The following is a 57,671-nucleotide window of genomic DNA, read 5'->3' on the forward strand; positions in this document are numbered from 1 at the left end:
CTCGGGAGAAATTCCGTGAAACGGGATACATTTAATTAAAAAAATAAATAAACTTCTAATTTTGTTTAACGTGTAAAATAGATTTACATTCATACTATATATATAATATGCGCGATGATTTCGAAAGAAAAAGAATATTTTGAGATAATAAATAAGATTTACCTAAAAGTAATTGAAGAAGAGAATTTAGGTGAAACGGCTAACTATATACCAGAATTATCTAAAATAGATGGCGAGAAATTTGGAGTTTCTTTATTGTTTACGGATCAACTTCAATTTGGATTTGGTGATTGTGAAGAAAAATTCTCGATTCAAAGTATTTCAAAAGTGTTGCTTTTGGCTTTAGTTTATAGAGAAATTGGCGAGAAAATTTGGGAAAGAGTTGATGTAGAACCTTCGGGAACGCCTTTTAACTCATTGTTGCAATTAGAAACTGACAAAGGAATTCCTAGAAATCCATTTATTAATTCAGGTGCTTTAGTAGTTTGCGACATCTTAATTGATATTTGTGATGATCCGAAAGCATATTTTTTGGATTTTATTAAAAAGGTTTCTGGTAATTATTCTATTCAATATTCTGATAAAATTGCAAAAAGTGAATTTTCTACCGCTTATCGCAATGCAGCTTTGACAAATTTTATCAAATCCTTGGGCAACATTCATAATTCTCCTGATGAAGTTCTGGATTTGTATGTTTATATCTGTTCGATTGAAATGTCGTGTATGGAATTGAGTAAAACTTTCTCTTTTTTAGCAAATAAAGGAAAAAACTTGTTTGATGATTATCAAGTTTTGAACATTAGTCAAACAAAACGAATCAACGCTATTATGCAAACTTGCGGTTTCTATGATGAATCTGGCGAATTTGCTTTTCGAGTTGGATTACCAGGAAAAAGTGGTGTTGGCGGAGGAATTGTTGCAATTATGCCTAAATATTACATTGTTTCAGTTTGGAGTCCTAAACTAAACTTAAAAGGAAACTCTTATCGAGGAATGAAATTTCTGGAAGAATTTACAACCGCAACAGAGGATTCTATTTTTTAGAATTAATAATCTCCATCACTTTATTCACCGTTTCTTCCAAATTCATGTCCGAATTATCAACTTCGATTGCGTCATCAGCTTTACGAAGTGGAGAATATGCGCGATGAGAATCGATATAATCTCTTTCGTTCACATTTTTCAACACTTCATCCAAAGGAATATTTTTCCCTTGTTGTTGATATTCTAAAAAGCGACGTTGTGCACGAACTTCCGGTGAAGCTGTGACAAAAATTTTGATATCTGCATTAGGAAAAACAGTTGTCCCAATATCTCGACCGTCCATCACAATACCTCCTTTTTCTCCCATTTGCTGCTGAAGCGCTACACAATAATCGCGAACAGCAGGAATTTCAGAAATTGGACTAACCATTTTAGAAACTTCCATCGTACGAATATCTGCTTCCACATTTTCTCCATTCAAAAAGGTAAGATTCTTTTGAGTCGTAAGATCTTGTTGAAATTCTATCTTGATATCAGATAAATTGGTTATTAATGCTTGCTCATCAATTTTATTATCGACAATATACTGATGTTGAAACGCATACAAAGTCACAGCGCGATACATTGCACCACTATCAATATGTGTATAACCAAGATTTTTTGCAATAATTTTTGACATCGAACTTTTTCCTGTAGAAGAATATCCGTCGATTGCAATAATTAAATTTTCTTTCATCTATATAGAATTGAAGACAAAGATAAGATTTTATAGTTGTTTGAAAAGTTTTTATAACCAAGGATTACTTCTCCAATAATCTCGACCTTGAATAATTCGGTCTAAATTGAGAATCAAACCAAAGTGATTAGAACCTCCAGATTTGTGGTAATTCGCATGACTAAACTCAAATCGGAACGCATTTATACGGATTCCAAAACCATACGTTAAACCAGATAAAGAGCGAATTCCTTCGGCTGCTAATTCATTTCCACGTTTGAAATTATAACCTAAACGCATATTAAAATCTGATTCTGGAAATAATTCTGCTCCAACCGAAAGGTGATCAATCATTTTTCTTCCAGCAGAAACTTCTTGTCCGTTTTTATTATAAGGTTGGGAAATATCAAACTTCTGTAAATCGTGCAAAGAAAACGTAAATTCTAACGGAACATGTTCTAATCGATGAGAAATTCCCAAATTAACTTGCGTTGGCATGTCTTCTTTTTTGCCATTATACGTTTGAATTTGTTGACCGATATTGCGCACAACCAACGAAACATTGATATTTTTATCGAAATCGTGGTACGAAAGACCTATATCTCCAGCAATTGCCGAGGATTTATATGATTCTATTGTAGAATTAATGTATTTTAAATTTGCTCCTACTGTCCAATAATCGCCCAAAACACGTGCATAACCAACTGTAATTGCGGCATCATTTGCTTTGAAATTCCCTGTCACATTTCCATTTTCGTCAGTTCCAATTAATTTTCCGTAATCAACATATTGACCATGAACAGAAACAAAATTTTCTTGATCGATTTCATAAACCGTCGAAAATGTTCCGAAATCTACATCCGCAATATAATTGACGTAATTGATTCCAAATTGACCATGCATTTCTCGGTTCATCAAGGCCGGATTCCATAAAGCAGAATTGGGGTCAGCATCCCAAGAAGTTGCTGCATTTCCTCCCAAAGCCGCTTGACGTGGAGAAGTTGTAATGTTCAAAAACTCGTAAACACGCGTTCCATCTTGCGCAAAAATCGAAGTCGATAGCGCGATAAACAATAATGTACTTAGCTTTTTAAACATTTAGCAAAAATAAAGATTTTGTAGAATAACGAAAACAGAATGATTTTGGTATATGCAAAACAAAATTTTAGGCTTTCTGAAAAAAAGCTTAACTTCAATTTACCTAAAAAACACTTTATGGAATTTTTAATTGCCATTATTATATTCGTATTGATTGTTATTTTGTTTAATAAAGTTTCGAAACTAAAAAAACAAATTGATTATCAAGAAACTAAGCTAAAGCATTTGCAAGAGCAATTGGGTGCAAAAGAAATTAAAACTGAATCAAAACCAATTATTGAGCAACCTAAAATAGTTGAAGAGAAAAAAATTGAACCTCAACCAGAAGTTGTTTCCTATCATAAAATCGAAACGCCAAAACGTATTTTTGACGAAATTCCACCAAGACAAACAACTGAAAGCAGTTTTGATAAAAATCTCAACAATGCAATTGCATTTATCAAAGACAATTTCTTGACGATTTTCGGAATTGTAACCTTAGTTCTGGGAATTGCTTATTTCGTAAAATATGCAATTGATCAAAATTGGATCAACGAAACTTTCCGAGTAATGATTGGAATTGGAGTTGGTTTAGGAATTATTGGAATTGCTCATTTTATTCGGAAAAATTTTGAAATCTTTTCTTCCATCTTAATCGGTGGCGGATTAACCGTTTTATATTTCACCTTAACCATCGCCTTCCGAGAATATCATTTACTTTCTCAGAATACCACTTTTGGATTATTAACAATTGTAACGATTTTCTCTATCGTGATGGCAATGTTATATAATCGACAAGTTTTAGCCATTTTTTCGATTATTGGTGGTTTTACCGCTCCATTGATGATTAGTACAGGCGAAAGCAATTTTGTATTTCTGTTTGGTTATTTAACGATTCTAAACTTGAGTATGCTGTACATGGCTTGGCGAAAAGATTGGCAAGTTATTTCGTTTATCGCATTTGGCTTTACCTTTATATATAGTATCGCTTGGATCGACAATTCTAAAACCTCAACGCAATATCTTTTCTTTGGCTTGCTTTACGTTATTTTCACTATTACAAGTTTAATTAACTACATCAAAAAAGGAGAATTTTCGGTTTGGAATTGCCTTTTACTAATTTTCAATACCATTTTATCAACCATCTTAATTTCTTCGGTTTATTATTTTATTGTTGGAAATAACAATGGTTTAATAGCATTCTTATTTGGATTAGCAAACGCTTTCGGTGCATTTTACATCTACAAAACATCTAAAAATAATTTATTACAAAATACCTTAATCGGTTTGAGCATTACGCTTATCACAACTGCAATTGCATTACAATTTAAAGCAAATGTCGTTTCGATTTGTTTCGCGATTGAATCAACCTTGTTACTATTTCTTTGGAAAAAAAGTAAAGAAAACATTTTCAAAGTCTTTTTCATTGCCATGTTTCCTTTTTTATTGATTGCTTTATGCGTCAATTGGTTTGATTATATCGATACTGAAAAACATTTAGCCGTAATTTTCAATCACGTTTTCATCACAAGTTTTATTGCGTTGATTTGTTCTATTGCGAATATATATTTGATGAAAGATTTCGAAACCGAAGAACAATTTTTAGGTTTTAAGCTCAATCATTCCAAATTTATTTTCATCTCAACATCTCTTTTATTGATGTACACAGGAATTTTGTTCGAATTAATTTACCAAATCGAACCTTATTTCAACTTTATGATGATTGTAAGTTATGTATTGATTTATACATTATTCTTTATTGCTTTTGTTTTAGCGCTGCGCGAAAAACTAAACTTAGGAAATGCTTTGCAACTTATTTTACAAATTTCTGCAGCTTTCTGCATTCTATTTTTACCAATGTTTGCCGAAATTCCGTTGTTACCAAGCAAAACAAATTACAACATCGGTAGTTATTTTCTTTATTTGAGTTATCTCATTCCGACCGCTTACATTATTTATTTAGTTGTAAAAAGTAGCGATTTCCAAAGCTCCAAAGCAAAACAAATCATCAGCATGTTTGTCTTGGTTTATGTGATTAGTTTCGAGAAATACAATGGTTTTATGTTAATAACACTCGACGAAAGTTCATCTAATTTTTCGCATCAAGCCGATATTTTCCGAATGATATTATTGCCAATTATTTGGGCAGTTTTAGGATTTGTATTGATTTATTTCGGATTAAGAAAACAACTGAAAGGTTTTCCTATTGTTGGAATTATATTATTTGGATTGATTATTCTAAAATTATATTTCGTTGATGTTTGGGAAATGNNGCAATATTTTCAGAATAATATCTTTTATTGTTTTAGGAATTTTAATCTTATTAACTTCTTTTATGTATCAAAAACTAAAAAATTTGATGGTTAATTTGATGGAAAAACCGAGCGAAAACAAAGAAGCTGAACAATAATGTTCAGCTTCTTTGTTAATTATTTCTTTTCAATGCTTCAGCAATTACACGCATATCATCCGAAGAAGGTGACTCGAAAATCTCTAAATGAAAATATGGAACAACCGCAATAATATGATCGAAAATATCAGCCATAATCACTTCATATTCGTTCCAAACTGTTGTATTCGTAAACATAAATAGTTCAATTGGTAAACCGTGTTCGGTTGGTTGAAGTTGTCGAACCTCGAACATCAAATCTGTTCTAATTTTTGGACTATTATAGGTATATGTCTTGATATATTGTCGAAAAAGACCAATATTCGTCATTCGTCTTCCATTCGCCAAAATCGTTGGATCAACTTTATTCGATACATTATATTGATTGATTTCATTCGTTCTATCTACAATAAAATCATGTAACATTCGGATTTTTTTCAATTCTTCAATTTCATCTTCTGTCAAAAATCGAATCGAATTCATTTTAATATTTATTGAACGTTTAATGCGTCTTCCACCTGCATTTTGCATACCGCGATAATTACGAAACGAATCTGAAACTAAGGCATACGTCGGAATTGTTGTAATTGTTTTATCAAAATTCTGAACTTTTACCGTTCCTAAATTAATTTCGGTAACTGTTCCATCTGCGCCATATTTCGTCATCTCAATCCAATCACCCACGCGCACCATATCATTCATCGAAACCTGAATACTTGCCACAAAACCTAATATCGAATCTTTAAAAACCAACATCAAAACCGCCGAAGCCGCTCCCAAAGAAACCAAAAATGTAATAGGCGATTTCCCTGTCGCAATCGAAAAAATTAGGATTCCGCAAACAAAGAAAACTAAAATATTCATCACTTGCAGATAACTATCAATTGGTTTATCCGAAAAAGATTTATTACCTCGAAGAAAATCCCTGAACGATTTAAAAATTGCATTAAACAACAACCCAACAGCAATTACCAATGCAACATCTGTAATTTGCATCGCAATTTTGATCCAATTCGGAAATCCTTTGAAGATAAGCGGAATCGCTTCTTTGGCGACAATTACAGGAACAATATGTGTTGCAAATTGCAAAACTCTATTCTTGATCAATAAATCATCAATCTTGGTTTTACTTTTTGCAATAAAGTTGGTTAAAACGAGTAATAACACTTTTCGTAATAAAAAATCGATCGCATATAATATAATAACTAACAAAATTGACAGAACAATTGTTGTCATTATTGTAGTAGAATAACTCGATAATCCCAATTTGGCAATCATTTCGAGCATTGAGCGATACACATCGCTTTGAATATTTTCGTCTAAAAGTTCCATTTCAATAAAAACTNNAAACTAATGCAACAAAAATAAGTTTATCCTTTTCATAATTTACAACAACTGATAAATTACATTGAAATTTGTTGGTTTCTTAATTTATCTTGGTTCAAAACAATGAAAAGATTACATTTGTTAGATTAATCTAACTTATTTATTAAAATTAATGTTTTCAAACCCGTTGATATTTGCTTTTAGTTTAACCTTTCTTGCCGGAATTAGTACTGGAATTGGAAGTCTTTTATGTTTATTGTACAAAAAATTCAATCCAAAATTCTTAGGCGTAATGTTAGGAATTTCTGCTGGCGTAATGCTTTATGTCTCTTTTGTAGAAATTTTGACCAAAGCAAAATTATCTTTATCAACAGTTTTTGGAGAAAAATTAGGTTACACATATTCTTTATTGGGATTTTTTGCTGGAATTTTAATCATTATTTTGATCGATAAACTATTACCTCATCATCATTGCGAAGAAAATAAAACAGAAACAAACGATCAGAAATTATTACGTTTGGGATTATTTTCAGCTTTAGCTTTATCAATTCATAATTTTCCTGAAGGATTAGCAACTTTTTTGTCCGCTTTAGAAAATCCAACTTACGGAATTTCTATTGCATCAGCTATTGCTATTCATAATATTCCAGAAGGAATTGCCGTTGCTATTCCAATCTATTACGCTACAAAGAATAGAAAAAAAGCATTTCTATACTCTTTTTTATCAGGATTAACAGAACCTATTGGCGCATTAATTGGCTATTTTGTATTGTTACAATTTTTTGATGAATCAATTTTCGGAGCAATCTTCGCGAGTGTCGCAGGTATGATGGTTTATATTTCGATTAATGAATTAATTCCGACCGCTAATGAATACGCTGGAAAAAAATTATCAACTTACGGAATTGTAATCGGAATGTTTGTAATGGCGGTTAGTCTTGTACTTTTTATGTAAAAACAAAAAAACTTCCCAATGAGAGAAGTTTTTGTATGAATTAATATTTAAAATTTTAAGTTGTCTGAGGTAATTCTCTCGTTAGCCAACCACTTCTTCCTGCTGTTACAATAGCATAAGGCGTAATCCAAAAAAGCGTGAACATATAGAAAATACTGTAAACGTATGCTAATAAAGCTTCGTTAAAATTATATTTTTTCGCATAAAAAATCATCTGAATACTTGAAAAAACTAAAACACCAGACAATGTACTTGTGATGAATAAAATTGGATGTGTTGCAACAAAAAAGATTAAAATTAAAAATAATGGAATTGCCATGATTAATTTTATCCATTGCATCATCAGAATTATACGAGTTCCTGCTGTAGAACCTTCTCTAAAGTTGGTGAAAGCAAATTTTGTCATCATAATATTCTCACGAACATTACTTCTCTCCCAACGAATAAACATTTTGTATAAATTCTTATAACGCTCTGGAGTATTGGTATAAACCATTGCATTTTTCTGAAAATAGACATGTTTACCTTGCTTCAAAATCATATTTGTCAAAGCTCTATCCTCACCGATTGTACTTGGTTGCCCTAAAAAAGATTGATTTATCCATTCTTCCAAACAATTATGTACAACATCTTTTCTGTAAGCCGCTAACGCTCCAGGTGTACAAAACACAGAACCTAACGCACTTTGAGCAGATCGAACAAACTCAAAACTGAATGTAAAACTAACACTCAACATTTTTGGAATCAAACCTTTTTCTTTATTCAATACACGAACATTACCAGCGACAGCACCACAATTTTCGTTCACTACAAAAGGACTTACCAAGTTTCTAAGCGTAGATTCATCAACAATAGAATCACTATCAACCGTCACAAAAACATCACCTTTTCCAATTTTGAAACCTTTATATAATGCATGACGTTTTCCCATATTTTTTAGCTGTTGAAAAAGTGTAACGCGATCGCCTAAAACTTTCTTCGCTTCAAGAAGCCATTTCCATGTATCATCTTTACTCCCATCATCAACGGCTAAAATCTCTAATTTTTCGGGTGGATAATTACTATCAGCCAAACTCAACAAAGTATCATATACTAATTTTCCTTCATTATATGCCGGAACAATAATGGTACAAGTTGGTAAATCTGCATCAGCAACATTTTTGACCGGTTTATATTTTATGAATAAATAGCCTAAATAAAAAAGAAAGGAAGTTTTAACAATAAGAAGTGCCAATCCAAGGCTATAAATAATAACACCCCACCAGGTAGATAATTTTGTGCTGTGCCATTGTAGAAATTCATTTTGGTAAATAAACAAAAAAAGAATAGAAGTTAGCATAATCACAAAAGTTGTAGCAATAACTAGATAATCTTTCTTTGTAAGGCAGTTTTTAGAAATTCTCTCTATGAATTTATTTCGTAAAGACTTTTTTTCTTGTTCATCCGATCGAATAACCTTTAACACTGTCTTATGCTCCGTGGTGGATAACAAAGTCGTGTTTGCCAGATTGTTTTTTGAATCTATAGTAGTCATCTGAGTAATTTTAAAGTTTTAATTAAAAACTGAGTAAAATGACAACTACTATGCCACCTAACGTTAATATAAAACTCAAGAAGTTAAATCTTTATTAAAAATTAAATACTTATAAACGACTGATTCTTAATAAAATTTCAATATGTATTCTAATTAAAAATTAGACGTATAGTATGTTACATTTTAATCTGATTTCTTAATAAAAACAAAAAAACTTCCCGAAAAGAGAAGTAATTTTGAGAAATGATATAAATTAACACATGAGGATTTTGTTACTGCAAATGTATGCAGCAAATAAAACTCAAAGCTTAACAGAATATCAATAGATTGTTAAGCGAAGATTAAATAGAAAGATTATGAAAAATATAGTTTTACTTTTTTGCTTTACTATAATTTATAGTTGTTCGTCGTCTTCAGATTTTCACAACATAAATGATCTTATTGAAGATGGAAAGTATTGTGCAAATATCAAGGTTAAAACGAATAAGTCAACAAAGACATATCAATTAACCATAACAACGAAGAATAATTATTTGCATAAAATTGATTGGTCAAATGGTGGATGGCTGGATAATACACATTACAAACTTCCTGAGTTTTATGAAAACGAAGCTACTTTTTAACAAAATTAATCAACTCAATTTTAATTAAATTATGGAATTTCCAATAAAAATACAGACATCAAACAGCGAACAATTCGCCCGTACTAATGCCGTAAATATGGCATTCCGATTTGGTGTAAATACAAATAAGCCCCTTTCTGTTTCCGAAGTTGTAGGACAAAACGGAAACCCCGATTTTAATTCTAAAGCCTATTACGGAACTCCTATAAGAGATAATATATTATTAAAATGCACCGAAACGCAAAAAGATAAATCTAATAAAACAATCGAGTTTGAACTAAAGGACTGTATTTTGACAGTAAACCGCCCTAAAGTAATTGTAACAACCCCTATTACTGGAATGGACGGCACAGTAAAAGAAATGGTTTCACACGATGATTTTCAAATTACTTTAGATGTTGGTTTAGATAATTATTTAGGGAATGAAGATAATGAGAGTAGATTTGTTTACCCTAAAGATAAAGTAGAAAAATTTATAGAACTTTTAGAAATGAAAGAATCTATAAATATAGCGTCTGACTTTTTGCAAATGTTTAAAATTAGTTCAGTTGTTGTAAAAGAATACAGACGATAAAGAAAAGTTTATAGTACCTATTGAGTTTGATAGCTATTCCGATTTAAGTTGGACAATTAAAAACATTACAAATGTTTGTATGAATTACCTTTATGCAAAAGAGGAAAATATGTTATTAACAGATGATTTATTCGATGTTATTAAATTACTGGAAATCCAAAGACAATTAATACCAGTTGCAGAAATGGAACTATTAGACAAATTGCGAGAAAAAATATAATTTCAAAAACAAACCTCATCTTTCAAATCGAAATGATGAGGTTTATTTTAGTTTTTAATCTTTTATCGAAATATCATTGCCGTATTTTTCAACTACTTTATTAACTGAATCTTCATTAAGGTTTCCGTTTTCGTCAACAATATTGTTTATATAAAATATTTTAACTAAATCTTTTCTTGATTCCCTACTTTCAATTGTTTTATCAAATCCTAAAAATTTAACCTTATCATAGGTATACCTCGTGTCTCTTGGGACTTTATAAACAGTAATAAAAATAATTTCCTCATTATTCAAATTTTTTATTGAACAAGTATCACTAAACGCACCGCAATTCTCGAATTTCAAATATTCTTTATCATTAACATAGGCTATATCTTTTTTAATTTTTACATTTTGTCCATATGAGTTTATAGAAATGATTAAGAAAAAAAAGATTGTTTTAATTAAATTATTATTCATATTAAAAGTTTTATTATTAACTCAAGTTTTATTAAAATATTATTTAAATAAATTTATTTATCAAAAATAATAAAATTTAAAATTGTTTGATGTTTAAACCTTTTTTTAAAAAACGGTTTAAAATATGAGTTTTGAAACTATTGATATTCATTTTTTCGAACGAATTAGGGATTATGCTTTTGAAATAAAGAAAAGTCTAAACAATACTTTCAGTAAACATATTGATATTTTCAAAACCTTTATGCGTTGGGCAGAAGAAAGAGATTATCATAAAAATACCTCTTTCAAAAAGTTCAAAACAACAGAAAATGAAATCGAGGTAATTTATCTAACGAAAGACGAACTATTTCATTTATTAAATTTCGAATTTGAAAAAACAAAGCATTCTCATGTAAGAGATGTTTATTGTTTTTCTTGCTTCACAGGTTTGAGATTCTCTGATGCTTATAATTTAAATAGGGCTAACATTCTTGAAGACCATATTAAATTGAACATTCAAAAAACAAAAACAATCGATCACATTGTTCCATTGAATCAATTTGCAAAACAAATTTTAGAGCGATACGAAAACACCATTTATTACCCGTTACCTGTAATATCATCTCAAAAATTCAATGAATACATTAAGGAAGCTTGTGAAATTGCACAAATTAACACACCTGTTTCTATTACAAGATATTCTGGTCAAAAAAGGATTGATGATATTGTCCCAAAACATAAATTAATCACAAGTCATACTGCACGAAAAACCTTTGTTACCAATTCTGTAATTATGGGAATGAACATTTCTGTATTGAAAAAAATAACAGGACATAAAAAAGAAGAAAGCTTTAGAAAATATGTAAATATTTCTGAGGAATTAAAGAAAAACGAAATGGAGAACACTTGGGATAAAATAAAATAATTATGGCTACATTTTACTACAAACTAATCACAAACTCCCTTTTCTGCAATAAGAAAAGATTAATCATTGCATATATTTTATTTTTCATAGCATTCTTGATTTTGCTATTTATTGGCGGAAAAGAGATAGAGAACAAAATTGTTTTACTAATTTTTATGTCCACTTGCATATTTGGGGCTTATAAAACATATAAAATAAATGATTTTAATTATTTGACTTACAATTTAGATTCAAAATCATATGATTACTATTCGTTGGAGAAGAATAAAATCTGTTATCACGAAACGTTTAACAAACTAATATCAGACAAAATCAATAGCAATGAATTAGAAATCGAATCAAATAAAAAAATTGATAACTTTCTATTGAGCTTCAATAATGAATTCATTTCAAAATTAAAAGAGAACATTACTTTTGAAAGGTTTAATGATTATTTTATTAACTCGAAAGGGAACAGAACTACAGGACAATTATTCTATACAATATATAGAAGTAGTTTAATTAAAATCGTAAAAGATTTCCTTATCAACACTAATAAACTTGAAGATGTTTCAAATGAAACTATATCAAGATTCATTCACGAACTTACAAACCTAGAGAACTTAAATTTTGATTCAGATAAAGGCTTACATTATGACGATAAATTTGTTATTAATTTTTTAGAAGATATTAAAAAACAAGAGTCAATAAATGAAATAGAACATCAAAAATCAATATTAAAGGAGATAAAACAAATTGAATTAAAACGTATTTCAAAAACTCAGTTTTATGAGATTTTAGAAAATATCTCTATTAAAGTTTTAAACGTTAAATTAACTAATGATAACAAAGAAGAACTTAAGTCATTTGTAGGAAATTTATTTACAACAAATATTGAATGTGATTTTAGTTATAATTCAAATATTACTAAATTAAATTTTATTAATTCCGAAAACTCAAAGCTTTTCATTATGTCTATGAGATACTTACAAGACAAAACAATGATTAATTTATTTAATATTGATTTGATAAGGACTCTAGATTTAATTATAAAAAATGATTCAATAGTCACTGATTCTAACAAAAGAATAAGTACTATAAAATCAATCACTTACCAAAAACTCACACCAAAACTAACTAAAAACGTTGATAACATCTTAACGAAATTCAAAAAACAAACACACGTAAATAACTAAACAACAATTCTTTATATTTACGAAATTAATTAGTAAAAACGTGAACAACAATTAGTTTTAAGTTTGACATATCGAAATCAAAGTATAATTTAAATACGATTAAATATGTCAAACTTATTGTACACACATTCAAAGAAAGATTTAGAAGCTATTGTAGAAATAGTTATTGAACGATTAAGAAAAATAGATATTTCTGAAACCACAAAGGACATTCCAGATGATGACAGACTTACTCAAAAAGAAGCTGCAAGACTACTTAATATTAGTGTTGTTACGCTTATTGATTGGAAAAAGAAAGGACTTGTTCCGTTTTATCAAGTTCAACGATCAATTTTTTACAGCAAAAAAGAATTAATTGAAATTGCTCAGAAGAATAGAAATCTATTTAATAAAAAATGAAACTCAAATGCTTTGAAATAAAAAAGAGTTTAATCCCACATTAAACTCTCATTTATACAAATAACCTACGTTATGTTTTGCTATAATCCTATGGCAAAAATAAGACATAACATTTAATCAAACAATTTATTATGAACTTAGATTCTGCCGAATTTATTCGAGTGGGCACGTCATATTTTGCTATAATTGAACGTCCTACAATCTCAAAAGACACTGAGAAAATCATGATTTCTTGGAACAAAGAAACCATTGTAAATGATCTTGGTAAAGATTATATATCCACGATCAAAAAGTATTACGGATTTTGCTGTATTCCTCAACACATCAATTATGAGCGTGAAATTGGAGATTTCTATAATATTTACCATCCTTTAGATTATGATATCGAAATTGAATCAGAAATCGATTTACAAGAATTACAATCAAAGATTCCTTATACTTTTCAATATATCAAACATATATTCGGAGAGCAATATTTATTAGGTTTAGACTATCTGAAAATCTTACTAGAGAATCCAACACAAATTCTTCCTGTTCTTGTATTAGTTTCCTCAGAGCGTGAGACAGGAAAAAGTACATTTCTGAAATGGCTTCGAAAAATTTTCTCTTTCAATGCCACTTTTATTAATGCAGATTCGTTTATAAACAACTTCAATTCGGATTTAAATGGTAAACTTTTAGTTTTGGTTGATGAAATTATTACAGATAATCAACAAGTAACAGAACGTATTAAATTCCTTAGTACAGCAGATCGAAACAAGATTGAAAGCAAAGGAAAAGATAAAGAAGAAGTCGAATCATTCTACAAATTTGTAATGACTTCCAACTTTGAAAAGAACTTTATCAAAATCGATAAGAAAGAAACTCGATTTTGGGTTCGAAAAATCCCTTCAATTATTAAAAATCCTGAGTTTGATAAACATTTATACAAGGAAATTCCTTTCTTTTTAAACTATTTGATTCGAATTTCATATTCAACTCCGAAACAAACTCGTATGTGGTTTACTCCAGAGCAAATTCGTACAAAAGCATTGGCAAGATTAATGGATTTTGAAAATGAAGAAGCTAAAAGTAAAGTATATGATGTTTTATATGAAATTCAAGAAAACTTCAATACAGATGAAATATTAATTGCTCCTATGGATTTTCAGTCAATTTCAAAAAAGATCCATGGACGAAATGCAATAGCTCCAAAAGAAGCTCGAAACATTCTAAAAGGTTTTGGTTTAACTCCTACCGATAATACATATAAATATGAAGGATTTGAACTTTTACCACATGGTGAATTCGTAAAAATTGACCGATTAGGAAGATACTATAAAATTATTTTCAGCGAAATACGTCATTTTTTTGATGAGAGTGATGAGAGTCTTATAATTAATTAAATATCAATAAAATACTCTCATCAAACTTCTCATCAACCCGTCATCAAATTTTAGTTTGATGAGAGGTTTTTTTAAACGATGACAAAATTTGATGAATGATGACAAGTTGATGACAACATAAGTAATTGTATATCTTATAAATAAATTATATTCTCATCAAATATCAAAAATTTTGTAAAATCTTAACTGCACAGGAAATGAATTGTAAAACTATAAATGAAAAAATAAGAATGATTGATTATTTAGCTCAAAAAGACATTTATCCAATAAGTAGTAAACAGAATATTTTTTGGTTTTTAAGTCCATTCAGAAATGAAAAAACAGCTTCATTTAAAGTTGATAATTCAACTAATCGTTTTTATGATTTTGGAGAAGGTTCTGGAGGAACTTTAATTGATTTAATTTCCAAACTTGAAAAACTTTCTATTAAAGAAATCATTCAAAAATTCAACGATAATTCTTTTTCTTTTCAAAAGCAAAATGATTTTCAATTTGAAAAAGATCAAACAAAAAATGAATATGAAATTTTAGAATTGAAAGAAATTTCATCGTTTCCTTTGATTCAGTATTTGGAAGAAAGAAAATTGCCTTTGGAAATTGTAAAACGATATTGTAAAGAAATTCATTACAAATTAAAAGATAAAAAATATTACGCAATAGCCTTTCCAAATAATCAAAATGGATTCGAAATTCGAAACAAATATGTAAAAATGTGTTTGGTTAAAAAAGATATTTCTTTGATTAAAAATAATCAAAATCAACTTAAAATTTTTGAAAGTTGGAGCGATTTTATCAGTTATCTTTTTTTATTTCCAGAGCAAATAAATTCTGATTTTCTAATTCTAAATTCTATCGCTTTACTTCGAAAGAATATAGAATTGATAAATAAATATGAAACTATTCAGACTTATTTAGATCATGATAACGCGGGAAAATCTGCAACAAAATTTTTAGAAACGGAATTAAAAAATAAAGTAAAAGATGATTCAAATTTCTATAAAACCTATAAAGATTTGAATGAATTCATTATAAAATCGTATTGAAAGAAGTTTATTAATAATTGCTTATGAATATAAGCAAGAGGGTACTGCGACAAATCGCAATACTTATATAAACTCCTGTAATATAGCATTTTAAAAATGAATTATTTCTTACGGAATGGATAATAAATTATTTAAAACAATAATAATCAACATATTATAATTAATTATAATGGATAACTACTAATTACTTTTATGGATAATAGTTATCAAAATTTACATACTTAACCTTTTTATATAAAGACTTTAGAAATGGATAATAAGAAAAATGCTCCAAAATCGTATAAGAATCTTAAAATTTCAGAAAATGTAAAAGTTCTTTTAGAAAGAACAAAAAGAAGATTTAATACAAATACTTATGATGAGTTAATTGTATCAATGTGTGAGTTTTTTAAACAAAACAACATAACTCCTTCAACAAAAATTGAAAAAAATTTGAATGATAATATTATTAAATTAACTTCAAAATTTGAAGCAAGAGATAAATCTTTAAGAAGTTTTATAGGACGAATAGAAAGTGAATTCTTAAAAAAAATGAATTTAAATCTTCATAAATTATTGCTCTTACATGAAGAAGAATTTAAACAAAAAATTCTTGAAGAAAGTAGTGAAACAAATTCAAAAAACGATGATAAGAAACTCGAAGCTTTACAAAATCAAATAAAAAGATTGAACGTGATAATCTCAGAAAAAACTACCGAAATACAAGATTCTAATAATAAATATCATTCACTATATAAACGATTTCAGATTAAAAAATCAACCTTTGGAGAAGCTAAATATATCATCGAATTATCAAAATCGGAATATGAAAATTTAACAAATTAATGTAACACCATTTTTTTGAATTGACTTATCAACGTTTTTTCGTACCAATCTTTCGTAATATATTGCATTTGGTAGACTTGGAATTCTTCAAAGTCTAATAGGTCTAGAAGAAATATCTCAAATAAAGGATGAGTTTGTTTATCAGTATAGACATTTTTATATAATTCAGAAATAACTGTGTTATGTGATTCTTGATTAATTTTAAAATTCATCAACATTGCTAAGTTGAACTCGTATTTCAAAGGTATAAATTGTAAGATAGAGAATTTTTCATCTTCGGACAATTCATTCAAAAGCCTATTATTTAAGTAGTCAAAAAACGGATTAGTATCTTCTACTTGAAAGAACTCTATTAACCTATCAGAAATAGAAGTCATCATAAAACCTTCTATAATTTCAAATTTAGGAGTGTCAAATTTATCAAACAGAAATAAATTGATTATTGACCTTAAAGCTTTATTCTTTGCAAGTTTTGTTGAATCGTTTTCCATGCTAATGAAGATAAAAAAGCGCGAAACTACAATCAATCCGTTACAGAGGTACTCGGATACCCTAAACCCAGAAAGACCTTCGCCCGCGCCATATATAGACATGGGCGTAAGCCTATCGAAGATTTTAGGTTTAAAGAAGATTCCGAGTTTTCTGTAACCAAATTCCGACAGCTTACGCGTACGTAATTATTATTTTAATGATGTAAATATAACTATTTAGAAAATTATGATATACGAGAATATAAAAATTGATCAAAAAAAAAAGAGAAACTTTCAATTCCCTCTTAATCCGCTGTTTTTTTTCAAGCCGTTATAATAGAACCAGTTTTAGGAACGTTGATTAATTTATTTAACCTAAAACGAATCAATAACAGAAAAATATCACAAGCAAATAAACATGTAGTGATGTCAAGTTTACCCTACAACTTGAAGAAATACCTGCGCTTTACTAAAACAAATTCATTTTGGACTTAAAATATTTATTTTAAGCTATCCAAATTTTATAGTTCAATAGTAATTTAAAATAATAAACCTCCTTAAAATCGCTTTTAAAGAGGCTGTTTTTTTATACTATTTATATTATTGTTCGTTACCCTTGTTATCTGCAATTTAGATTATAAATTTTTTCTACAATGCTATCATTAATAAATGGCTCAAAATTATTAATCCAAATGTAATCTTCAATTATTAGATTAATATCTGAACTTATTATTTTTTCTAATTGTTTTTTAGTAAATGTTGTTTCAAATTTATTTGTATAATATTTTTTTAATGCATTTTCATTCTTATCTGCTAAATCCATTAATGAATCAAAGTCTATTTCATCAATGGATTTAACTTCTTTACGTTCAGTTTGATAATTAAAGTTCTTTATTTCATTTAGTATAAAAGATGTGATAAGTTCTTTATTAATTGGAAGTTCAAATTCTTGGTTATATTCAGAATTTTGATCTTCAATTGTAATTTTATTATTTTTCTTTCGCTTAATGTAATTATTTAATTTTTTGTGATATTTAAAGGTAGGATTAAAAATTATTCCTGGTTGATATATAATTTCATCATACAAACCATTTGGATAAGTAAAACAATGTCCTATTAGAATCTTATCTTCAATTTTGTTTAATAATTGTTTTGAGAAACGGTAGTAAGTAGAAATTATTCTATTAGCAAAATCAAAGTTTTTAATGAGTAGTTGTATATTTTCATCAACGTAGTTTTCATTAGTTAAAAATGAAAATGTTCGAAGATAAAATTTGGCCATCTTTTTATTTTGAGCTACTACAATATTTTCAAGATTTCTTTTTGCTTTATTCGTAAAATTATAAGAACCAGTTATAATAATAGACTTATCAATTATAGCTACCTTGTTATGGTTAAATTTTTTTATTTTAAGTTTTTCAATAATAATTCCTATTTCTGAAAATATTGATTTATAAGTGTCAAAAAAATATTTCTGATTGATCTCATTATCATCTACGAGAATTTTAATTTCTATTGAATTGTTTATTCTTTTAATTCTAATTAATTCTTCAATGATATTTTTATTGGTAAACCAAGCAACTGAAATGAAAATTGATTTCTTTGCTTTTAAAATATTGTCAATAATAACTTTTTCTATGTTTGTCAGGTATGCTTGCATAAATTGCAGATAACTTTTCTGTACTTTGCGAAAAATCGAAGACTAAAGTTTCGATTCAGACGGCACGTAGCAAAAGCAAATTTTATTGGCTTTTGCGGATTACGAAGCCTAAAATTTTCTATTTAGACTTAACCTCGCCATTTTACAAAACCTTTGTTAGGGGTTCGGGATTTTTCTGTCTATCGTTTTACTTTTCATATTGTCGAAGTCGTTGTTTTTTCAATTTCAAGCCATTCGTTAAATGCGTCATAAATATTCTTTTGCCAAATTCTAATTTTTGGTTCAACTGCAAGAGATAAAACACTACATTCTTTGTCTAATTCTTTATTTGTGGTCGGATCTAAAAATATTCCTGATGATTTTGAATTGTCTGTACTTGGATAAATTAAAGCAACTCGTTTAGCTAAAAAATATTCGTGATAAACATACATTTGTCTCAAATCGTCTGACGAAGGATTGTAACCATTCAAGTTTTTCCATTTCGTGTCTAAAACAATACAGTTGTCCGTATTTTTATTGATTACAATGTCAGGTTTTATTTTTGAACGATTACCTGTCTCTGGTTTCCAAAAATATTTAGATATCTGAGCTGTGATTGTTGTGTCAATAGATTTGTGCTTTCTCAAACTTACAAATACAAATTGTTCCCAAAGTTTGTTCATATCAAACATTAATGCCAAAATATTATTTCTGCCATTTCTAACATCAGGATGATATTGAAGTAATAATAATTTTGATACTTCTATTGCATTTTTGTATGTCTGTATTTTTCTATTGAAAGTTATTTTTTCAAAAGTCGTTTCACTTACTTTAATGTCTGGCATTTCAGGAAAATGTAACAACAACGCACCAATACGACTATGCAATTGGTTATTTGTGTTTATCTGTTTGAGAAGTTTTAATGTCTTGAAAATGATAAAATGTAATTTATGTTCAACATCGTATGTCGTGTAGCTTACATAAAATCTTTCTTGATGTATTATATTTTGCTGAATGTGTTTGCCAAATTGGATACTACCTTTCAAAGCCGAAACGTTTCCTTCTTTTTTGCGATACTGTTTTACAAGTCCATTATGCAGAAGATATTCAACTTCTTTAATTAAAATCTCAAAATATAAATCTAATATAGAGTTATGTTTTACTTTAAGAGAACTGCTACTTGGGGCGTGGATTTCAAAAATTCCAACAGCAAAAAGCATATCAATTAAAATATCACGCCATTTCTTTTTCTCATCTGCACCTTTTTGAGAATTGTCAGCTTTTGGCAATACTTCAATTATAGTTTCGCCAATTTGAATTACTCCAACATATTCATTAAACCTAACGCCATTATGAATTAATGAATAATAGGGAACTCCATTTTCACCAAAATATGATTGCAATACCTTTAGCATTGAACCATTAAACTCAATGCCGTCAATTACTTGATTAAGTTTAACGGATTGATGTTCAAATACGGTTATGTGTTTGTTTTTGAAGCTCATTTATTCAATAAAGCATTAAGAGCATTTGCAAAAACTATTTCGTCCATTTTACCGATGTCTTTAATTCTAAAAATATTTCTTTCTGTAAAATCTGAAGCATCATATTCGGAAAAGTCAGCGAAAATATTTTCGTCATTTTCTATTGGATCGAAGAACCCTTTACCAATGATTAAACCGATTTTTCCATAATCGCCAAAGAAATATTCTTGCAACAACGGAACGATTTTATTTTTAAATACAGATTTTAAATCTGTAAAGTTTGCAACTGATATAAAATAACTATGACCAATTTGGTGGTCTTTATCCAGCAATTTTTCAATTCGTCTGTTGATAGTGTTTAGCAAGAAATCCAATTCAATGTTTTCTAAAACGCCATTTTCCAATTTACCTTCTTGTTTAATTAATTCAGGTTTTGGTGGCATTTCTTCAAAACTAAAACGCCTTCTTAAAGCTGTGTCTAACGCTTCCACGCTTCGGTCTGCTGTGTTCATTGTGCCGATAATAAAGAGGTTTGGCGGAACGCCAAATTTTTCTTTACTATATGGCAATGTAACTTCTAACGCTTCATCTTTCCCTAATCGTTTATCATCTTCAATCAACGTAATCAACTCTCCGAAAATTTGAGAAACGTTACCACGATTAATTTCATCAATGATTAAAACAAACGGTTTACCGTTTTTATTGACATAATCAGATTTAGTAAGTGAAGAAACAACTTCTTTTTTGTCGCTGAATGTGTATGTTCTTGTTTCTTTATTTGTTGACTGTGTACGTTTTTCTTTTCTTATTGCATTCAAAACTGACCAATAAGCCGAAGAATTACTTCCTCCAATTACTTCACGAAATTGGTCATTTATGTTACTTACATCGTCAAGGTTTTTAATTGCCGATTGTAATTTTGTCAATCTTGCTTTAGAAACGGTGTAAGTCCTTGTTCCATCGTGGTGTTTTATTACAAAATTTCCTTTTTGAGAAATGCTGTCAACTAATACAGTTCCACCCGTTTTTGTGTCTAATTCTACTTGTTCTCCTTTTAATAATTTTTCTTCAACACTTTCTGCAAATGTGTCGTAAAGAATAGAAAAGTCTAAAACTTCTTCGGTCGTTTTGTTTTCTCTTAATTGGGCAATCGCAAAAGAAGCCTCAATACAGAGATTTCTAAAAATTCCGTATTCTATTTGATAACTAATTGGGTCGCCTTCTTTTTCGGGTTCTATGGGTTTTATACCTTCAATAAAATCTTCATAATTCATACTTTGATGAAAAGTAGTAAACACAATTTGTTCTTCTTTCATCAATCGGTCAAATTCCTTTTTTATTTCACTCCGTGACTGACTTAAATCAAAAGAAGGATTAGCTATTCCAATCGCTTTATTGATTGTGTTGTACGTTTTGCCCGTACCTGGTGGACCAAACAGAATTTGATTTAAGGTTGAAGCCATATTGGTGTTTGATATTATTTCTGTGATGTTTTCTGGATTTATTTTTTCGTATTCAAATTCTGTTTGAAAAAACGGAATGAATATCTTTTTGTTTGCATTAGCAATTTCGTTTTTAGGGATTACAATACAAGTAGAGTTGTCATTTGGTGTCCACCATTTTTTTTCGTCTTGATATGAACCTTCTTTTTCAGCTTCTGCGACAATTTCATATGAACGTTGCAACCAACCATCATCACCTAAATCGCCAAACTCACACTCTTCTATATTGCTTGTTATTCTTCCAATTACTTCAAGATTACTATTTCCTCTGCATAGATAAAAATAGTCGCCTATTTTCATTTGATTGGCAAATGTATCGCCTTGTGTTTGATAAGAAGTTCCTTTGGCTGGTGTATCCCTGTGAACAATTACCAAATTGTTTTCAATTAGATAGTTGAATGCTTCTTCATTAATATCCTTACCACTCATTGAAACCTTAAAAACGGTTTCATTTGTATTTAATTTGATTTTAGAGTTTGAGATTGTTGGTGAATTTTTATAAACCAACTTATTGTATAGAAAATCATAGTACGAAAAGAATGTTTTGAATTTGTAAACGCCATTTTCAGAGGTTGTTTTAATAACTTCTTGAACTCTGGTAACGTTGTTAGACCTTTTACTTTTTCTTTTTACAGCTTGATTTAGTTCTAAAACTTCTTGAAGCGAAAGTCCTTGAACGCTAATTGAAACATTTTGAAAAGGAATTAAACCCGTTGTTGATTGTAGTTGTATATTGTCAAATGTATCGTTTGAATTGATTAGAACAATTCTGTCGTTCGGTTTAAGAATAGGTTTTAATTCTTCATACTTTTCAGTATTTGCAAGAATGTAATAACTAACAAAACGCTTTGCGTTGGCATCGCTTATAAGTTTTGAAATGTCTATTTGTTGTGGGTGAATAAAGGGCTGAAAGTTAGCTTTTACTCTTGAAATTTGTTCGGGATAAATTTCGTGTAATTGTAAAAATTGGTCATTAGAGCAAAATACTTCCTGAATATTTGAACAAAGAATGCTTTGTCTTGGGTTGATTTGTGTAACAGTTCCAATTAATAATTTGTTTGCTGCGATAAAAATTGCATTGTCGTTAAGTTGTAATTGTCCGTAAACATTAGTCCACCTACTTTCTATTCCATCTTCCCAAAGAACTGTCTTGTTTATTGAGTTGTATTGTTCAAGTTTACTAATTCTTGTCAGAAAGGTATTTGCCATTTTTCTTTTTCTTTATTTGTTGAATTGTCTTTGGTGTGCTGTCTTTTAGCCTGACCGCTAACGTTTCGGGTCTTGGCGTCTGTGGCGGAAATTGAAGCGAAAAATTTCAATTTTAGCGACACTGTAAGCAAAAAGCCAATTCATTGAATAAATTTAAGAAAAAAAGTCAATGTAATTGGCTTTTTGCGATATAGAAAGCCGAAACTTTCAATTATCACTTAACCCGCAATTGCGCCAAACTTTTGTTAGGCAATTTTATTGACCAAAATGAGATATGTTGAAATCCAAATAATGACAGACAAAAGCTGATAATAACCATTACTTGAATATCTTTTAGATACCCATAATTCGTGCAAAATTATTAATAATATTAAAATGAAAGTAACTGAAACATTAAGGAAATTTGAATTTTCTATAAGATTTGTAATTGATACAATAAATAAAGGTTGCAGATTCCATTCAGTCATCAATTGAAAAAAATTAGATTGTTTATATTCATAAGAATCATTTAGCCATTGGTCAATATTACCAACAGTGTTATTTTTTTCTAACTCTGCTCTCTTTTCTTGTCTTTTATGCCCTTGTTTACCTATTATCAAAACAACAGGTAGAAGTATTGAAAAAATAGCACCTATAAACAAAAAAAAGATTTCTTTGTTATAATATTCCATTTTAAAATCTATTATTTATCCAGTTACTAATTCTTGTATCTCTGTCTTTTAAAATTGATTTCCATAAAGAATATGAACTTCTAATGACACCATTAGAATCTTTAAAATCAAATAACGCCTTAGAAACCCCTGGTTGATTTAAAGGAATAAAAAAAGCTAACAATTGCTGACCTATATATGGTTCAATCCTAAATTCGGATAATAAATTAATTTTTTTTAAATGATTAAGGTATTCAAAATTGTCAGATTTTATATATTCTTTCTTAATTAAGTAAATATCTTTTTGAGATTCAGGTCTGAAAGTCCAATCTATTACGAAATCATTATAAAGTGTTTTATCAATGTCAGATTCATTTTGATTAATTAAAGGAATTTCTAACCAATGGTACAAAAGGAAAATAGATTTAAAAGTATTAAGAGAGACTTCATTAAAATTCTCGATGGTCTTAATTAAATTATTAGATTTTTCTATATTATTTTTTAAAATATAATAAAGTATCTCTTCTTTAGATTTTCCTCTTATTTCTTCACAAAAAGAATGTAGCTGATTTAATTGTTTAAAAAATATTTTTGACTCTTGATCAATTGTAACGGATATATTATTCTCTGAATTATAAATTAAAGTTCCATTTAATTCGATTTTAAACTTTTTGTATTCAGAATTTTTATAATATAAAAAATTGTTTGATTCTACTATTAGCTTCATTTTATTGGTTATATTTTTTATATAATATCGCCTATCACAAATCCTATGATGTACGTAATTCGAGTGATGTAGCTCAATTCTTCGCTCCGCTTCGAATTGAGCTACATCTTATTTTTTACAAAGTAAATTATTATATAGTTTAGTAAAAAATCTATTTATCTGTATTTCGTATAATTAAAAAGTTAAAGTTAATTATTTCTTTTTAATCTCTAGATTTTCGTCATTTTAGAAATTATATTAACATTCATATTAAAGATTTGATTTATCAAAATATACTTTATAAAATTCTCTTATAGATTCATTCTTTTGAATATAATCAATCAATTTAAATATATAATTTTCATTATTAATATTTATTGATTCAACTTTATCTTTAAATAAAATTATTGATTTTTTATTTTCAATATCATATAAAAATATATTTGTAGAAGTTTCTCCTAAATAATTAATACACCCCGATTCTTTATTCGTTAAGTAAAAACTATTTTCATATACTATCATTAAATTGGAATCATCTTTATGAATTCTTTTATCAATTGTATCAAACAGGTTACTAATAAATGTAGATATAAATATTATTACATACACAAATGCTATAAAAAAATTGATCATTTTTTGATCGTTATCATATTTGTTTAATATATACATTATGTATATAAAGAATGCTGGTAGAGTAATTGATTTAGAAGGTAAAAATCCTATTAAAAAAATCCCTACAAATAGAATTGTCATTACAAAATTTGGATAATATTCTTTAAATTTTTTATTAAATAAATATTTAATATGCTTATTGTTTTTATAATAAAAATATTTTTTCCTTATTAATAGAGTTGTTTTTTCATATAAGATAAATAAAATTGTATATACAATAAGTAAAACTGAGTTAACTACTATAATTGTAGAAAAAACTAAGAATACATATTCTAATGTATAAAATAGGAAATCATTGATATTTATATATGAAAATATAGGTATATTAAAACTTTTGTAAAAAATAAAAAAGTTAGTAAAACTAATTAAATATATAGATATTAGAATTACACTTAAATTTTCTTTAAAAATTTTTAAAATATTATCTTTTTTTCTCAAAGTATATTTTATTTAAAGTTTCTAATAGGATATTTATGGTAGTTACATGTCAAGAAAACTTAACTCTTTTTCTTATCTAAACTGATACTGAAAATGAAGGATATAAAACTCCCTCCATTAATACCAATTTTTGTTAACTTAAAATCATAAAGAATTTTTGAATTCGTTATTCCATTTAGATTTTGTCCTTAGATATTTATCAACAATACTATCAGAAATAAAAAAAACCTTATGTAAATATCTAGTAATTGTGTAAATAAGATATATGATTATCACGTTTATCAAAGCTCTTGAAACAACTTTATCATAGTCTTCTAAAATAAACATGGAAATTAACGGAATAACAGCCATAGATATTAAAGAATAGACAACTAATATAAAATTTAAAATTAACCAACTTTTAGTTTCTGTATTTAAAAATTTTCCGGTTTCAGATATACGACCTTTTACTTTAATATCTCCAATATGCTGAAATTCTATTACAAAAAAATCATTAGCATCTAAATAATCTAATTTCAATTGTAATTTACTATTGGTAATTCTATAATCTATTTTTTTTATGCCAATAAATTTAAATGCGTTAATATTTTTACCTATAATTTTAATATTTTTTAATTCATTAGAAGTTATTGTTTTTCTTCCATTATTTTTAAAAATGATACGAGTTCTTTTTAAGTTAGATATATTCTCCCAATCTTCAGTTTTAAAACATGTTTCACACACTGATTGACATGAATAAACCAATCTATAAAAAGATTTAAAATACGTATAAATTGTAAAAACTGTACCTAATAGGAATGTAATTATAGAAAAAAAATTCCAAACCCCTATTACTTTTATTAAATCTAAAACTTCATTAAAGTTTAAATACATTTGATATTAAAATTTTTAATTTTACATAAAATCTACTAATATAGACTAGAAAGTAAGATTTTCTGACTTTTATTAATTATATTACAAATAAAAGAAATACAAAAAGGTATTACAATGGAAACTTTAATTTTTGATTATTAACTAAGTTGATGATAGTTTATATTTAATCAATCTTTTTTCCATTGCTATAGCCATAATTAAAGGCGATATTACTTTAAGTAAATAATATCCGCAAGCTAATGGCATAAATACAAGTATAAATAATTTAAAAAAATCTTTCATTGAAAAATATTGAAATTCACTTGTAAAATAAAAGATAATCGTAAAAGCTATTAGAAAAAATAATATTGAAATAATTGAAGTAAATATTGCAAAATATTTTAAAATTGGTTTTATATTTATTGTAATTAGCTCATTCTCAAATTTAAAATATGGCATTGCTAATTTGATTTTCTTCCAAGTATAATTGCCTTTTAAATTATCCTTTAATTTGATAAAACTATCTATAGATTTTTCATTTGTTTCAATTCCTGTTTGTAGAAAAAAGTAATTTTCTTTAAAATCTTTTAATACAAAATTATTTTTAAAATTATCATCAAGTTTATCAAGTAGAAATTCTATTTCTTTTGTATTATCAATTTTTCTAGATCTTCTATTATTAAAAGTCTTTGCTACATTACTAATTGGAGCAATTATTAATGAAGACAAAACCAAAGTTATTATAGGAGATAATTTAGAAATAAGTTCAATTTTATTCTGCAAATCCATATTACAATAATAGTTATTAAACACTAATATACATATTATTGTTTAATAACTATTATTTTTGTTTGCCACCTTTTTCGCCACCCATAAAAAAATAAATCCCTTAAGTACAATTACTTAAGGGATTTTTCAGTACTCGGAGTGGGAATCGAACCCACACTCCAAAGGAACACGAGTTTGAGTCGTGCGCGTCTACCAATTCCGCCATCCGAGCCTTTATGGACTGCAAATATAATGTTAGTTTATTTATTTTTCCAACTATTTTTTAAACTTTTTACAGAATTATTTCTAACGTATCGTAAGCCAAATGTTTACCTTTTGGTAATTTTTCCTCTACTTCATCATGAAATCCCAAATGATGCGAAATATGTGTAAAATATGTCTGCTTTGCGCCTATTAAATCCGAGTATCGTATTGCTTCATCTAATAATATATGCGAAAAATGTTCTTGTTCTACTCGCAGCGCACTAATGATTAAAACTTCTACTCCTCGTAATTTTTCAAGAGATTCTGTTGGAATCGTTTTTACATCCGTCAAATAAGCAATTTTATCATCAATTAAATATCCCAAAATAGGCAAGGGTCCGTGTAGAACTTTAATTGGTTCAATCGTAAATCCAGCAACCGAAAATTTTTCATCTTCTATAACATTCTCTATTACCGTTGGTACTCCAGGATATTTATGTTCAGCAAACATATATGGAAAACGATTATGTAATTCATCCAACACGCGTTTCAAACCATAGACATTCATATCCTCTCCAGATTTAAAAACAAGCGGGCGAATATCATCCAATCCTAAAACATGGTCATTATGCTCATGTGTATATAATATTCCATCTAACCTTTGCGCATTATAACGCAACATTTGTTGTCTAAAATCTGGTCCACTATCTATCGTAATAATCTTTCCATCCTTTTCTAACAACAAAGAAGAACGCAAACGTTTATCTTTTTGATTTGTTGACAAACATACCGGATGATCGCTACCAATAATCGGAATTCCTTGTGAAGTCCCTGTTCCTAAAAAATGTATTTTTATATTTGATTTAGCCATAATGATTTGGTAAATTTACCACAAACTATTTGAAATTAAAATATGGCATTAGAACAAGTTCTTACTCCTAAACAAAAAGCTTTAGAGATCAATTTGAATCCGAAAATATACGGTTCTTTTGCAGAAATTGGAGCAGGTCAAGAAACCGTTCGTTTTTTTTATCGCGCAGGTGCTGCTTCGGGTACTGTTGCAAAAGCGATGAGTGCTTATGACAAAGAAATGTCCGATTCTATATATGGTGTAGAAGAAAATCGTCGTTATGTGACACAAGCTCGCCTTAAAAAAATGTTGGATCATGAGATGGAATTGATGAAAGAGCGTCTAGTCCACGATCACTACAAAGAAAAAGCATTTTTCACCTACGCAAATACGGTAACAACAATTGATTATTCAAAGAAAAATGAAGGTCAAGGTTGGATAGGTTTACGTTTCAAGTTAAATGCAGAAGATGAAAAAGCAAACGAGATTATTTTTCATGTAAAATTCAAAGAAAATACGGCTCAATTGCAACAAGAAACTTTAGGTGTTTTGGGTGTTAATTTGATTTATGGCGCTTATTATTACTACGATAATCCCCGAAAATTAATAAAATCTTTATACGATACGTTGGATAAAGATCAATTAGAAATTGACATGATTAATTTCCGTGGACCACAATTCAAATATGTTGATAATCGATTGATGTCACTTCAGTTGGTTAAAAACGGAATGACGGATGTTGCGGTTTTCAATCCACAAGGAAAAAATATTTTACCTGCCGATTTATTATACAAAAAAAATATCTTCGCTGTTCGTGGCTCTTTCCGTCCTTTTATGAATGTAAATATGGATATGTTCAAAGGTGGTTTAGAAATTTTCAAACAAGAAGATGATGTTAGAACAGATAATACCGAAATTTTATTTGAGATTACGCTTTCTAACTTGATTGCTTCTGGTTTTGAAGGCGAATTGAATGAACGAGATTTTTTAGATCGCGCTGATATTATTGGTAGTTTAGGTTACAATGTTATCATTTCTAACTTTTCTGAATATTATAAATTAGTTGATTATTTCTCGAAATTTACTCGAAATCAAACCAAAGTTGGTTTAGCGATGGGTGTTAATAATTTGGTCGAAATTTTCAATGAGCAATATTATGCCGATTTACCTGGCGGAATTATGGAAGCTTTCGGAAAATTATTCAAGAAAAATGTAAAAGTTTATTTGTATCCATATTTAGACAAAGAAAAAGATATTTTGTTGACGTCGAAAAATCTACAAGTAAGTGATAGCGTGCACGAATTGTACAAATATTTCTTGTATAACGGAAGAATTCAAGATATTTTGAATTACAACAGAAGTTATTTAGATTCTTATTCGCGTCGAATTTTAGAAAAAATTGCAAATGCTGAGCAAGATTGGGAAAATGAATGTCCAGAAGGTGTTGCAGACATGATCAAAGATCGTGGAATGTTTGGCTATAAATTGAAATATATTTTAGAATAAATTATTCGTATATCAATCTGAATTCGTTTCACATTCTCATCATAAACAATATTCGATTTTGAAATAAATTCAACATGACAAACCACTTCTGCAGAAGTGGTTTTTTATTTTAATAACCTCATTATTTATTGATAAAAATTTTAAAATCATTAAATAAAAGCTGAAAAGTCTTTTCCAATTGAACTTCAGAAGTAGTAGAAGCCGAAACTCCTTCATGTTTAAACTCTAAAATTGATCCTGATTTTTTCGCATAAATCTTTTCCAAATTTTGTAAATCATAAACTTCAAGAATAATATGATACTCTCTTTTCATCTGATTATTGTTCATTGAATTATCTTTTTTACCATTTTTATAAGCAGGCTTCAACAATGTTTTCAACAGTAATAAATAATCTTTATTTGTCTGATCTTTTATTAAAATTAATTCATCTTTTGTTAATAGATATTTAAAATCACTTACATCAAAATCAATAAAATTTTGTTGAAGATATAACTGAGAACCAAAAAGAGATTTGAAATCATTATCAACCTTTTCATTAAATTTTACAGCATTAAATGGAAAATTATTTTTAACCAATAAAAAGGTTTTATCAAGATGAACTAATTTCTTATCTGGATTTAATAATACATCTGTTAATGCATATTTTGGTGAGTAACAAGAATTAAAAAAGCATAAAATACAACCAAATAAAAATATTTTTCTCATACATAAATATTAGTGAGTTTTAAAGATAACAAAAAAGCTCTGAGTTTCCTCAGAGCTTAAAAATCATTATATAAAAATTCTTTCGAATTAATCTTCAGCAAATAATTCTGCTTCGTCAGCTGGATTATCAACAGAAGGTTTTCCATCTACTGGCTCACCTTTGATTAATGCGACAATTTTAGCTTCAATTTCTTCTGCTAATTCAGGATTATCTTTCAATACTTCTTTTACAGCATCGCGACCTTGTCCTAATTTACTATCGTTGTATGAATACCAAGAACCAGATTTGTTTACAATTCCTTTCTCAACACCCATATCCAAAATTTCTCCAACTTTAGAAATTCCTTCACCGTACATAATATCAAATTCTGCTTGACGGAATGGTGGAGCAACTTTATTTTTAACCACTTTTACTTTCGAGTGATTTCCGATTACCTCATCTCCATTTTTGATTTGAGTAGAACGACGGATATCTAAACGTACAGATGCATAGAATTTTAAGGCATTACCACCAGTTGTTGTTTCTGGATTACCGAACATTACCCCAATTTTTTCACGTAATTGGTTAATGAAAATCGCTGTACATTTCGTTTTATTGATTGTACCTGTCAATTTACGTAAAGCTTGAGACATCAAACGTGCTTGTAATCCCATACGAGAATCTCCCATTTCACCTTCAATCTCCGCTTTTGGAGTAAGTGCCGCAACAGAGTCAATTACGATAATATCTATCGCTCCCGAACGAATTAAGTTATCTGCAATTTCTAATGCTTGCTCTCCATTATCTGGTTGAGAAATAATTAAGTTTTCTACATCAACACCTAATTTCGCAGCATAATAACGGTCAAAAGCATGCTCAGCATCAATAAAAGCAGCGATACCACCAGCTTTTTGCGCTTCTGCAATAGCATGTAACGTTAATGTTGTTTTACCTGAAGATTCTGGTCCGTAGATTTCGATAACACGTCCGCGAGGATAACCTCCTACTCCTAACGCCAAATCTAATCCCAAAGATCCAGAAGGAATTACTTCTATTTTATCATCAACAGCCGAATCTCCCATACGCATTACAGTTCCTTTCCCGTAAGCCTTGTCCATCTTATCTAAGATCAGCTGTAACGCTTTCTTTTTATTGTCTAAATCGCTCATTATATTATTTTTTATTTTTCTAAAATTTGTTTTGCGTGTTCTTTTGTTTTCACTTTTTCGATTACATCTGTAATCACTCCTTTTTCATCAATGATGAAAGTTGTACGATGAATTCCATCAAATTCGCGTCCCATAAATTTCTTTGGTCCCCAAACGCCGAAAGCATTCAAAATTTCGTGATTTTCGTCTGCAAGCAAAGGAAAAAGTAAATTGTTCTTCTCTGCAAAATTCTTTTGTCTTTTCACAGAATCTGCACTCACTCCAACCAAATGATAACCTTGTGCCTTCAATGCATTTTCGTTATCGCGCAAATCACATGCTTCGGCTGTACAACCAGGCGTACTTGCTTTTGGATAAAAGAAAACGACTAATTTTTTTCCTGCAAAATCTTGGTATGAAACTTCGTTTCCATCTTGATCAATTCCTTTAAAATCTGGAACTTTATCTCCTATTTTTAACATCTTGATTTATCTTTAGAACTTCTCGTAAAAATAATGATTAAATCTTGAATCATAACTGATTTAACTAATTAATCTTTTATTTATACTACAAATGTAATGCTATACAACGCCAAAATAAGTCGCTTAAAAATTCTTCTTTATTTATTCCTATTTTATATATCTTTTTTGATAAATTGAGGTTCTGTTCCATCTCGATAAGCCATAAAATGTGGCGATAATACTTCAATTCCTGCTTCGTTTAGTTCTAAAACTAAAGCTTTTCTTAGATTAGAATAAATGACTTCTTGATTATGTGCATTTGTAATAAACGCATTTATTTGATAAGTGATATAAAAATCATCTAAACGTAATTGAAACACGAAAGGAGCTGGATCTTTCTTAATTTCAGGTATTTTTAACGCTGCTTTTTTAGCGACTTCATGAACTTTTTCAATTGGAATATTATAACCTAATGCGAATTCTGTATAAATAATTAAACCTTTATTCGAAGAATCTGTACTATAATTTGTTGTATGACTATTCATCACTGTAGAGTTCGGGACAGAAACTATCTCATTTTTAATGGTACGTATTCTGGTTACTAATAAATTTCTTTCTATGATTTCTCCTGTAACGTCACCAATCTTGACATAATCTCCATTAGAAAAAGCACGAGTATATGTTAACATCAAACCCGACATGATATTTCCTAATGCACCAGCCGAACCAAATGTCACTAAAATACCAACAAACACAGATACACCTTGAAAAATAGGAGATTTAGCTCCTGGTAAGTATGGAAAAATAACAATCATTATAAATATCAAAAGAAGTACTTTAAATATTTGATAGGTTGGTTTTGTCCATTCTTTATAAAATCCATTAATTGTCAATCTACCAGAATCCAATTCTTCAGAAATGAAATCTAAAAATTTAAAAATCAATCTAAATATTATAATAATAATTGTGATTGTTAATAGATTTGGTAAATAATCAATGACTGCTCTTGCTATTTTTTTAAGCGGTGTAAGCAGATTTTCTAGAAAAACAGCTGAATAACCTTGAGTAGAAGGAAAAAAATTGAATAAAATAGGAATTGCTAAATATATTAAAATCAAAATTATAAGCCAGCGGATTATTCCTACTAAAAACCACAAGTACTCTATTTGTTTATTTTCGTTAAAGAACTTAAACTTCTTTTTAGTAAATGGAGATAAAATATTTCTTTTATTTCTAAATAGTTTTAGTTTTAGCCAATATGTACCTTTATTTATTAAAAAAATTAAAAAACTTACAACAGAAATTAACAATATTGCATATAAAGTTCCTTTAGCCAAAGTTGGTAAACTAACATCTGAACGGTGTTTTTCTATAGAATCCGCTATTACATTAGCATACTTATCAGATAATTTATCTAAAGAAGTATTCTCCCATAAAGCATCTTGCAAACCAACACTTGCTATTATATCTTCATCAGAATAGATTAAATATTGATTTTCATCGCTTGATACTTTTATTGAGTCTTTGTTAAAATCATATGATTTTGCTAATTCTATAATTTTTTCTTCAATAGAACGAGCGCGTTCTTTCATTGTAAAACCTCCAACCCCTCTATATACAATAAACAACGTATCGTGAAAAGGTACAACTGGAACTCCTTTATTAATTAATCTTAAAGAATCAATTTTGTCTTTATATCGTTTTGTAACAATAGAATCCCTACTTTTTAGGAATTTCAACTCTTTTAATAGTGATTCCTTTTCTTTAGAAGTTATTTGTATTCCTGCAAATTTATTCTCTAATTCAATTCTTTTTATCGAATCCTCTTTACGTTGATTTGAAAATTCTACTAATCGTTTTTCTAATGACTTTTGCAAAGAATCTTGTCCTTTCGAAAAACAAAAAAAGAAGAATGAGAAAAGAACAATAAATATATTTTTTAACACTTTTGTTATATCTAAAAATCTTCGATAAATTTATGAACAAAAGTGTTAAAATTGATTCTTAGTTTTTAAATAAATTTGATTTTCTATTTTTACACAAAAAGTCTCAGAACTTATGATGTTAAAGAAAGAACGTATCCAATTTGTGATTGATGAATTGGAAAAATTATATCCAGTTCCACCAATTCCATTAGACCATCAAGATGCTTTTACATTATTGATCGCCGTTTTATTATCTGCCCAAACAACAGATAAAAAAGTGAATCAAGTAACACCCGAATTATTTGCGAAAGCTTCTAATGCAAAAGCAATGTCGTTATTAGAAGTAGATGAAATAAAATATTATATCCGTGAGATTGGTTTATCAAACACAAAAGCCAAAAATATCAAACGATTATCCGAAATTTTAATCGAAAAATACGATGGAGAAGTTCCCGAAGGTTTTGAAGAATTAGAAGAATTACCTGGCGTTGGACACAAAACTGCTTCGGTTGTGATGTCGCAATGGTTTGGTCATCCAGCTTTTCCTGTCGACACACATATTCATCGTTTGATGAAGTTATGGAAATTGACAAAAGGAAAAAATGTTGAGGAAACAGAAAAAGATGCAAAAAAAATATTTCCAAAAGAGTTGTGGAACAAATTACATATTCAAATCATTTATTATGGACGTGAATATTCTCCCGCACGCGCTTGGAGTTTAGATAAAGATTTTATTACTCGAAAAATGTTCGAATAAAAAAATACCTTCCAAAATGGAAGGTATTTTTCTTTATTATTTTACAATTTCAAAAACTTGCAAACGAAGCTTTATCGTATCAACTTTGCTCAACGTATCTTGCAAAACCAAATATTTTGGATCTAACTGCTTCACATAATAATTGTACGTTGTATCTTTTGTTTCCATTGTCAACAAACGTTTTGTTTTAGACGTATTATACACATACGTTCCTGTCGTTTGTTCTTGCACACAATTCCCTTTTTCGGTTTTATACATGTTAGAATTATAATTCTTAACATCCGAAAAATCTAATATAGATTGACGTTCACAAGCCAATAGTTTGTCTGTTGTCGTTATATTTCCTTTCGTTTCTCTAATTTCTTTCAATTGCCATTTTCCAGATCGCAATAATTGATCTTGCGATATTGCCAATGAATCGTCTTCTTTGCACGAAAAAATTGAAAGAAATAAAATTGATACTAAAAATAGGCTGAATATATTTTTCATTCGGTTCAATAATTATCTGGTAAAAATAAAGATTTTGAATGACGTAAAGTGAATATAAAAAATAAACCTGAAAACTTATTTTCCTTATTTATTGTTTACGTAAAATATCATAACTGATTGTGTTTGCTATTTTCTCGAATTCTTTATCTGAATCTACAATTTTTTTATCAATATATGTTTCAAAAGTTATCGTATTATCTTGATTAATTTTCACAATTCTATCTTCAAAAATATAATCATCAATGTAAAATTGAATTCTATTATCAACAATTCGCCACAATGTTAATCGAGGCTCACTAGGAAAACAATTGCCATTATTTCCTTCTACATAATTATAAATAGCATATCCATTATCCCAAATTGTATAATTTCTCATTAACCGACAATCATCAAATTCTTTAGACACTTTTTTGCCATTTTCATAAAAGCCAGATTCTTGTAATTTCCAAAAACCAATCACATTATCAGGTTTTAATTGTTGAGAAAAAATTTTTGAAGAGAATAAGATTAATAGAATTAAAATAATTTTTTTCATAAGATTGATTTACCTTGTAAAGGTATATTTTTATCTTATCAAATAAAAAGAATGAAAAAATTCATACTAGAAACTTCCGACAAATATCCAATTGCCGTAACCTCTTTTGGCGAAAACAATGCAACCAAAAAAATCATTGTCATTTCGTCTGCAATTGGTGTTAAACAAACTTTTTATGCTAAATACGCAACGTATTTAGCTAATAAGGGATATTTGGTTTTCACGTATGATTATCGCGGAATCGGCGACTCTAAACCAAAAAAATTAAAAGATTTTGAAGCGCATTTTACAGATTGGGCAGATAAAGATTTTCTAGGTTTGACACAATATATCGAAGAATTTTATCCCTATCACGAAAAGTTTTTAATTGGTCATAGTATCGGTGGAATTATGATTGGTTTGACACGCGCTTACAAAGTTTATGATAAAATTGTAACGATTGGTTCTCAATATGGTTATATCAAAAATTTTCATCAAAAAGATAAACCAAAAGTAAATTTCTTTTTTCGTATTGCAATTCCTATTTTATCTGCTTTTTACGGATTTTTTCCTTCTCAAAAGGTTGGAATGGGTGAACCAATTCCAATTGGAATTGCGAAAGATTGGCGAAAGTTAATTCTGAATGAAACTTCGATTTTAGGTTATGCAGATGAAACGCATAATTTGTATGATGAAATTACAAAACCTGTTTTAATCATTAGTTTGGATGATGATTTTATGGCAACGCCAAAATCTGTAGATTTATTTGCACAATTAGTTTTGAAGAATGCGAAGAAAAAACGTTTGAATATCATTCCTAAAGAATATGGATTGGATGAAATTGGACATTTAGATTTCTTTCGAGAAAAAAATAAAAATGAAATTTGGCATATTCCTCTTGATTATATTGAAGAATAAAAAAGCTCGAGAAGTATCTCGAGCTTTTAACTTTTTATAAACGAATTCCAACTCCGCCCAAAACATTAATTCCGGCTTGAGGGAAATAATATCCACCTTCGTAATAATAACCATTCGATTCGTATTTAACATCAAATAAATTATTAATCAAAAACGAAAATTCAAGGTTTTTAATTCCTTTTACTTTTGGCGAATATCGAATCAAAAGATCCGAAACTAAATAACTATCTAATTTTCCATCTGCTGGTTCTGTATTTGATAAATATTGTTCACCAACATATTTATTCGTCAAATTAATCAATACATTTTTGAAAGGAACAGCTTCAAAACCGAAAGCAGAAATCACATCTGGCGAAAGCGCAATTTTTGTCTTTCCGTACTCTTTCACAGAAGAACTTCCGTCAACATTCCAAACTTCCTCTTTGTAATTATCATGTTTGTTTTCGCTAAACGTAATATTTCCAAAAACATTCAAACGATTCGGAATAATCTTATAGTTTGCATCAAATTCGACTCCTCGTCTATAACTTTTTCCTGAATTTTCGCGAATCGGCGTTCCTACATCATTCAATTTCCCAGTTGGGACCAATTGATTTTTGTACGCCATATAATATACATTTACGCTCAATGATAACTGTCCTGACTTTTTATAACCCAATTCATAATCTTGTAAAAATTCAGCCGTCGGACGCTTGCCATTATTCTCATAATCTACACGAAGTGGCTCACGATGCGAAATTCCATAAGAAGCATACATCACATTTGAAGAATTAATTTTAAAATTTAACCCAGCTTTTGGATTCACAAAATTGAATTTATCCGAAAATGGTCTAAAATCTTCGTCATAATTTTCTCCATTTGGCAAATACTTCGCATCATAATCAACATAACGATATTGCAAATCACCAAACAATTCAAACTTATTCAATTGATACAATACTTTCGCATATGCAGCCAATTGTTTTTTTACAGAACGATTGTTGTAATATTTGAAATCCTTATCCTTAAAATCTGTTCCTTTTACCCATAAGACATTTCCATAATGATCGCCATCATATTCGTTTGCAGATAATCCGAAAAACACTTTGAAATTGTTTAATTTTTGATTTTCAACTTCAAGATTAAAACCATAAAAATCATTATCAAGATATTCTCGATTGATTAAATTTCTTTTATCTGAAGTTAAATAATCCAATTTATAGCGTTTCAAACCGCGATTATTTTTATAGCTCTCGTAATAACCTTTACCTTTTGTATAATGAACTGTTAAATTTGATTTCCAATTATTCCCAAAATCTTGTAACCACGAAAGAAAATAATGATTTTGACGATAATTATCAGTGTGATTTTTATAAAAACCTTCAACTTTTCCATTTTCGTCTAAAATCTCTCCTTCAGAATTATATGTTCTATCATTTTTCAAAGTTTCGGCATCTACACCACTCCATGCTTGATACGTTTGTTCTTTTCCAAACATATTCTGAAATCTAAACTTTGTTTTTTCATTCAATTCATATAGAGCTGTAAAATCATAAGAGATTAAATCTGACCAAGATCTGTCTACATATCCATCCGAATTTATCTTAGAAAAACGTCCATCAATACTCAATTTATTGTTTAGTATTTTTCCCGTACCAGCCTGAACTGTATATTTTTGCGTTTTATAATTTCCGAAAGAAACATTTGTTTCTGCAAAAGGAACGGTAGACGGATTTTGAGATTCGATGTTAACACTTGCTCCAAAAGAAGCCATTCCATTTGATGAAGTTCCAACTCCTCTCTGAATCATCATAGAACTTGTTGACGAAGCCAAATCTGGCATATTCACCCAAAAAACACCTTGAGATTCAGGATTATTAAGCGGAATTCCATTTAATGTAACGTTGATAGATTGTTCATTAAGTCCACGAATTTTGATAGACGAATAACCAATTCCCGTTCCTGTATCGGAAGTTATAGAAACAGACGTAGCAGAATTTAACAAAGTTGGAACATCTTGCCCCAAATTCTTCTTTTGTAACATTTTATCAGTTACCTTTTCAACTGTAATCGGAAGTTTTTCGACAATTGAAACTTCTCCTAATTGAATTTCTTCTTTTTGAATAGAATCTTTTTCTTGTGCATAAAGAATAGATGCACCAAATAATGACAATAAAAAAATCGACCTTTTCATAATTAATTTTAAAAAATATTATGAAAGGAGCCATCTTACACTTTTATAATTTACGCGCGAATGTAATTTGGTGAAGTACCAGTTCCCTTAGCAGCATTACCTGCCCAGGTTCTTTGGGTATAATCTCAGCCTCTTGTAAAGAAGCACCCCTTTCGATTGAATTTCAAAGGTAATCTTTTTTTTGAAATTTAAAAATTTCTTCATTTTTGATTATCTTTAGAAACTTTCGGGCATAAAAAAACCTTCTGGTTGGTATGCCGAAGGTTTTTTTGGGTTTAGTAATAGAAGATAGATTGATTGACTTTTAATAAAAATCAACTGGTCTAGTTGGTATGAATTAGATTTATTGGTTATTAAATCTGAAGCAAAGAAACAGTAGAAATTAGTTTTCACAAAAAAATCGACGCCTCATAATGTCTACAGACAAAAAAAAAGCGTCTACGAATTGTCTACAAACTATTTTATTGTATCTTTACTCATTAATTTTAAACTCTTTACCTAAAACCAAAACTGCAAATTTATGAATCATAAACTGCAAATTTTAAAACCTTTTTTATCCTTTTTTATCCTTTTCATTGGAATTTTTCCCGTTTTTGCTCAAAATGATATTCAAAAAAGCATTAATAACATTGAAAAAAACACTATTGATGGAAAATTTAATGATGCTGAAGAAGAATTAAATATTTTACTAAAACGAAATAATGATAATCAACTAAATAAAGTAATTATCTATATAAACTTTGTTAATCTTTATGCAAATAAAGATGATTACGACAATGCTTTAAAATATGCTAATTTAGCTAAAGAAATAGCTGATAAAACAGTTGATAAGTTAGATGACTCATATACATCTTATGCTTTTGCAAAATTGTATTTATTGAATAGTATGTATGATAAAACAATCTATTATTCGAATAATGCTTTAAAATCACTTACAAATTATCCTAACGAAAACATATTACGATCAAAGATCTATCTTTTGATGTCTATGACTCATTCTAGGACAGGCGTCTTCTCTGAAGAATATAATAATTATATTACTAAAGCACTTTTTTATGCAAGAAAAAGTAAATCTCTTTTAGAATTATTATCTGCTTATTCAGCAACTACATTAATGTATTATCATAAATATCAGAAAAGTAATAACCCTAAGGATTTAGAGAAAATTTTTCAGAATGCTGAAATAAATTTAAGTTACATTAATGAAAATAATATTGATATAGTTCCTATTAAAGCCGCTTCTATTACCTATAATAATTTAGCTTCTTTAATAAACACATACCCTTATAGAAATTTAGACAAAAATGAGCGGTATAATTTAGCCGAAAAATATGTTAAAATAGCTTTAGATTATTCAAGTAAAATTAATAATCCTGATTTAAAATCTACTTGTTATTCAACATATGCTGAAATCAGTGAAAATAATGGAAACAATAAACAAGCTGAAGAATATTATTTGAAAGCTTATGAAATTGTCAAATCTGTACGTAATTTAAGAGACATCAGTACAATTAATACAATTGTAAAACTAATTTCAAATTTTTATGAAAAAAATAATGAACCTACAAAAGCTCTAAAATTCAATAAAGAATCATTGATTTATACACAAAAAGCGTATGAAAAAGCGTATGAAAATAAACGTAATGTACTAGAGGCTTTTTATAATTTTGAGCGCAAAAATGAAGAAATTAAACAACTAAAAGAAAAAAATCAAATCTTTTCAAAACAACGCATTTTGTATTTATCTCTTATTGGTATTTCAATAATTGGAATTGTGCTAATGGTTTATATGTTCATTTACAAACAAAAATTAAACAAACAAAAAACCAATTTATTAGAAGCTGAAAAACAAGAAACAGCTTTAACTTTAAAATTAGAGTTGGAAGAAAAAGCTCGTTTAACAGCTGAACGAAAATTACTTGATATACAACAAGAACAATTACAAAAGAAAGCATTAGCAACATCATTGCAATTAAATCATAAAAATTCTTTCATCAGTGAATTAAAAGAAAAAATAAAAGATGATCAAAATTTCAATATCAATAAAGTTTTAAAAGACGAACGTCTTACTGATAATAATTTCAATGGATTACAAACCATTGTACAAGATATTCATCCTAATTTTTTCAAGAAAATGAACGAAATATCTAAAAATAAACTCTCTGCTCAAGATTTAAATTATGCAGCTTACATCTATTTAAATATGGATAATCAACAAATTTCTAACTTATTGAAAGTTGAGAACAAGACCGTTCGTATGACAAAATATCGTTTAAAACAAAAGATTGGTTTATCAAAAGATGTTGATTTGCAAAAATTTATTCAATCCTTAGAATTATAATAAAAAGTTGATCATTTAGAAAAAATGAAGAGAAAGATATGGATATTATTCCTTGTATTACTTACTCAATATACCAAGGCACAAAGTGATTTTAACAAAGATCAACAATTGGTTTACACCTATTTGTATAGCAAAGATTATGAAAATGCAAAATCAATTATTGATAATAATTTATTAAAAAGCGATGATATACATAATAAGATTATAGGTTATGTATTGCTTGCAGATTATTATAGAAGTATAAAAAAAGAAGTTGAAAGTATTGAAGCTTTAGAAAAAGCTAAAGCATTAGCTAGGAAAAACAAAAATAAGGTGGATATTGCCTTTGTTGAATATGGTTATGCTCAATATTATGATAAAATTAATCAACAAGAATTATTTTTAAAATCCATTAATAAAAGTATTAATGAAATGAGTAAACATAAAAATGAAAATTTTATACTTACTCAAATGTATTTCCTTAGGTTTAGTAATAAACTACGTAAATCACTAGAATCTGGATTTAGATCTGACGTTATTAATGCAAACAAGCATGCTTTATTAGGAAAAAATAATCTTCAAATTAATTTTACATTTAATAATCTGGGATACTATTATCAGAAACAATTTGAAGATACTAATAACAAAAAGTTTCTAGATTCTTCTGTTACCAGCTATAATAACGCTTACAAATATGCATTATTAATAAAGGAAGAAAGTGTAAGAAATCGTTGTTTGGTTGTACATTATCTTAATAAAAGTAGTAGTATAATTAAAACTTCTAAAGAATATCCTCATGAAGAGAGTTTAAAATACTCGATGCAAGCGCTGAACATTGGTAAAAACTCTCCAAATTGTAGTGATATAGTTGCTTTAATTTACATAAATATTGGAGATAGTTATTTTAAAAGAGAGGAATTTGAAACTGCAAAAAACTACTTTCTAAAAGCAGAAAAATTAGCAATGAATGATAACAAAATTTTTCCTGCTCATAAAATCATCATTCTTAATAATTTATCAATCACATATGAACATCTAGATCAATTAGATAAAGCCTTAGAATACGAACGAAAAGTAAAAGAATTTATTCAGCAAAATGATCAAGAACAATTTGATAACAATACAAAGTCTTTAGAAATTTTTTATAATACTGAGCAAAAAAATCAGCAAATAAAACAGTTAGAAGAAAAGAATCAAATTTATTCAAAACAAAAGTTTCTTTATATAGGTATAACATTACTTGCTATTGCTGGTTTGATTTTCTTAATGTACATGTTGTATTATAAACTAAAATCAAACAAACAGAAAACCGATTTATTAGAAGCTAAACGCTATGAAGCAGAGCTGAATCTTGAACTTGAAAAAGAAGAAAAGGCTCGTATTAAAGCCGAACAAGAGTTATTAGCTTTACAACAAGAACAATTGAACAAACAAGCATTAGCTACTTCTTTGCAATTAAAACAAAAGAATTCTTTCTTGAATGATTTGAAGGAAAAAGTAAAAGACAAAGAAGCAATTAATTTGGACAGAATCCTAAAAGATGAACGTTTAATGGACGATGATTTTAATGAAATACAAAATATTATAAAAGAAGTTCATCCAAACTTTTTCAATAAACTAAGTGAAGTTTCGAAAAGTAAATTAACTAATCAAGACATGAAGTACGCAGCATATTTGTATCTAAATATGGATAATGTACAAATCGCAAATGTGATGAAAGTAGAAACGAAAACTGTACGTATGGCAAAATATCGTTTAAAACAGAAAATTGGTTTAGAAAAAGAAGCTGATTTACAAACATTTATTCAAAGTTTATTTTCATAAAAAAATCTGTAGACACTTGTCTACAGATTTTTTGTTCTTATTCTATCTTAAGTTCTGCAACAATTGGAAAATGATCCGATTTTATATCATCTCCACGATAAAAATTGGTAACTTTTATGTTCTTCGAAACCCAACATTGGTCAATATTTGTGCGGAAAATCGGAATGAAAGCATTCCAAGAATTATTCAATCCAAAACCAGAACGAGCATCTTTCATTTTATCTGATTGCACCAATTTGAAATTCGGTGAATAAACCGTAGAATTCAAATCTCCAACTAAAATGATATTTTCATTCGGTAAAGCATCAATTTCCTGCTTCATCAATTCGTATTGTTTATTTCGTCTTTCAAAACGAGCCTGATTTGGTAAAGGCGGAACAGGATGCGTTGCCAAAATACTTAATGGTTTAGCGTCTACAATAATTTCCGCTAAAATAGACGGATGCATCTCATCAATATAATTTTTTGTAGACACTTTAGAGAATGGAATTTTAGAATAAATCGCAATTCCAAAATTGTTACTTCTTACTTCTTCTTTATAATATGGATATTCTTTTCGGATAAACTCTACATGTTTTTGCCAAGCTGGCGTTAATTCTTGTAAAACAATTACATCACTTTTATCTTTAGTCAAATAATCTTTTAGATGTTGAAATTCTTCATTCTGAGAAAAAATATTGATTGATGTAATTTTAAAATTAGATTTTTCTCCTTTCGCATTTTCTCCAAAATAGAAATTTCCTAAGTTTTTGTACGTAATAATTGGAATCGCAACCAAAGGAATCAACCATAAAATATTTTTCTTTTCTTCTTTTCGAATTGAATAATTGTAAATCAAACACAAGAAAAAAGCAATAATCAGCGCATAAATAGAATATTGCACCAACATATCGAATACAAAATATTGATAAAAACTCTTGCTCGTTAAATAAATTCCAGCAAATACAAAAAATAAAATTCTACTCCATTTTGTTAACATCTCGTCAATACTTTTTTAATTCTCGTAAAAATAGAAATTATATTATTCATTAACTTCGCAATATGATAAAAATCGGAATTTTAGGAGGAGGACAATTGGGATATATGTTTTTGCAAAATGCATTGCAATATCCTTGCGAGATTAGTATTTTAGATCCAGCTGCTGATGCACCTTGCGCACCACATGCACATCATTTTGTACAAGGCGATTTCAAAGATTATGAAACGGTTGTTGCATTTGGAAAAGGTTTAGATGCTATCGGAATAGAAATTGAGCATGTAAATGTTGAGGCGTTACGTTATCTAAAATCAATTGGAAAACGCGTTGTTCCAGATCCTGAAGCTTTAGCGATTATTCAAGACAAAGGAGTTCAGAAAGAATTTTATGACAAAAATAATATTCCGACTGCGCCTTATTTTGGATTAGATGATTGGAAAGATTTAAAATCGAAACAAGATATCAATTATCCGATTTTTCAAAAATCTCGAAAAGATGGTTATGATGGAAAAGGTGTTCAGTTCCTAAAATCTGAAGTTGATTTAGACAAAATGCTTCAAGCTCCTTCAATTTTCGAAACGCCAGCCGATTTAGATCGTGAAATTGCGGTTGTTACGGTTGCCGATCATTTAGGAAATATTGTCACTTATCCAACGGTAGAATTTGTCATCAACGAAGAATATAATTTGTTAGATTATTTATTGATGCCTTCTACACTTCCGAAAGAAATCACTGATCGAGCTGAACAAATTGCGAGTGATGTTGTAAAAGCATTGAAATCTCCAGGAGTTTTCGCAGTTGAATTATTCTTGAACAAAGATCAATCGATTTGGGTAAACGAAACCGCTTCTCGTGTTCACAATTCTGGACATTCAACAATTGAAGCAGCTTATTCATCACAATTTGATCAAATGTTAAGAACCTTAATGCAATTGCCACTTGGCTCTACAAAATTGTTTACAACTTCTGCAATGGTCAATTTGATTGGAGCTGAAGGACAAACTGGACAAGCAGAAATCGAAAATATTGAAGAATTATTGACGATTCCAGGAACATTTTTGCATTGGTACGCAAAAACTATCACAAAACCAGGTCGAAAAATGGGGCATGTGACATTGGTGAATGATGATTTAGAACAATTAAAACAAAACATAAAACAAGTTAATGCAACGGTGAAAGTCGTAGCAAAAAAGTAACAACTATGGTAGGAATTATAATGGGAAGTGATAGCGATTTGCCTATCATGAAACAAGCTGCTGATCTATTAACAGAATTAAATATCCCTTTCGAATTAACAATTGTTTCGGCACATCGTACGCCACAACGTATGTTTGATTATGCAAAAACAGCACACGAACGTGGAATAAATGTCATTATAGCTGGTGCTGGTGGCGCTGCACATTTACCAGGAATGGTTGCGTCTATTACGCCGCTTCCTGTGGTTGGTGTTCCAATTAAATCGTCAAATTCGATTGATGGTTGGGATTCTATTTTATCTATTTTGCAAATGCCAAATGGGATTCCGGTTGCGACTGTTGCTGTGAATGCGGCGAAGAATGCAGGAATTTTGGCAGCGCGTATTTTAGGTGCGACTAATCCTACTTTGCAAGAAAGATTAATCAAATATCAAGAAGATTTACAAAAAGCTGTAGAAGCGAAAATAGAGCTTGTAAAAGGCGAATATCCGAATGGGTTTGATAAGTAAAAACTAATTTGTATGATCGAAAACTACATCCAATACTTAGAAGGCTATAATAAAGATAATATTACATTTTCTGATATTGAGAAAGCTATAATAGAAATTAATGAAACAGATGATGAACATAGCGTATTTTGGGTTTCGGTAATTTCTGATGATGATTTTGAAAATGTTATAGAGGCTTCAAAATCATTAGATTTAATTATAACATTTGATAAAATAAGTACTAAGTATAAAGCTAAAGGCTGGAATGAAGTTAAGGAATTATACAAACTACTTTTAGAAGAAAAGTTTGACTTAATAAAAGCTCAAATTAAATAAAACCAAAAACTCCCAAACTTTACAGCTTGGGAGTTTTTTATTATAAGAAATTTTTTAAATCTTAACGTAAAGCTCTATCGCGGTTATCAACCACATCAGCAGCTTGAATCAATGATTGTAACAATGTTTGTTGGAAACGTCCTTGTAATTGACGATTTTATTATTTATTTCTCTTTACCTGATAATACTCAAAATACATACCTCCCTTTTTAAATTTTCCATTTGGTTTCTGTTCGATTAGAATTGTATTTTTATTTAACATCAAATATTTTTGATTTCTTATCATTGCATTCTCATAAATATTTTGATAAACATTTAAAACAAAACTATTCGAATTGGGATTATTAATTATATATTCTTCAGTTTTCTTTAATTCATAACTTCCAATATAAATCTTATGAATTAAACTATCTTTTTTATCAAATTCAAAAATTCGTTTATCTGTTATTAATTCTTTAGGTATATATCCAGCAAAAGCACATGTAGTTGTTGGACGATTAGAAATTCTTAGTCTATTCTTTTTATCATTATTATTAATTGCTAAATCTAACTTTTCTATTTGTAATGTATCAATAGATAAAATTTCATCATTTTTATTATATTTTGTTCTGATAAGATTAAATTTAAAATACACTTTACCTTTTTCGTCAATCTCATCTTCTATAAAATCATAATGTCCATAACTTTTTTCAGCTAAATCTTGATTTAGTATAATTGTATCTCCTCTTGAAATCCATTTTCCAGATTCAGTATATTTATCTTGAAGAATATTTCCAATCGGATCTTGAAAATACTTACTTGTATAGTTGAATGTATTATCATCATTAAATTTAATTTTGAACTGATTATTTTCAAACTCTCCTACAGGATTCTTATTTTGTCCAAAACCTATCAAACAAATGATAAAAAAAGTTAGTCTTATTATTATTTTCATAAATCAAATTTATCCTTAAATATAAAACAAAAACCGCCCGAAGAATTCTTCGAGCGGTTTTTTTATTTATTATAAGAAATTTTTTAAATCTTAACGTAAAGCCCTATCGCGGTTATCAACCACATCAGCAGCTTGAATCAATGATTGTAACAATGTTTGTTGGAAACGTCCTCGTAATTGACGGTTTAAATTATCCAAAATCATTGAACCTTTTTGATTCTTTTGAATTTGTTGAGTTGAAGGAATTACGTAGAAAATACCTGCATTACCAATAATTGCTTTAGAAGATTGATTTGGTTTTACACCAAACGCAGCTCCTACAACTTTAGGCTCTAAACCAATTCCAGTTAAATTAGAATTAGAGAAGTTAACCGTAGCATTTCCTTTTTTCGCTCCAAATTTAGATGCAAAAGCATTCAATCCACCGTTTGCAACTTGCTCGTCTACTAATTTACCAACTTTTTCGTGCATCAAAACTGGCTCTACATATTGACGAACAACACTTGGATGCGCCAAACCTTTGTCAAATTTTTCAACTAAATGAACAACGATATAATCTCCTGTAGAAGATGTAAACAAGTTTGTTGCTCCTTTTTCTGTTTTCTTGTCAAAAGCCCATTTTAAGATATCTCCATCCTGATCGTTTGGAATATCTTGACCAATCGCAGCATAACGCTCGATTCCTTCAGTTGTATTATTTAAATAACCACCTTTTTTCGCGATATTTTTGAAATCATTCAATGATTTTTTCTCAACATTCTGAACATATGTTCTTGCATTTGTAAATGCTTTTTCTGTTGTCGCTTTAGAAGGCTCGATTGTTTTTACAATATTCGCAACTTGATAAGCTGTTTTGTTTTTCGCTTCATCAACTTTGATGATATGGAACCCAAATTGAGATTCAACCAAATCAACTGTTCCAACTGGTTTAGAGAAAATAAATCCGTTATAAGTTTGGTCTAATTGATTGTTTTTTCCAACCCAACCAATGCTTCCTTTTTGTACAGCAGATGATTTATCATCCGATTTTGTTGAAGCAACTTCTCCAAAAGAAGCTGGATTTGCTTTTACTTCAGCTAAAATTTGTTCAGCTAATTTTTTTGCTTCGTCTTTTGTACGTTTTACTCCGTTTCCAGCAGCGCTTCCTGTGTAAGAAACTAAGATATGACTAGATTTTACAGAATCTTTTACTTCTTTCGATTTCGAAAGCTTGTATAATTGGTATGTATTTCCAATTTTGAAAGGTCCACCAATTTGTCCAACTGTTGCAGTTTTCAAGAAGTTTGTTGCTTCTGGCCCTAATTGAGCTTGTTCTAATTCTGCTTTTGTAAAATAATTTGGAATAAATGGTTTCTCAGAATTTTGAGTAACATAAACCGAATCACTTTTTGCAGAACCAAACGCCGCAATTGTATCTGTAACATTGTTCACTTCGTCATGAACAATTTGAGTTGATAAATATTTTTTGATATTTGCTAAAGCAACAGCGTCATCAGCAGTCGAAGCTCCAGCAGGGAAATAAGTATAACTTAATTTTACTAGACCTTCTGCTTTGAACAATTTTGGATATTTCGCTTCGTAAGCAGAAATTTCTTCGTCTGTTACTTTTACATTTAATTTTTTAGCCAAAGTTGCGTAATCTACAAATGCATACTGAATATTTGCATTCGAAATATTGTATCCTTGTTGAATATCCGCTTCTTTACCTGTAACCGCTGTACCAGCCATTACATAACCAAAATATTTTTGAGATAAAATCTGTAATTTTATTTGTTCAGCAGTTTGCAACCAACCTCTATATTGTTGTTGCGCCTCTGGACTTGATGCCGCATTTGCTTCTAATTGCGCAATCTGTTGTTGTGCTTCTGCACCAGACGCCATTCCGAAGTTTTGAGCTGTATAGCTCCAAAATTCATCATCAGAAACTTTTAAACCTAATTTTTCAGCATGTTGTTTCAACACTTTCTGACTAACTAAGCTGTTCCAAGTTTGTTGAGCAATTTGATTTGGAGTTGCAGTTTGACCTTGATTTTCGTACATCTTTTGTGTTTGATCGTACGCACTCTGATATTCTGCAATACCAATAGGTTCTCCGTTCACTGTACCAACTACAGACGGATCTCCAGTAAATAATTGTTTTATTTTTGAATTCTCTCCGAATAAATCTCCTGCAACGAAAGCTAACATTGCAACTCCGATTACCACGAAGATCAGCCAAGTTTTTTTACGAATTTCTCCTAAAACTGCCATTGTTTTATTTTAATGTTATTTCTATAATAGGTGGCGAAAATACGACAATACATTGAATAATAAAATAGAAGAAGCGACAAGTATGCGCTTTTTTGTTAATTTTTTTAACGCTCTTTAGAATTTTTGATTATCATCAACATACTTAAATCCTTGATTATTGAATAAAGTATAGGTTTCTAAATCGTCAGTAGCTTGCAAACCGTTTTTCGCTGTTAACGAATCGCCTTCCTTGCTAATTAAGTAAACTTCTTTCGATGTATAAACTGTTTTATTTTTTTTATTCCAAAATAATTGTTCGCTTTTCAACGAATCACCTTTCTCATTTACGATAATTACGTTTCCTCTACCTTCGTACAATCCCGTTACATCACTCAACTTTGCCCAATCTGCTTGAAAATAACCTGGTTTTACGCTTCCTTTTTGATAAAAATCAAGGTTTAAACCTTTTCTAAAAATCGTGTAAGGAGAATCTACCGTTGTATATTCTTCGATTAGTGGCGAACGCAAATTACCAGAAATTCTTCCCGAATCTTTGTTAATAATATTTGCATTGATAAGTGTGCGTGTTGGGAATTCTACCTTCTTTTTACTGATAGGAGGAAGTTCTTTTTTACAAGAAAAAAGCAAAACGAAAACGCTAATCAGACCAAATACAAGAGTTGGTTTAATTAAAACTTTTTCGTTTGCTTTTTTATACAATTTTTGTTTGTCCAAAATTAGTCAATAACTCTTTTTCTAAACCAAATATCGTTAATATCAAATCCAACTTTAACTCCGAAATAATTTTCTTTAATTAAGTTGTTTGCTGTTTTTCCTTTTTGTCCGTACTCTAACGAAATATTCATCATAGAACCATCATTTTGTTTTCCGATTGGAAATCCAAAACCTAAAGTTGCTCCATAAGCGTCAATATCTGTTCCGTGAATAGAGTATTGAGCTGATTGATAATACATACCAGCACGGTACGTTACACGATTAAAATAACTTTTGTAACTGTTATAATCTGGAATCCAATATCCTCCAACAGCAAAACGTACATTATTTTTGTAATCTACCGCAGAAGACATTGTTGTGTTTTGACCTTCTAATGGTTGAGAGAAATCTTTCCAATTATTATATTTTGCTTCTATAGCTAACGACCACGTATTATCTTTAGAATAAGATGCTCCTAAAGTAAATTGTTGTGGAATCTTAGTTTTTCCATTATCAATTCTAATAATAGAAATTGTGTCTACAGAAGATTGTGTAGTTCCAATATATGTATAAGAAGTTGTAAGATCTGTAACATCAGTTCTTAACTTAGTTCCTAATGTATAAGTAGCTCCAATGTTTAAATTGTTATTTTTTCCAATTTTCTTTGTATACATAGATCCTAAAGTAAATTGAGCACCACGATAGTTCGATTTATCGCTGTAATCTACAGCTAAACTTGCTCCATCTACAGCTAAAATTTCGTTACGTTGCAACTCTCCGAAAAGATAATTAACACGCAAACCTAAAGAAAATTCTTTTGAAAGATTTCTTGAATAAAAAGCATGAAGACTATTTAACCCTCCATCACCTTTCATTTGTACAGTTTGTTTGATATTATTTTTCTCAGAAGTATTCAAAATATCATATCCCAACGCTGTGTAAGGTTGAAAACCAACTCCAAAACTTCCTTTTTCACCAACTGGAAAAGCCAATGAGATATTAGAAACATTGAAACGACCAGCGTTTTCCTTATCTGTTCCAGATTTGAAATTATAATTAGTTCCACTTCCACTTGCATTGAAAGTTGTCATGCGCAAGTTTCGGTTTGCTGCCGGATTCGAGAAGTTCGCACTTTGTCCAAAAGGATTCGTAGGAACCGTTGAGATACCGCCCATACCAGCTTGTTCAGTATTATTATCAAACAATTGCTCCCCTACTCCGTATGCCGAATAAGGTGAAACTGATATTGACTGAGCTTTTATTGTTACCACGCTAAATAGTGATAAACTACAAATAATCCACTTCATTATGAATGTATAATAGAATTCTAAGACGCAAATATGATGATTTGTTGCGAATTGTAAAAATTAGATTGCAAAAATGAGTTGTTAAATCTCTATTAAAATATTAAAACCGCTCTTTTTTTGCAAAGATAAAAATATTTTAAAATTTATTTCTCGGTAAATGAACAAGATAGCTTTTTCATCTAAAAAATATTTTAAATAATGTTTGGTAGAACGGATTTTCGCTCTATATTTGCATCACAATTAAGGCGGTGCCTTAGCTCAGTTGGTAGAGCAAAGGACTGAAAATCCTTGTGTCCCTGGTTCGATTCCTGGAGGCACCACTGCTTAAAACCTCAATCAAATGATTGAGGTTTTTTTTGTTTTAATATTTAAATGTTAATAATATCTTAAAAAAATATTTTTAACTAAAAAATCCGCTTAATAAGCGGATTTTTTAATTATATAAAGTTAAGATTTATTCAAAATTCTGCATATTTACCAAATTAGCGTAAACGCCTTTTTTCTCGATAAGTGAATGATGATTTCCTTCTTCTATTATTTTTCCAGCCTCCATTACCACTATTTTATCAGCATTCTGAATGGTTGATAAACGGTGCGCTATAACCAAAGAAGTGCGATTTTGCATCATATTATTTAAAGCAACTTGAACCAATTTTTCAGATTTCGTATCCAAAGCAGATGTTGCCTCATCCAACACCATAATTGGCGGATTTTTATAAACGGCACGCGCAATACTCACGCGTTGTTTTTGCCCTCCAGAAAGTTTGCTACCTCCCTCTCCTACTGATTCTTGATACTTTTCTGCCATTTTTACAATAAACTCTTCCGCATTTGCAATTTGCGCTGCATGTTCTACTTTTTCTAAATTTGGAGATTTATCACCTAATGAAATATTATTAAAAATTGTATCATTAAACAAAATCGAATCTTGCGTTACCAAACCAAATAACAAGCGATAATCGTGTAATTTTATATGTTTGATATCGATTCCATCAATCAAAATCTGACCAGATTTCACATCCCAAAAACGTGTAATCAAATTAGCCAAAGTCGATTTACCTGAACCAGATTGCCCAACCAAAGCAACCGTTTCTCCTTTATTAATCGTTAAATTAAAATCAGTTATCACATCGTGCTCACCATAAGCAAACGTTACGTTTTTGAACTCAATTTTATCTTCAAACGCTTCTATTCCTTTTGCATTTGGTACATCTTTTATCGATACATCAGCATCCAAAACATCAAAAATTCTTTTTGCAGAAACTTCTCCTTTTTGCACATCTGATAATGCTTTCGAAAAACGTTTGATAGGGTCTAATAATGTGTAAAAAGTTGCGATATAAAAAATAAATTCAGAACCTGTTAATCCATTTCCTTCCAAAGACAATTTCCCTCCAAAAAATACAATTAGACCAATTGTTATTGCTCCTAAAAACTCACTTGTTGGTGACGCCAAGGCACGTTTTTTCATTACTTTTTGAAGATATTTTCGATAACGATTAATTGATGTATCGAATCGTCCTTTTACCTGATCTTCTGCATTAAAAATCTTAATAATTTTAAGCGAAGTCAAGGTTTCGTCAACATAAGTAATAATATTTGACAATTCGTCTTGTGCATTTTCTGCAGCCTTTTTCAAGCTTTTTCCAATCAAAGAAATAATTGTTCCCATAATTGGAAAAACCAAAATTGCAAAAATCGTTAATTGATAACTTACTGTAAATAAGAATATCACAAAAACAATAATCATAATTGGAGATCTAACAAGCTCAACAAAAGAGTTCAAAATATTAGATTCTACTTCGTTGACATCACTCGAAATACGATTAATCATATCTCCTTTTCTTTTTTCAGTAAAATATGCAACTGGTAAATCAATAATTTTATTGTGAATATCCACTCGTAAATCACGTGTAACGCCCGAACGTAAATCAACTAAACAAGTTTCGGATAGAAAACTGAAAATATTTCGGAACAAAAATGCTACAATAAATACAACACACGAAATGGCTAATACATAAACTGGACCTTCTGTCTGCGAAAGTTGATTCATATAATATCCAGAATATTCTGAAAAAAACTGTTTCAAATCAACCAAATGACCTGAATAAATAGGTTTACTTGTTATATGTTTTTTATCTTCTCCGAAAAGTACACTCAATATAGGCATCATAAATGCTAATGCAACAATATTAAATATTGCATACAATAAATTGAAAATAATTGCTGATACAAATGAAGATTTGTAAGGTTTTATATAAGCAAACGCTCTGTTTTTATATGAACTCATTAATTTATTTTAGAAATAATCAAACTAAAGTTTTGAAGCTACAAATTTAAGCAAAAAAAATAATGACTATTCTTTTTAAAAATAGTCATTATAGAGTAAAATTTTGTGGGTTTGATTACTCAGAGTAACCTTTTCGTTTTTGTTTTGATTTTTATTTAACTCGTTGCCAAGTTTGCGTTCTTCCTACAAGAGAAATCCCGATAAAACCTCTTACGTCTAATTTATCATTTCCGTTAAGAGACATTTTTGCTTTGTATTCCTTTCCACTATTAGGATCAATGATTTTTCCACCATTCCATTCTTTTCCATCTTTTTTAAGACCAGAAAGAATTTGCATTCCTAAAATTGGTTTATTTTTTAATGCTCCTGAACAATCTGTACATTTTGCATCTTCTTTTCCTTTCGTTAAAATCTTAGTGACTTTACCATAAAGTTTTCCATCTTTCTCGAAAATCTCTACGTAAGACTTCGCCTGTTTTGTCTCATCATCAATTGTTTTCCAAGTTCCAATTGGTGATTGCGCATACATTAAAGATGTCAACATAAAGAATAATCCGAATAAAATTGATTTTTTCATATTTTTATCCTTTAAAATTTATTTCACTAAAATAACTATTTTTTAGTGTAAATAAAACACTACGCTTTATTTTTTATAAAAATAATCTCTTTTAAACATAAAAATTCATTTATAACATTAATTATCAATCATTTAATTCAATAAATATTTTTAAATAAATAATTATAAATTTTATTCATAAAAGTCAAAATAGTGTATTATTATGCTTACATAGCAATAATAAAAACGAAGGCATTTTTATGGTTTTTGTCATTTTTATGACAATTTCTTCTTCAAGAATAAAAAAATGAATACATTTGTCTACTATTTTTATAGAGTTTATAGATTGAAGAATGAATCAGCTTACGAAATACAGTTTACCATTTAGAAAACAAGAAGTAGAACCTTTGATAGAATCCATTATTTATGATGAGATTTTTCAACAACCAAATCCTTTGTACAAGAAAGAAGATTTACTCAATCAATTCAATTCTATTTTGTTAAAAATTGTTCCTGAGGAGAAATCGAATCAAATTAGTTTATATTTTTTTGAACAATTTGCACAACTTAGACAAGAATTAGAGGAACTAATTTTTGTTTTTTATGCAAATGATCCTGCATCTAAATCGGAAATTGAAATCATTTTAGCCTATCCTGGTTTTTTTGCAATTGCAATTCATCGTTTAGCACATATTCTCTACAATTTAAATACGCCTATTCTTCCTCGTTTTTTTTCCGAATATGCACATTCTAAAACTGGAATTGATATTCATCCTGGTGCTTCAATTGGAAAAAACTTTTATATCGATCATGGTACAGGAATTGTCATTGGAGAAACAACATTGATTGGTGATAATGTGAAAATTTACCAAGGCGTAACATTAGGAGCGTTTTATGTTTCGAAGAATTTGGCTAATAAAAAACGTCATCCAACAATAGAAAATAATGTCACAATTTATGCTGGAGCAACTATTTTGGGAGGAACAACAATTATTGGAAAAAATTCTGTAGTCGGCGGAAATGTTTGGATTACAGAAAGTATAGAAGAAGATTCTGTTGTCTATCAAGAGAATCAACCACAAATAAAAAAACAAAAAAAAGAACAACATATCAATTATATCATCTAAAACCTTACAACAATGATTTACAATAATGTATTAGAAACCATAGGAAATACACCAATTATTAAACTGAATAAATTATTTCCTAACCATAACGTTTATATTAAAGTAGAAAAACAAAATCCGGGTGGATCAATAAAAGATCGTATTGCTTTGGCAATGATTGAAGATGCTGAAAAAGCTGGAATTTTAAAACCTGGAGGAACAATTATAGAACCTACTTCGGGTAATACAGGAATTGGCTTATCATTTGTTGCGGCTGTAAAAGGTTACAAAATGATTATCACAATGCCAGAATCGATGTCAATTGAACGTCGTAAAATTATGGAAGCTTATGGTGCTGAATTTGTTTTAACTCCAAAAGAATTAGGAATGAAAGGCGCTATTGCAAAAGCACAAGAATTAGCCGAAACAATAGAAGGCGCTTGGGTTCCGCAACAATTTGAGAATAATTCGAATCCGACAGTCCATTACAATACAACAGCAAAAGAAATCCTTGAAGATTTTCCACAAGGAGTTGATTATTTAATTACAGGAGTTGGAACAGGCGGACATCTTTCTGGAATTGGAAAAGCATTAAAAGAAGTTAACTCTTCAACAAAAGTTATCGCTGTAGAACCAACAGATTCTCCTGTCATTTCAGGAGGAAATCCTGGTCCACACGCGATTCAAGGAATTGGAGCAGGATTTATTCCTACTAATTTAGATACTTCAATCGTTGATTCTTCTACTCAGATTACAAAAGAAGAAGCATTTGAATTTGCAAAAAAAGTGGCTAAAGTAGAAGGTATATTTGTCGGAATTTCTACAGGTGCTTCATTGGCTGCAGTTGCTAAAACTTTGAATGAAGTAGACAAAAACACGAAAATATTAACTGTCAACTACGATACTGGCGAACGCTATTTATCAGTAGAAGGTTTATTTTAAATACTATAAAAATTTTTAAACGAAAGGAGATATTGACAAAATGTCTCCTTTTTTTATTCAACAAAGTCAAAAAGTCAGTTTTTAGGTTTTATTTCTACTTTGGAATTTTTTTTGATGAAATACACCAAACAAAACCAATATAAAAAACTAAAAACCAATGGATTTTAATCAATTTACAATAAAGGGTCGTGAAGCGATTCAAGCAGCGCAGCAAATTGCAGTTGCACAAAAAAATCAAGCAATAGAACCAGCTCATATTTTAGGTGGAATGATAGATGTTGATGAAAACGTGTTATCATTAATCTTAGAAAAACAAGGTGTAAAAATGGATATGTTGAAACCTGAGTTGGATTTAGAAATCAATAAATATCCAAAAATAGAAGGTCAACAAGGAAATCATCTTTCCAATTCATCTAACCAAATTTTGCAATCTGCACAAGAAATTGCAAAAGAGATGAACGATGATTTTATCACCTTAGAGCATTTATTATTAGGTATAATTAAGAATGGTTCACCTGTTAGTCAGTTATTAAAAAATAGAGGTGTAACATTCGAGAACACAAAAAAATTAGTAACAGAATTGAGAAACGGAGAAAGAGTAACTTCTGAAAATGCAGAAGGAACATATAATTCATTAAATAAATACGCTAAAAACTTAACAGATTTAGCAAAAGAAGGAAAATTAGATCCTGTAATTGGACGTGATGAAGAAATTCGTCGTGTCTTACAAATTCTATCTCGTCGTACAAAAAATAATCCTATCCTTATTGGTGAGCCAGGTGTTGGTAAGACCGCTATTGCAGAAGGATTAGCACATCGTATTATTGACGGTGATGTTCCTGAAAATCTATTGAATAAACAAATTTTTTCATTGGATATGGGAGCTTTGGTGGCTGGAGCAAAATACAAAGGTGAGTTCGAAGAAAGATTAAAAGCAGTTGTTAAAGAAGTCACTTCTTCTAATGGTGAAATCATTTTATTTATCGACGAAATTCACACACTTGTTGGTGCTGGTGGTGGCGGAGAAGGCGCAATGGATGCTGCAAATATCCTAAAACCTGCCTTGGCTCGTGGAGAGTTACGCTCTATTGGTGCTACAACTTTGAATGAATATCAAAAATATTTTGAAAAAGATAAAGCTTTAGAGCGTCGTTTCCAGAAAGTAATGGTAGAAGAACCAGATGAAGAATCGGCTATTTCTATTTTGCGTGGAATCAAAGATAAATACGAGCAACACCATAAAATTGGAATTAAAGACGAAGCAATTATTGCGGCTGTAAAATTATCAACACGTTATATTACAGATCGTTTTTTACCAGATAAAGCCATCGATTTGATGGACGAAGCAGCTTCTAAGTTGAGAATGGAAATGAATTCTAAACCAGAAGATTTAGATAAATTAGATCGTAGAATTATTCAATTAGAAATCGAAATTGAAGCGATAAAACGCGAAAATGACGAGAAAAAATTGAATCTTTTAAAAGAAGAATTATCTAATCTTCAAGATGAAAGAAATCAATTGAATTCGAAATGGGAAGCGGAAAGAAATCGTGCCGATGAAGTTCAAGATTTAAGAAAATCTATCGAAAATATCAAATTCGAAATTGAGCGTGCAAAACGAGATTACGACTATGCAAAAGCCTCAAAATTAGAGTTTGAAGATTTAGTAAATGCAAAAAATAATTTAGAAGAAGCTGAACATAATCTAGAAGAAAATAAACAAAATAAACTGGTAAAAGAGTTTGTTGATGCGGATGATATTGCAGAAGTTGTATCGAAATGGACAGGAGTTCCGGCTCAGAAAATGATGCAATCTGATCGCGAAAAATTATTGAATTTAGAAAA

At 29.2% G+C, this 57,671-nt stretch carries 51 protein-coding genes and 2 tRNA genes (1 of these 53 running past the window's edge); 23 read left to right on the forward strand and 30 right to left on the reverse strand.

Annotated features, from left to right (window positions below):
* Window positions 1–114: 114 nt before the first annotated feature.
* The gene (locus B2217_RS05335) at window positions 115–1,044 is read left to right on the forward strand and encodes a glutaminase (RefSeq protein WP_221856736.1); all 930 of its coding nucleotides are present in this window, start codon (window positions 115–117) and stop codon (window positions 1,042–1,044) included.
* Here B2217_RS05335 and cmk read toward each other — a convergent pair.
* Both cmk and porQ read right to left on the reverse strand, forming a co-directional pair.
* Window positions 1,034–1,720 (reverse strand): (d)CMP kinase, encoded by a 687-nt coding sequence (gene cmk, locus B2217_RS05340; protein ID WP_280046535.1) that lies wholly within the window; start codon window positions 1,718–1,720, stop codon window positions 1,034–1,036. The two genes, B2217_RS05335 and cmk, sit on opposite strands and share 11 nt — an antisense overlap.
* A 51-nt stretch (window positions 1,721–1,771) precedes the next feature.
* A complete protein-coding gene (porQ, locus tag B2217_RS05345) occupies window positions 1,772–2,797 on the reverse strand; it encodes a type IX secretion system protein PorQ (protein WP_291046386.1) in 1,026 nt (341 codons plus the stop codon).
* A 117-nt stretch (window positions 2,798–2,914) separates the two neighbouring features.
* Here porQ and B2217_RS05350 point away from each other — a divergent pair, with 117 nt between their 5' ends.
* Entirely contained in the window at window positions 2,915–5,143 is a 2,229-nt protein-coding gene (locus B2217_RS05350) for a DUF2339 domain-containing protein (protein ID WP_291122181.1), read from the forward strand.
* A 58-nt stretch (window positions 5,144–5,201) separates the two neighbouring features.
* On the opposite strand, the gene B2217_RS05355 is transcribed toward B2217_RS05350, so the two are convergent.
* Entirely contained in the window at window positions 5,202–6,497 is a 1,296-nt protein-coding gene (locus tag B2217_RS05355; protein ID WP_280046532.1) for a mechanosensitive ion channel family protein, read from the reverse strand.
* Window positions 6,498–6,663: 166 nt separating this feature from the next.
* On the opposite strand from B2217_RS05355, the gene zupT reads away from it, so the two are divergent.
* Window positions 6,664–7,446 (forward strand): zinc transporter ZupT, encoded by a 783-nt coding sequence (gene zupT, locus B2217_RS05360; RefSeq protein WP_280046531.1) that lies wholly within the window; start codon window positions 6,664–6,666, stop codon window positions 7,444–7,446.
* A gap of 55 nt (window positions 7,447–7,501) precedes the next feature.
* On the opposite strand, the gene B2217_RS05365 is transcribed toward zupT, so the two are convergent.
* Window positions 7,502–8,785 (reverse strand): glycosyltransferase family 2 protein, encoded by a 1,284-nt coding sequence (locus B2217_RS05365; protein WP_414647360.1) that lies wholly within the window; start codon window positions 8,783–8,785, stop codon window positions 7,502–7,504.
* Between the two features lie 551 nt (window positions 8,786–9,336).
* Between B2217_RS05365 and B2217_RS05370 the strand changes: the two genes are divergently transcribed.
* Both B2217_RS05370 and B2217_RS05375 read left to right on the forward strand, forming a co-directional pair.
* Window positions 9,337–9,603, forward strand: a complete 267-nt coding sequence (locus tag B2217_RS05370) for a hypothetical protein (protein WP_280046528.1) — start codon at window positions 9,337–9,339, stop codon at window positions 9,601–9,603.
* Window positions 9,604–9,634: 31 nt separating this feature from the next.
* Window positions 9,635–10,177, forward strand: coding sequence for a DUF6046 domain-containing protein (locus B2217_RS05375; protein WP_280046527.1), 543 nt, complete (start codon window positions 9,635–9,637; stop codon window positions 10,175–10,177).
* Between the two features lie 274 nt (window positions 10,178–10,451).
* Here the strand turns inward: B2217_RS05375 and B2217_RS05380 are convergent, their stop codons facing one another.
* Entirely contained in the window at window positions 10,452–10,856 is a 405-nt protein-coding gene (locus B2217_RS05380) for a hypothetical protein (protein WP_280046498.1), read from the reverse strand.
* Between the two features lie 124 nt (window positions 10,857–10,980).
* Between B2217_RS05380 and B2217_RS05385 the strand changes: the two genes are divergently transcribed.
* From B2217_RS05385 to B2217_RS05410, 6 genes are all read left to right on the forward strand, one after another.
* Window positions 10,981–11,760 (forward strand): site-specific integrase, encoded by a 780-nt coding sequence (locus tag B2217_RS05385; protein WP_280046497.1) that lies wholly within the window; start codon window positions 10,981–10,983, stop codon window positions 11,758–11,760.
* Between the two features lie 2 nt (window positions 11,761–11,762).
* Window positions 11,763–12,935 carry a hypothetical protein gene (locus tag B2217_RS05390; protein ID WP_280046495.1) on the forward strand — a complete coding sequence of 391 codons (1,173 nt, stop codon included), beginning with the start codon at window positions 11,763–11,765 and terminating at the stop codon, window positions 12,933–12,935.
* A 105-nt stretch (window positions 12,936–13,040) separates the two neighbouring features.
* Complete coding sequence (locus tag B2217_RS05395) at window positions 13,041–13,334, forward strand: helix-turn-helix domain-containing protein (RefSeq protein WP_280046494.1); 294 nt, start codon at window positions 13,041–13,043, stop codon at window positions 13,332–13,334.
* A 131-nt stretch (window positions 13,335–13,465) separates the two neighbouring features.
* Window positions 13,466–14,719, forward strand: a complete 1,254-nt coding sequence (locus B2217_RS05400; RefSeq protein WP_280046492.1) for a primase-helicase family protein — start codon at window positions 13,466–13,468, stop codon at window positions 14,717–14,719.
* Between the two features lie 197 nt (window positions 14,720–14,916).
* On the forward strand, window positions 14,917–15,762 hold the full coding sequence (locus B2217_RS05405; protein WP_280046491.1) for a toprim domain-containing protein: 846 nt from the start codon (window positions 14,917–14,919) through the stop codon (window positions 15,760–15,762).
* Between the two features lie 249 nt (window positions 15,763–16,011).
* Window positions 16,012–16,587 (forward strand): BfmA/BtgA family mobilization protein, encoded by a 576-nt coding sequence (locus B2217_RS05410; RefSeq protein ID WP_280046489.1) that lies wholly within the window; start codon window positions 16,012–16,014, stop codon window positions 16,585–16,587.
* On the opposite strand, the gene B2217_RS05415 is transcribed toward B2217_RS05410, so the two are convergent.
* The 11 genes from B2217_RS05415 to B2217_RS05465 form a co-directional block, all read right to left on the reverse strand.
* Window positions 16,584–17,078 (reverse strand): hypothetical protein, encoded by a 495-nt coding sequence (locus B2217_RS05415; RefSeq protein ID WP_280046488.1) that lies wholly within the window; start codon window positions 17,076–17,078, stop codon window positions 16,584–16,586. The genes B2217_RS05410 and B2217_RS05415 overlap by 4 nt on opposite strands.
* Window positions 17,079–17,676: 598 nt before the next feature.
* Window positions 17,677–18,717, reverse strand: coding sequence for a phospholipase D-like domain-containing protein (locus tag B2217_RS05420; RefSeq protein WP_280046487.1), 1,041 nt, complete (start codon window positions 18,715–18,717; stop codon window positions 17,677–17,679).
* A gap of 194 nt (window positions 18,718–18,911) precedes the next feature.
* Window positions 18,912–20,201 (reverse strand): McrC family protein, encoded by a 1,290-nt coding sequence (locus B2217_RS05425; RefSeq protein ID WP_280046486.1) that lies wholly within the window; start codon window positions 20,199–20,201, stop codon window positions 18,912–18,914.
* Complete coding sequence (locus B2217_RS05430; protein ID WP_291122182.1) at window positions 20,198–22,891, reverse strand: McrB family protein; 2,694 nt, start codon at window positions 22,889–22,891, stop codon at window positions 20,198–20,200. The genes B2217_RS05425 and B2217_RS05430 overlap by 4 nt, the downstream gene beginning before the upstream one ends.
* 245 nt (window positions 22,892–23,136) lie before the next feature.
* Complete coding sequence (locus B2217_RS05435) at window positions 23,137–23,562, reverse strand: hypothetical protein (protein ID WP_280046484.1); 426 nt, start codon at window positions 23,560–23,562, stop codon at window positions 23,137–23,139.
* Between the two features lies 1 nt (window position 23,563).
* On the reverse strand, window positions 23,564–24,268 hold the full coding sequence (locus tag B2217_RS05440; RefSeq protein ID WP_280046481.1) for a hypothetical protein: 705 nt from the start codon (window positions 24,266–24,268) through the stop codon (window positions 23,564–23,566).
* 249 nt (window positions 24,269–24,517) lie between these two features.
* Window positions 24,518–25,357, reverse strand: coding sequence for a hypothetical protein (locus tag B2217_RS05445; RefSeq protein ID WP_291092562.1), 840 nt, complete (start codon window positions 25,355–25,357; stop codon window positions 24,518–24,520).
* Between the two features lie 144 nt (window positions 25,358–25,501).
* Window positions 25,502–26,230 carry a hypothetical protein gene (locus B2217_RS05450; RefSeq protein ID WP_280046174.1) on the reverse strand — a complete coding sequence of 243 codons (729 nt, stop codon included), beginning with the start codon at window positions 26,228–26,230 and terminating at the stop codon, window positions 25,502–25,504.
* A gap of 141 nt (window positions 26,231–26,371) precedes the next feature.
* Window positions 26,372–26,998 (reverse strand): hypothetical protein, encoded by a 627-nt coding sequence (locus tag B2217_RS05455; RefSeq protein WP_280046175.1) that lies wholly within the window; start codon window positions 26,996–26,998, stop codon window positions 26,372–26,374.
* 130 nt (window positions 26,999–27,128) lie between these two features.
* Window positions 27,129–27,209: transfer RNA gene (locus B2217_RS05460), tRNA-Leu, on the reverse strand.
* Between the two features lie 60 nt (window positions 27,210–27,269).
* Complete coding sequence (locus B2217_RS05465) at window positions 27,270–28,052, reverse strand: MBL fold metallo-hydrolase (protein WP_219034245.1); 783 nt, start codon at window positions 28,050–28,052, stop codon at window positions 27,270–27,272.
* A gap of 42 nt (window positions 28,053–28,094) precedes the next feature.
* Between B2217_RS05465 and B2217_RS05470 the strand changes: the two genes are divergently transcribed.
* Entirely contained in the window at window positions 28,095–29,537 is a 1,443-nt protein-coding gene (locus B2217_RS05470) for a TonB-dependent receptor (RefSeq protein ID WP_125350665.1), read from the forward strand.
* A gap of 121 nt (window positions 29,538–29,658) precedes the next feature.
* Here the strand turns inward: B2217_RS05470 and B2217_RS05475 are convergent, their stop codons facing one another.
* From B2217_RS05475 to B2217_RS05490, 4 genes are all read right to left on the reverse strand, one after another.
* Window positions 29,659–30,243: a hypothetical protein gene (locus tag B2217_RS05475; RefSeq protein WP_291122183.1), complete on the reverse strand. Its 585-nt coding sequence runs from the start codon at window positions 30,241–30,243 to the stop codon at window positions 29,659–29,661.
* An 87-nt stretch (window positions 30,244–30,330) separates the two neighbouring features.
* A complete protein-coding gene (gene recA / locus B2217_RS05480) occupies window positions 30,331–31,392 on the reverse strand; it encodes a recombinase RecA (protein WP_038333157.1) in 1,062 nt (353 codons plus the stop codon).
* 11 nt (window positions 31,393–31,403) lie between these two features.
* On the reverse strand, window positions 31,404–31,859 hold the full coding sequence (bcp, locus tag B2217_RS05485) for a thioredoxin-dependent thiol peroxidase (protein ID WP_221855740.1): 456 nt from the start codon (window positions 31,857–31,859) through the stop codon (window positions 31,404–31,406).
* 146 nt (window positions 31,860–32,005) lie between these two features.
* Window positions 32,006–33,778 carry a mechanosensitive ion channel family protein gene (locus tag B2217_RS05490; RefSeq protein ID WP_180905426.1) on the reverse strand — a complete coding sequence of 591 codons (1,773 nt, stop codon included), beginning with the start codon at window positions 33,776–33,778 and terminating at the stop codon, window positions 32,006–32,008.
* 115 nt (window positions 33,779–33,893) lie between these two features.
* On the opposite strand from B2217_RS05490, the gene nth reads away from it, so the two are divergent.
* Complete coding sequence (gene nth, locus B2217_RS05495) at window positions 33,894–34,514, forward strand: endonuclease III (protein WP_180906877.1); 621 nt, start codon at window positions 33,894–33,896, stop codon at window positions 34,512–34,514.
* Between the two features lie 36 nt (window positions 34,515–34,550).
* Here nth and B2217_RS05500 read toward each other — a convergent pair whose 3' ends face one another.
* Window positions 34,551–35,003: a lipocalin family protein gene (locus B2217_RS05500; protein WP_180905427.1), complete on the reverse strand. Its 453-nt coding sequence runs from the start codon at window positions 35,001–35,003 to the stop codon at window positions 34,551–34,553.
* Window positions 35,004–35,091: 88 nt separating this feature from the next.
* On the reverse strand, window positions 35,092–35,538 hold the full coding sequence (locus B2217_RS05505; RefSeq protein ID WP_180905428.1) for a lipocalin family protein: 447 nt from the start codon (window positions 35,536–35,538) through the stop codon (window positions 35,092–35,094).
* A gap of 51 nt (window positions 35,539–35,589) precedes the next feature.
* Here B2217_RS05505 and B2217_RS05510 point away from each other — a divergent pair, with 51 nt between their 5' ends.
* Entirely contained in the window at window positions 35,590–36,435 is an 846-nt protein-coding gene (locus B2217_RS05510; protein WP_180905429.1) for an alpha/beta fold hydrolase, read from the forward strand.
* Window positions 36,436–36,469: 34 nt separating this feature from the next.
* Here B2217_RS05510 and B2217_RS05515 read toward each other — a convergent pair whose 3' ends face one another.
* The gene (locus tag B2217_RS05515; protein ID WP_180905430.1) at window positions 36,470–38,608 is read right to left on the reverse strand and encodes a TonB-dependent receptor; all 2,139 of its coding nucleotides are present in this window, start codon (window positions 38,606–38,608) and stop codon (window positions 36,470–36,472) included.
* Window positions 38,609–39,128: 520 nt separating this feature from the next.
* Here B2217_RS05515 and B2217_RS05520 point away from each other — a divergent pair.
* The gene (locus B2217_RS05520) at window positions 39,129–40,949 is read left to right on the forward strand and encodes a hypothetical protein (RefSeq protein WP_180905431.1); all 1,821 of its coding nucleotides are present in this window, start codon (window positions 39,129–39,131) and stop codon (window positions 40,947–40,949) included.
* A 24-nt stretch (window positions 40,950–40,973) separates the two neighbouring features.
* A complete protein-coding gene (locus B2217_RS05525; protein WP_291122184.1) occupies window positions 40,974–42,752 on the forward strand; it encodes a tetratricopeptide repeat protein in 1,779 nt (592 codons plus the stop codon).
* A gap of 37 nt (window positions 42,753–42,789) precedes the next feature.
* Here B2217_RS05525 and B2217_RS05530 read toward each other — a convergent pair whose 3' ends face one another.
* Window positions 42,790–43,731, reverse strand: coding sequence for an endonuclease/exonuclease/phosphatase family protein (locus B2217_RS05530; protein WP_291122185.1), 942 nt, complete (start codon window positions 43,729–43,731; stop codon window positions 42,790–42,792).
* Between the two features lie 62 nt (window positions 43,732–43,793).
* Here B2217_RS05530 and B2217_RS05535 point away from each other — a divergent pair, with 62 nt between their 5' ends.
* The 3 genes from B2217_RS05535 to B2217_RS05545 are packed head-to-tail and all read left to right on the forward strand — an operon-like array spanning window position 43,794 to window position 45,748.
* A complete protein-coding gene (locus B2217_RS05535) occupies window positions 43,794–44,924 on the forward strand; it encodes a 5-(carboxyamino)imidazole ribonucleotide synthase (protein WP_291122186.1) in 1,131 nt (376 codons plus the stop codon).
* A gap of 5 nt (window positions 44,925–44,929) precedes the next feature.
* Window positions 44,930–45,433 carry a 5-(carboxyamino)imidazole ribonucleotide mutase gene (purE, locus tag B2217_RS05540; protein WP_115002168.1) on the forward strand — a complete coding sequence of 168 codons (504 nt, stop codon included), beginning with the start codon at window positions 44,930–44,932 and terminating at the stop codon, window positions 45,431–45,433.
* A 12-nt stretch (window positions 45,434–45,445) separates the two neighbouring features.
* Window positions 45,446–45,748: a hypothetical protein gene (locus B2217_RS05545; RefSeq protein ID WP_115002170.1), complete on the forward strand. Its 303-nt coding sequence runs from the start codon at window positions 45,446–45,448 to the stop codon at window positions 45,746–45,748.
* Between the two features lie 160 nt (window positions 45,749–45,908).
* Here B2217_RS05545 and B2217_RS05550 read toward each other — a convergent pair whose 3' ends face one another.
* The 4 genes from B2217_RS05550 to B2217_RS05565 all read right to left on the reverse strand — a co-directional run bounded on the left by B2217_RS05550 (window position 45,909) and on the right by B2217_RS05565 (window position 50,932).
* The gene (locus tag B2217_RS05550) at window positions 45,909–46,682 is read right to left on the reverse strand and encodes a hypothetical protein (protein WP_180905437.1); all 774 of its coding nucleotides are present in this window, start codon (window positions 46,680–46,682) and stop codon (window positions 45,909–45,911) included.
* Window positions 46,683–46,772: 90 nt separating this feature from the next.
* Window positions 46,773–48,932, reverse strand: coding sequence for a SurA N-terminal domain-containing protein (locus tag B2217_RS05555; protein WP_180905438.1), 2,160 nt, complete (start codon window positions 48,930–48,932; stop codon window positions 46,773–46,775).
* Between the two features lie 114 nt (window positions 48,933–49,046).
* On the reverse strand, window positions 49,047–49,631 hold the full coding sequence (gene lptC, locus B2217_RS05560) for an LPS export ABC transporter periplasmic protein LptC (protein WP_280046180.1): 585 nt from the start codon (window positions 49,629–49,631) through the stop codon (window positions 49,047–49,049).
* Between the two features lie 17 nt (window positions 49,632–49,648).
* Window positions 49,649–50,932 (reverse strand): OmpP1/FadL family transporter, encoded by a 1,284-nt coding sequence (locus tag B2217_RS05565; protein ID WP_221627921.1) that lies wholly within the window; start codon window positions 50,930–50,932, stop codon window positions 49,649–49,651.
* 247 nt (window positions 50,933–51,179) lie between these two features.
* On the opposite strand from B2217_RS05565, the gene B2217_RS05570 reads away from it, so the two are divergent.
* Window positions 51,180–51,252: transfer RNA gene (locus tag B2217_RS05570), tRNA-Phe, on the forward strand.
* A 134-nt stretch (window positions 51,253–51,386) separates the two neighbouring features.
* On the opposite strand, the gene B2217_RS05575 is transcribed toward B2217_RS05570, so the two are convergent.
* Both B2217_RS05575 and B2217_RS05580 read right to left on the reverse strand, forming a co-directional pair.
* Window positions 51,387–53,222, reverse strand: a complete 1,836-nt coding sequence (locus tag B2217_RS05575) for an ABC transporter ATP-binding protein (protein WP_280046181.1) — start codon at window positions 53,220–53,222, stop codon at window positions 51,387–51,389.
* Between the two features lie 151 nt (window positions 53,223–53,373).
* The gene (locus tag B2217_RS05580) at window positions 53,374–53,799 is read right to left on the reverse strand and encodes a DUF2147 domain-containing protein (protein WP_038333244.1); all 426 of its coding nucleotides are present in this window, start codon (window positions 53,797–53,799) and stop codon (window positions 53,374–53,376) included.
* Window positions 53,800–54,131: 332 nt separating this feature from the next.
* Here B2217_RS05580 and epsC point away from each other — a divergent pair, with 332 nt between their 5' ends.
* From epsC to clpB, 3 genes are all read left to right on the forward strand, one after another.
* Complete coding sequence (gene epsC / locus B2217_RS05585) at window positions 54,132–54,905, forward strand: serine O-acetyltransferase EpsC (protein ID WP_125348924.1); 774 nt, start codon at window positions 54,132–54,134, stop codon at window positions 54,903–54,905.
* Between the two features lie 12 nt (window positions 54,906–54,917).
* Window positions 54,918–55,826 carry a cysteine synthase A gene (gene cysK, locus B2217_RS05590; RefSeq protein WP_038333247.1) on the forward strand — a complete coding sequence of 303 codons (909 nt, stop codon included), beginning with the start codon at window positions 54,918–54,920 and terminating at the stop codon, window positions 55,824–55,826.
* A 157-nt stretch (window positions 55,827–55,983) separates the two neighbouring features.
* A protein-coding gene (clpB, locus tag B2217_RS05595) for an ATP-dependent chaperone ClpB (protein ID WP_291122187.1) crosses the window boundary here: on the forward strand, window positions 55,984–57,671 show its 5' portion. The gene runs 925 nt beyond the window's last position; the window shows 1,688 of its 2,613 coding nt (coding positions 1–1,688); the start codon lies at window positions 55,984–55,986; its stop codon lies off the right edge, out of view.

The organism is Empedobacter sp. UBA7620 (genome assembly GCF_002484185.1).
Lineage (GTDB): Bacteria > Bacteroidota > Bacteroidia > Flavobacteriales > Weeksellaceae > Empedobacter > Empedobacter falsenii_C.

Excerpts from the sequence above, each read along its gene's own strand:
- B2217_RS05550 (WP_180905437.1), bottom strand. The coding sequence starts at position 46,682 with ATGAAAATAATAATAAGACTAACTTTTTTTATCATTTGTTTGATAGGT.
- B2217_RS05530 (WP_291122185.1), bottom strand. The coding sequence starts at position 43,731 with ATGTTAACAAAATGGAGTAGAATTTTATTTTTTGTATTTGCTGGAATT.
- B2217_RS05455 (WP_280046175.1), bottom strand. The coding sequence starts at position 26,998 with ATGGATTTGCAGAATAAAATTGAACTTATTTCTAAATTATCTCCTATA.
- B2217_RS05370 (WP_280046528.1), top strand. The coding sequence starts at position 9,337 with ATGAAAAATATAGTTTTACTTTTTTGCTTTACTATAATTTATAGTTGT.
- B2217_RS05390 (WP_280046495.1), top strand. The coding sequence starts at position 11,763 with ATGGCTACATTTTACTACAAACTAATCACAAACTCCCTTTTCTGCAAT.
- B2217_RS05465 (WP_219034245.1), bottom strand. The coding sequence starts at position 28,052 with ATGGCTAAATCAAATATAAAAATACATTTTTTAGGAACAGGGACTTCA.
- B2217_RS05380 (WP_280046498.1), bottom strand. The coding sequence starts at position 10,856 with ATGAATAATAATTTAATTAAAACAATCTTTTTTTTCTTAATCATTTCT.
- epsC (WP_125348924.1), top strand. The coding sequence starts at position 54,132 with ATGAATCAGCTTACGAAATACAGTTTACCATTTAGAAAACAAGAAGTA.
- B2217_RS05545 (WP_115002170.1), top strand. The coding sequence starts at position 45,446 with ATGATCGAAAACTACATCCAATACTTAGAAGGCTATAATAAAGATAAT.
- B2217_RS05415 (WP_280046488.1), bottom strand. The coding sequence starts at position 17,078 with ATGGAAAACGATTCAACAAAACTTGCAAAGAATAAAGCTTTAAGGTCA.
- recA (WP_038333157.1), bottom strand. The coding sequence starts at position 31,392 with ATGAGCGATTTAGACAATAAAAAGAAAGCGTTACAGCTGATCTTAGAT.
- B2217_RS05510 (WP_180905429.1), top strand. The coding sequence starts at position 35,590 with ATGAAAAAATTCATACTAGAAACTTCCGACAAATATCCAATTGCCGTA.
- B2217_RS05400 (WP_280046492.1), top strand. The coding sequence starts at position 13,466 with ATGAACTTAGATTCTGCCGAATTTATTCGAGTGGGCACGTCATATTTT.
- B2217_RS05365 (WP_414647360.1), bottom strand. The coding sequence starts at position 8,785 with ATGCTAACTTCTATTCTTTTTTTGTTTATTTACCAAAATGAATTTCTA.
- cmk (WP_280046535.1), bottom strand. The coding sequence starts at position 1,720 with ATGAAAGAAAATTTAATTATTGCAATCGACGGATATTCTTCTACAGGA.
- B2217_RS05430 (WP_291122182.1), bottom strand. The coding sequence starts at position 22,891 with ATGGCAAATACCTTTCTGACAAGAATTAGTAAACTTGAACAATACAAC.
- purE (WP_115002168.1), top strand. The coding sequence starts at position 44,930 with ATGGTAGGAATTATAATGGGAAGTGATAGCGATTTGCCTATCATGAAA.
- B2217_RS05405 (WP_280046491.1), top strand. The coding sequence starts at position 14,917 with ATGAATTGTAAAACTATAAATGAAAAAATAAGAATGATTGATTATTTA.
- B2217_RS05575 (WP_280046181.1), bottom strand. The coding sequence starts at position 53,222 with ATGAGTTCATATAAAAACAGAGCGTTTGCTTATATAAAACCTTACAAA.
- B2217_RS05525 (WP_291122184.1), top strand. The coding sequence starts at position 40,974 with ATGAAGAGAAAGATATGGATATTATTCCTTGTATTACTTACTCAATAT.
- B2217_RS05535 (WP_291122186.1), top strand. The coding sequence starts at position 43,794 with ATGATAAAAATCGGAATTTTAGGAGGAGGACAATTGGGATATATGTTT.
- B2217_RS05500 (WP_180905427.1), bottom strand. The coding sequence starts at position 35,003 with ATGAAAAATATATTCAGCCTATTTTTAGTATCAATTTTATTTCTTTCA.
- zupT (WP_280046531.1), top strand. The coding sequence starts at position 6,664 with ATGTTTTCAAACCCGTTGATATTTGCTTTTAGTTTAACCTTTCTTGCC.
- B2217_RS05475 (WP_291122183.1), bottom strand. The coding sequence starts at position 30,243 with ATGAGAAAAATATTTTTATTTGGTTGTATTTTATGCTTTTTTAATTCT.
- B2217_RS05580 (WP_038333244.1), bottom strand. The coding sequence starts at position 53,799 with ATGAAAAAATCAATTTTATTCGGATTATTCTTTATGTTGACATCTTTA.
- B2217_RS05335 (WP_221856736.1), top strand. The coding sequence starts at position 115 with ATGATTTCGAAAGAAAAAGAATATTTTGAGATAATAAATAAGATTTAC.
- B2217_RS05435 (WP_280046484.1), bottom strand. The coding sequence starts at position 23,562 with ATGGAATATTATAACAAAGAAATCTTTTTTTTGTTTATAGGTGCTATT.
- nth (WP_180906877.1), top strand. The coding sequence starts at position 33,894 with ATGTTAAAGAAAGAACGTATCCAATTTGTGATTGATGAATTGGAAAAA.
- B2217_RS05355 (WP_280046532.1), bottom strand. The coding sequence starts at position 6,497 with ATGGAACTTTTAGACGAAAATATTCAAAGCGATGTGTATCGCTCAATG.
- B2217_RS05520 (WP_180905431.1), top strand. The coding sequence starts at position 39,129 with ATGAATCATAAACTGCAAATTTTAAAACCTTTTTTATCCTTTTTTATC.
- B2217_RS05470 (WP_125350665.1), top strand. The coding sequence starts at position 28,095 with ATGGCATTAGAACAAGTTCTTACTCCTAAACAAAAAGCTTTAGAGATC.
- porQ (WP_291046386.1), bottom strand. The coding sequence starts at position 2,797 with ATGTTTAAAAAGCTAAGTACATTATTGTTTATCGCGCTATCGACTTCG.
- B2217_RS05440 (WP_280046481.1), bottom strand. The coding sequence starts at position 24,268 with ATGAAGCTAATAGTAGAATCAAACAATTTTTTATATTATAAAAATTCT.
- B2217_RS05555 (WP_180905438.1), bottom strand. The coding sequence starts at position 48,932 with ATGGCAGTTTTAGGAGAAATTCGTAAAAAAACTTGGCTGATCTTCGTG.
- B2217_RS05420 (WP_280046487.1), bottom strand. The coding sequence starts at position 18,717 with ATGCAAGCATACCTGACAAACATAGAAAAAGTTATTATTGACAATATT.
- B2217_RS05375 (WP_280046527.1), top strand. The coding sequence starts at position 9,635 with ATGGAATTTCCAATAAAAATACAGACATCAAACAGCGAACAATTCGCC.
- B2217_RS05410 (WP_280046489.1), top strand. The coding sequence starts at position 16,012 with ATGGATAATAAGAAAAATGCTCCAAAATCGTATAAGAATCTTAAAATT.
- B2217_RS05425 (WP_280046486.1), bottom strand. The coding sequence starts at position 20,201 with ATGAGCTTCAAAAACAAACACATAACCGTATTTGAACATCAATCCGTT.
- cysK (WP_038333247.1), top strand. The coding sequence starts at position 54,918 with ATGATTTACAATAATGTATTAGAAACCATAGGAAATACACCAATTATT.
- B2217_RS05395 (WP_280046494.1), top strand. The coding sequence starts at position 13,041 with ATGTCAAACTTATTGTACACACATTCAAAGAAAGATTTAGAAGCTATT.
- B2217_RS05505 (WP_180905428.1), bottom strand. The coding sequence starts at position 35,538 with ATGAAAAAAATTATTTTAATTCTATTAATCTTATTCTCTTCAAAAATT.
- B2217_RS05385 (WP_280046497.1), top strand. The coding sequence starts at position 10,981 with ATGAGTTTTGAAACTATTGATATTCATTTTTTCGAACGAATTAGGGAT.
- B2217_RS05515 (WP_180905430.1), bottom strand. The coding sequence starts at position 38,608 with ATGAAAAGGTCGATTTTTTTATTGTCATTATTTGGTGCATCTATTCTT.
- B2217_RS05450 (WP_280046174.1), bottom strand. The coding sequence starts at position 26,230 with ATGTATTTAAACTTTAATGAAGTTTTAGATTTAATAAAAGTAATAGGG.
- B2217_RS05565 (WP_221627921.1), bottom strand. The coding sequence starts at position 50,932 with ATGAAGTGGATTATTTGTAGTTTATCACTATTTAGCGTGGTAACAATA.